This window comes from Acidovorax sp. 35-64-16, assembly GCF_002281195.1.
Classification (GTDB): domain Bacteria; phylum Pseudomonadota; class Gammaproteobacteria; order Burkholderiales; family Burkholderiaceae_C; genus Acidovorax; species Acidovorax defluvii.
Map to the genome: position 1 here is coordinate 1 of NZ_NCFM01000036.1, position 50,501 is coordinate 50,501.

Below are 50,501 nucleotides of genomic sequence, written 5' to 3' on the forward strand. Positions count from 1 at the left end.
CCTGGACACCGAGCGCGTGGCGGTAACGGCCAGCATTGGCTACACGGTGTTCCCCTGTGACGACGCGGACGCCGACACCCTGCTGCGCCACGCCGACCAGGCCATGTATGCCGCCAAACAGGCGGGTCGCAACCGGTTTCACCAGTTCGACGCAGCGCAGGAGCGCGCCCAGCGCGAACTCCATGAGCAGGGCCTGCGCCTGAGCGAAGCGCTGACGCAGGCGCAGTTCGTGCTGTTTCTGCAACCCAAGGTGGTCATGCAGACCGGACAGGTGGTGGGCGCCGAGGCCCTGGCACGCTGGCAGCACCCCGAACGCGGCCTGCTGCCCCCCGGCGCCTTTTTGCCGTTGCTGGACGGAACCGCGCTCGAAATCGTATTTGGCCAGTGGGTGGTCGAGGCGGCGCTGGCCCAACTCGAACTCCTTCAGAAGGCGGGCCTGCCCATGCCCGTGAGCATCAACATCTCGGCCCGGCATCTGCAGCACCCTGGTTTCGGGGCGTGGATGGAACAATGCCTGGCCCGCCACCCCAAGGTAGCGCCCAGCCGGGTCGAGCTCGAAATTACCGAAAGCGCGGCGCTGTACGACCTGGCCGCCGTGGCCGACACCCTGGCCGGGCTGCGCGCTCTGGGCCTGTCGGTTGCGCTGGACGATTTTGGCACCGGCTACTCATCACTGACCTACCTGCGCCGCCTGCCCATGGACACACTCAAGATCGACCAGAGCTTCGTGCAGGGCATGCTGGACGACACGGGCGACCGGGCCATTGTGCAGGGGGTGATCGGGCTGGCCCGGTCGTTTGGCTACCAGGTGATTGCCGAGGGCGTGGAAACCATCGAACAGGGACAGATGCTGCAGCAGCTCGGTTGCGCCCATGGCCAGGGTTACTGCATTGCGCGCCCCATGCCCATCGACACCTTCATCGACTGGGCCCGCCGCTGGCAACCGCCTGTGCAGTGGCAGCACCAGCATGCCGAGGATTATTCGATATAAAAACAGCCGCAGCGCTTATCCATCAAGCGCTTGCAGCTATTGTTTTTGACAAGATTTTTTGACAAAACCCAGGCCACGGCAGGCCTGGGCGTTGTCCGGCAGCCGGGCTATCGGGCCATCAATCACCCACCAGGTCTTTGACCTGCTGCAGCGCGGCGGGGTCGTCCATGGTGGTCAGATCGCCCGGATCGCGGCGCTCGGCCACGGCCTGCAGGGCGCGGCGCAGCAGCTTGCCGCTGCGGGTCTTGGGCAGCACCGTTACAAAGTACACGCGCGATGGACGCGCCACGGCGCCGAGCTGGGTGTCCACCTGCTTCATCACCTCGCCTTCGAGCTTGAGGCGCGCGGCGTCGTCAGTAAGGCCCGAGGCATCGCGCGGCACGGCAAATGCCATGGCCACCTGTCCCTTGAGGCTGTCGGCCACGCCCACCACGGCCACCTCGGCAATGTTGGGGTGCGAAGAGATGGATTCTTCGATCTCGCGCGTGCCCAGGCGGTGCCCGGCCACGTTGATCACGTCGTCGGTGCGGCCCAGGATGAAGTGGTAGCCGTCGGCGTCGCGGATGCCCCAGTCGAAGGTGCTGTAGATCATGCGGCCCGGAATGCTTTTCCAGTAGGTGTTCACAAACCGCTCGTCGTCGCGCCACACCGTCTGCATGCAGCCGGGGGGCAGCGGGCCTTCGATGGCGACCACGCCCTTCTGGTTGGGCTGGGTCAGCTCTTCGCCATTGCTTTCGTCGATCAGCTTGACGTGGTAGCCATACATGGCCTTGCCGGGGCTGCCAAAGCGCGTGGTCTGCTGCTCCACGCCGTTGGCCAGCGTCAGGATGGGCCAGCCGGTTTCGGTCTGCCAATAGTTGTCGATGATGGGCACCGAGAGCGCATCGCTGATCCACTGTGCCGTGGGTTCGTCGAGCGGCTCGCCCGCCAGCCACAGGGCCTTGAGGGTGGAAACGTCGTATTTCTTCAGCCACGAAGCGTCGTGTTTTTTCAGCACGCGCACCGCCGTAGGGGCCGAGAACATGTGCGTGACCTTGTATTTTTCGACAATGCTCCACCACACGCCCGCATCGGGCCGCGTGGGCAGGCCTTCATACATGATGGTGGTCATGCCGGCAATCAGCGGGCCATAAATGATGTAGCTGTGCCCCACCACCCAGCCAATGTCGCTGGTGGCAAAGTAGGTCTGTCCGGCTTTGGCATCAAAGATGTGCTTCATGCTGGCCGCCAACGCCACGGTGTAGCCACCGGTGTCGCGCTGCACGCCCTTGGGCTTGCCGGTGGTGCCGCTGGTGTAAAGCGTGTAGCTGGGGTGCGTGGATTCCACCCACTCGCAGGGCACGGTGGCGTTCAGGTGCTGCTCGCGCAAGCTGGCCCAGAGGTGGTCGCGCCCGGCCACCAGGTCCATGGGCACCAGGCCCCGATCCACCAGCAGCACGGCGGCAGGTTTGTGGCGCGACAGGCGAATGGCCTCGTCGAGCAGCGGCTTGTAGGGCACGGCCTTGGCGCCGCGCGAACCTGCGTCGGCACTGACAATGGCCACCGGCTCGGCGTCTTCGATGCGGGACGCCAGCGAGCCCGAGGCAAAGCCGCCAAACACCACCGAATGCAGCGCGCCAATGCGCACGCAGGCCAGCATGGCAAAGGCCGCCTCGGCAATCATGGGCATGTAGATCAGGACGCGGTCGCCCTTTTTGACGCCCAGCGCAATCAGGCTGGCGGCCATGCGCTGCACCTCGGCGTGCAGCTCGGCAAAGCTGTAGCTGCGCTCGGTGTCGGTTTCGGTGGAGATGGCCACCAGTGCCGGCTGGCTGGCGCGGTCTTTCAGGTGGCGGTCGATCGCGTTGTGGCACAGGTTGGTGGTGCCGCCCACAAACCATTTGGCAAACGGCGGGTTGCTGTAGTCGCACACCTGCGCAGGCTGGGTCTTCCAGTCGATCAACTTCGCCTGTTCGCTCCAGAACGCGTCGCGGTGATCGATGGATTGGCGGTAAAAGTCAGCGTATGCGGTCATGGTGTGGTGTCTCCTCGACTCTCTCTCCCTGCCGGGACAGCAGGTTTTGAATTCATAATTATTCATGACGGGCTTGCGGGAAGCTGACGCAGTTGTGCGTGGTCGAGTCCGTCGACCTTCAAGGATCGACGACAGCAATTGCTGCGTTTTTTATAGCTATTCGCGCTTTATCCATCGGCGTCAGAGCAAAAAATACTGTCAACTCAAAGAACGGATGCCACCATCGCACGGCTTTACCGCAGAGTATTCGACGACCCGTCCGTGGCCAGCGGCACGCCCACGCTTTGCGCCAGTGTGCGAATCGTGCCAACCTCGTGCGGCAGGGACAGCGCCTGCTCCGCCCTGGCGAGCGCATGTTGAGCGTGTTTCACGGCCGCCACCCGCATGGCGTCGTCGCCCGCAGACGCCAACGATCGAAGCGATTTTTGCAGCCGTACGCCCACTTCCACCGCGCCAGCGCCATCGCGGGCGATGGCGGTGAAAGCATCATCGAACAGGTCGCCCACTTGCAGCAAGGGAACCACTACCCGGTCGAACTCAACAGGCTGCCCTGCAAGGTTTTCATCCCGCTGTGCCCACAGTGTGAACAAACGCACCAGCGTGCCCAAGACGCCGATGGCCGTGCCAGGATCATTGACGCCTGGAGACAACGCACGCCCGGCAATCTCGGACAGGACGATCAGGCCCAGGCGCGGGTCGTGGTCAAAAATGCGGTCACGCCCGATCGTGAACGCCGAGACCACCCGCTGTGCATCCGTATCGCCTGGCGAGACCGCGCCTTGGACAACGTGCGCCAGCGCAGTACCCGGCATGGCGAACGTGCCCGGCAGCGCATCCACCACGACCCAACCACCGATGTCCTGCGCAAATGCCTGCAGGGCTTGCGTGTCAATCTGCTGCACATAGCCCACTTCAGAGGCATAAACCGCCACCCCCGTCGCCGGGGCCTGTGGGTCGCGCGCAATGCCGCCGAGCGCGGGTGCCTTCAGGCGGCGTTGCAGGGCTGAGGCGGTTGCAGCCTCCACCTGTTGTACCGTGGCCCCCAGCCGCCCCAGGCGCGCGATGCGGTCTGTCCAGCGCACAAAGATGAACACTACGAAACCCAGAACAGACACCGTCATCGAAAAAAGCGTGAAGCGCCCGGCGATGTCGAAGTAGCCGTTTTTCATGGCCACGAGGGCCACGACACTGAAAATGAAGGCCCCCACAAACGTGGACAACGCGTTCTGCGACACATCGTCTGCAATCACCAGAGGAAACGCGCGCGGAGTCGCCGTGGTGCTGGCGGAGGAATACGCTGCCACCATGGAGGCCACCGCAAAGGTGGCAATGGCCAGCATGCTGGCCGCCATGATGGACAGAAGGCTCTCCAACGAGCCGTTCGACACGTCGGGTGCCAGGCGCGCCAGTGGCAAGGTGTCCGACACCTTGGCGCCGAACACCGCAATGATCGAGACAGCGCAGATCAACAGCGGCTTGACCCACAAACGCTCGCGGATGCGGCGCATCAGAAAACGCCACTTTTCTAGCGACACCACCCATTTCATGTGCACTCCTCCACCCTGTAGCGTCGCTGAATTGTGGGCACCACAGGGCTTTGTTGACGGACCCGCGAAGGCCCTCACAGCGTTGATGGCAGCAATGTCCGGGCATTGCAATTGCTATAGCTTACATAGCTGCTCGCGCTTTCTGAGAAAGCCCTGAAGGCCAAAAATAACCAAGAACCGGTTACTTGATCAACCCCAAAACGTCCTTGAACGCCGGGTGCTCGCAGCTGCCCAGCCATTCAAACGCCACCATCTCGGTGGTCACAAGCTCGGCGCCTGCGCCGGCCAGGCGATCGAAGGCGGCATCGCGGTTGCGTTCGGTGCGCGAGCTGCAGGCATCGGTCACCACCCACACCTCGAACTCGTCCTCAATCAGGTCCAGTGCGGTCTGCATCAGGCACACATGGGCTTCGCAACCTGCAATCACGATGGTGCCGCGCTCAGGCGCCTGCAGGGCGGGCTTTTGCAAATGCTTGGGCAGGCTGCGAGCATTGCCGCCCTGCTGCGGCTTAGCGGGTGGGCGCAACCATTCGCCCAGGCCTTCTTCGGCGGCGCTGAAATGCATCTTGGCCAGCGTTTTCTGGCACAGGGCGCGCAGCGCGGGATCGTTGCCACCCAGGCGCGAAGGGTTTTGCTCGGTGCCCCACACGGGCACTTCCATGAGCTGGGCGATTTGGGCCAGGCGCAGCGCATTGGCCAGCGCGGCAGGGCCCTCAAAGATGGCGGGCATCAGGCGTTCCTGGTAGTCCACCAGAACGAGTTGGGATTCAGAGGCGTCGAGCAGCATGGTGTCTTTCGAAAGCGGTCAGTGGCACGCGGAAGGCGCTGATTGTCGCAGCCCGGTTCAGGCGGGCAACAGCGAACGAAGCGCCTGCGCCAGGGGCTCGGCCATGGGCACGGCGTTGCTGGCGTGGGGAATGCAGTCGGTGCTCCACACCTCGCCTACTCCGGCATCGTGCAGGGCTTGCAGTGCATCGCCGGCAAACAGCGCATGGGTGACGGCCACGTCCACCGAGGCCGCGCCCGCCGCCCGCAGCAGGCGGGCCGCCTGGGCCAGCGTGCGGCCGGTGCTGGCCATATCGTCCAGCAGCACCACAGCACGCCCCTGGGCATGGAGCGGCGGCAGCTCGATAGTTACATCGCGATCGCCATGGCGCACCTTGGTGCAAACGGCATGGTCAAAGCCATGGCGGGCGGCCGCCTGGGCAATCCACTGGGCCGATTCGCCATCGGGCCCGACCAGCAAGGCGTTGGGGTTCCGCTGCGCGATCAGGTCGGCCAGCGGCTCGGCGCCGCTGAGCACGATGGCCTGGGGCACGGCCATCGCCTCCTGCAGCGTTGCCACGCGGTGCAGGTGCGGGTCTACGGTGATGACGGCGTCCACCAGCCCGGCCAGAAACGCACCAACCACCTGCTGGCTGACCACCTCGCCCGGCGCAAAGGCAATGTCTTGCCGCATGTAGGCCATGTAGGGCGCCACCAGCGTGATGTGCCGGGCGCCCAGCGTGCGGGCGGCGCGGGCAGTCAGCAGCAATTCGACCAGCTTTTCGTTGGGGTCATGCAGGCTGCGCAGCAGCATCACATGGGCAGGCAGGCGCCCTGCCCCATCCACCGGCAGTCGCAATTTGAGCTCGCCATCGGGGAAACGGTGGCGATCGATCATTTTCACGGGCAGCTGCGCGGCCTGGCCCAGGCGCTGGGCGGCAGCGGTTTCATCGTCAAAATGCAGCAGGCAGGCCTGCGATGGTGCAACCGACATGGTCAGAACTCCACAAACACCTGGGGCACCGCGTCGGCATCACCCAGGCGGTAGCCAATATCCCGGGCACTGGCCTGCCGGGCGAATTCGAGGTCGGCAGGGTAGCCCGCGTGCACGCGGTACAGCACATCGCCCTGCGCCACCGTGGCGCCCAGCTTGTGCATCAGGTCCACGCCCGCGCCCTGCACCTTGGGCGCGCCCGCCAGCCGCGCCACACGGGCGATCTGGAAATTGTCGATGCCCACCACGGTGCCGCTGGTGGGCGCGCAGACCTCAAAGGTCAGCGGGCCCAGTTGCGGGTGCAGATGGTCGAACCCCTTGCTGCCTTGCGCGGCGATGATGTCTTCCATGCGCCGAAGCGCGCGGCCCGAGTCGAGAATGTCGCGCGCAATGGCATAGCCATCGCCGCCGCGCACGTCGGGGTCGCATTCAATCAGGCGGCCCGCCAGCCGCAGGGATTTCTGGCGCAGATCGTTGGGGGCGTCGGGGTCGTTTTGCAGCACGCGCATCACGTCTCGCGCCTCCAGCACCGGGCCGATGCCGTTGCCCACGGGCTGGCGCCCGTCGGTAATGACCACGTCCAGCGACAGGCCCATGCGGCGCGCCACATATTCAAACAGGCGGCGCAGGCGCTGCGCCTCGGGCATGGAACGCACCTTGGCCGTGGGGCCGATGGGGATGTCGAGCACCAGATGGGTGGCACCGGCGGCCACCTTCTTGGACAGGATGGAGGCCACCATCTGCCCGGGCGAGTCGATGGACAGGGGGCGCTCCACCGAGATCAGCACGTCGTCCGCCGGGGATAGATTGGCCGTGCCACCCCAGGCGAGACAGCCGCGGTAGTCGCGCACGATGTCGGCCAGCTGCTCAAACGGCAATTCCACCTTGGCCAGCACCTCCATGGTGTCGGCCGTGCCCGCCGGGGAGGTGATGGCGCGCGACGATGTCTTGGGGCACAACATGCCGTGCGCTGCCACGATGGGCACCACCAGCATGGTGGTACGGTTGCCGGGGATGCCACCGATGCAGTGCTTGTCGACCACCAGGGGTTCGTGCCAGTCGAGGCGCCGGCCGCTGGCCACCATGGCGTCAGACAGGAAGAACACCTCTTCGCGGTCGAGTTCATCGCGATTGCAGGCCACGACAAAGGCCGTCAGCTCGATCTTGGAATAGTGGTGGCCGGCAATGTCGCGCACGATGGCTGCGTAGTCCGCCCGCGTCAGGCGCTCACCGGCGATCTTGCGGAACAGCGCGCCCATCGATTCGGGCGGCTCCGCCTGTGTGACTGACACGGTGTGGCCGTTTTCCACGTCCAGCTGGGCAAAGGCGTCTTCCGACAACCCGAGTTCGTTGCATTTGACAATGGCGGCGTCGTCCACCACGTTGACAGTGGCCAGGATATGGCGGCCGTTGGCGCGCACCTCAATCTTGGAAAGCGCCTGAAAACCCTCGGCCCGGTACACCGCGCAATCGCGGTGCAGGTAAGCCACGTTTTCGCGCCAGGTGTCGATGGCCACACGGCGCAAGGCCAGTCGTGAGGGGGTTTGGTTGGTAACGGGTGCAGGGGGAAGATCCTGGGGTTCGCTGGTCTCGATATGCATGGGCATCAGCCTACACCGGAATGACGGGCACCCAAGCGGGAAAACGATGATGCACATCAAGCGCTGCCATCCAGTTACAGACCCTTGTGCAAAGCGTGTTACCCTCCGCCCCCATGTCTCGCTGGATCATTGCCTTACTTCTCACCTGTGCCTCTGCTGCGCAGGCTGCGCCTGCAACGGCTTCCCCCGAAGAAATTGAGCGCATCGAACGATTTCTGACAGACAAAGGGTTGTTGGTGCAACTCGATGATGTGCGCCATTCGGTCGCAGACAAAGCCCATGTGGTCGCAGACCGCACCGCCGATCTGATTGGCAACGCCATGGGATTCATTGGCGTGCCTTACCGCCGTGGCGGCACCAGCGCCTCCACTGGTTTTGACTGCAGCGGCTTCGTGCGCGCTGTTTACGAAAAAACCGTGGGCATGGTCCTGCCGCGCAAGGCCGCTCAGCAAGCTGCCAGCACCCAGGTCATCGACAAAAAAGAACTGCAACCCGGCGATCTGGTGTTCTTCAACACCATGCGCCGCGCCTTCAGCCACGTGGGCATTTATGTGGGCGACGGCAAATTCATCCATTCACCCCGCACAGGCAGTGAAGTGCGCGTGGAAGACATGCGCCAGTCCTACTGGCAGCGCCGCTTTGACGGCGCGCGCCGTGTCACGGTCGAAGCAAAGGCCCAGCCCTAAGGCACGGACTGCAGTGCCTGCAGCGCTGCCGTTGTGCAGCGCCCACCCCGGTCAGGGTTTGACTACCGTCACCGTTTCAGTGCTTCGAATGGGTCCACCGGTGATGTTGACCGGGCCTAGATTCGGGTTGCTGCGCATGGCCCGCGCATCGGCCATGTCCTGCTGATAGCGCGACCGGGCATCACCCTCGCACGCCTTGCGATCCTTGCCTGCGGGCAGGGTCTTGCACTCCTGCAGGCTGATCTTGAGCCCGCCTCCCGCCTCGCGGATAGCAGACTGGTAACGCTGCTGCGCGGTGGTATCGGGTGCCGCACCACGCTTCAGTGATGCCTCATCGCCACCTTGCGCAAATGCTGGCATTGAAAAAACGCCCGCCACCACCCACGCTGCGGTGGCCAACAGGCCGGTGGTCGAATAGTTCTTCATGCGGTTTCCTTTTGATTCCATCAGAGTGCTTGACTCTAGGGGCCGCACTGCACCGCACGCCTAGGCCAACCCCCAAGCCCAGCGAAGGCGAGCAGCGCGCCGGGCTGTCAGACAAACACCCACGCACCGCTGCCATGCCGCTGCCCTAAGGCTGCTACAAAACAACGACCCGCGAGCCTTTGCGGCCTCCATACCCCTTGCCGCACACCCGAAGCGCCTCGCCTGCCAATCCGGCGGATACAACCGCTTCGCACCCGCACAAACGGTCTTGTCTGACAACCCTCCGTGCAGATATGTCTTAAAGTGACACCCATCTTTTTCATCGGGTGCACACATGCTTTCTATTCTCGGAACCATTCTTGTCGGACTCGTTGTCGGCTTCATCGCACGGGCGGTCAAACCGGGCGACGACAAGCTGGGCTGGATCATGACCGCCTTGCTGGGCGTGGCGGGGTCTTTTCTTGCCAGTTACGTGGGTACCGCCATGGGCTGGTATGCGCAAGGTGACGCCGCAGGCTGGATCGCCTCGGTGCTGGGCGCCGTGGTGCTGCTGGTGATCTACAGCATGGTCAAAGGCAAGTCCTGACCCACGGCTGCGTTCGAAAGAACGGGCTCTGACCCCAGTTCAACCACCACAGGCAAGGCACGCTTCATGGAATCTGCCCAACAAATGGCTGCTGACAACCCCCAACTGGCTGCGGCCGTGCAGCGCAGCCGCCGCCTGCTGCACCGGCGCGCGCTGGTGGCGGCAGCGGCCAGCACCGTTCCGGTGCCGGGGTTGGACTGGGCGGTGGATGCCGCCCTGCTGTCGCGGCTGCTGCCGCAAATCAGTGCCCAATTCGGGCTCACCCCCGAGCAGCTCGATCAGCTGGACCCCGGCAAGCGCGAACAGGTACAAAAAGCGGTCACCCTGGTGGGGTCGGTGCTGATTGGCAAGTTGATCACCAAAGAGCTCGTGCTGCGCATCACCCGCACGGTGGGCCTGCGCCTGACCACCAAGCAGCTGGCCAAATATGTACCTCTGGCAGGCCAGGCGGTGGCCGCCACTGTGGGCTATGCCACCTTGCGCTACCTGGGAGAGCAGCACCTGCGCGATTGCGTTCTGGTGGTGCAACAGAGTCAATTGCAGCTGCCCGTGCCCCGCTAATTGCTCCTGAAAAAGGAGCTACTGGCGCTTTATGCGCAATGGCCAGAGGCACTTTTAGCCATTAACTTATCGCCCAGGGGCCAGTGGCACGCGCTGCGTCGCACCAGGTCGCCCGCCAGCGCCCTGCCCCAAGGCAAAATCGCAGCCCATGGCCACCGCAGGCAAAAGTGCCCCTTCCCTCTCAAACCAAGACCCCGCGGTGCACGAAAACGCCGTGGCAATGTGGCTGACAGCCCTGCGCAGCCATGCGGACGCCGCCACGCTGCAGCAGCTCCCGCCCTTGACCGATGCCGACGCCGCCCGCGTGATGGCACGGCTGCGCCACGAAACGCCAGGTGCCACGCCTCCCGCACACCCCACACAGCCAGCCGCCACGCCCGGCATTGCCACGGGCCACTTTCGCCCGCGCATCACCCTGATGACCCTGGGGCGGGGCGACGGCCTGCTGGGCCTGCGCCCGCAAGGCCCGCTGGGCCCGCGTGGCGACAGCGTGACGCTGGCGCAGATCGACTGGACGTACACCACCCATGCGGGAGAGAGCGCGGCGCCCAACACCATCGCCTGGCACACACCTGCGCCTACCTCGGTGCTCAACTCCCGCCCACCCGCCATACAAGAGCTGTTTGACACCGGCGGCCCGGTGCTGCGCATGCAGCGCAACCTGGCTGCCGAGGCCGACGCCATGGACCGCGTGTGGGACCTGGGCCTGATCCCTGTGGACGCCAACACGCTGCAATGGCGCCACCGCGCAGCCGCCGCCGCACTGGGCCCCGTGTGGACGCTGGCGCAAGAGGCGCACTTTGGCGACTTCTGGGCCGAGCAGATTCCAAAGCTGCGTGCCGAAGGCTGGAGCGTGGTGGTGCAGCCCGGCTTTGCGCACGAAAGCGTGCCGGTGCAGCGCTGGAAGCTGCTGATTGCCCCCGACACCGGCGAGCTGCTGGGCAAAGAAGTGGACGGCCCGCTGGGCGAGCGCCTGCGCCCCGTGCAAAAGCTGCAGCTGCCCGAGCGCGAAGGCGCCTGGCTATTGAGCCTGGGCATCGAGATCGACGGCGAAACACTGGACCTGGCGCCCATGCTGGCCGATCTGCTGCGCCGTAATGCCCGCTGGCTGAACGCCCGGCAGATGGCAGCCATTGACGACATCGCCATCATTTCACTGCGCGCACCGGGCGGCAAACGCATCGACGCACCTGCAGGTCCGCTCAAGGCCATCGTGGGCGCGATGGTGGACCTGCTGACCGACCCCACGCGAAACCAGCGCAAGGACGGCGACCCGCTGCACCTGGGCGCATGGGAAGCCCGCCGCATCGAAGCCCTGCGTGCGGGGCTGGTGCAGGCCCACCGCGTGGGCACGGTGAATGGCTGGAACAACGCCTGGCAACTGCAGGGCGACGCCGGCCTGGCGCAACTGGCCCAGCGCCTGCGCACCATCGGCACCCCGCAGCCGGTGCATGCGCCGCAGGGCCTGCAGGTGCAACTGCGTCCCTACCAGCTCGAAGGACTGGCCTGGCTGCAATACCTGCGTGCACAAGGGCTGGGCGGCATTCTGGCCGACGACATGGGCCTGGGCAAAACCGCACAAGCCCTGGCCCATGTGCTGACCGAGAAAAATACCGGGCGCCTGACCCGCCCCGCCCTGGTGGTGCTGCCCACCTCGCTGCTCTTCAACTGGCAGGCCGAGGCCGCGCGCATGGCCCCCGGCCTGCGTCTGCTGGCGCTGCATGGCCCCCGGCGTGCGCACAGCTACGCCGACATCACCCGACACGACCTGGTGCTCACCACCTACCCCCTGCTCTGGCGCGATGTGGACGCGCTGGCTGCCCAGCCGTTTCACCTGCTCATCCTGGACGAAGCCCAGATGGTGAAAAACGCGGGCAGTCGCAGCGCCCGCGCCCTGCGCAAGCTGCAGGCCCCGCACCTGTTGTGCCTGACGGGCACGCCGCTCGAAAACCACCTGGGCGAGCTGTGGGCGCAGTTCGATTTTTTGATGCCCGGCTTTCTGGGCGACGTGCGCAGCTTCAACGCCCGCTGGCGCCAGCCCATCGAGGAGAACGGCGAAACCCTGCGCGCCCAGCTGCTCGCCCAGCGCGTGCGCCCCTTCATCCTGCGCCGCCGCAAGCAGGACGTGGCCACCGAATTGCCGCCGCGCACCGAAACCATCCTGCGTGTGCAGCTCCAAGGCAAGCAGCGCGACCTGTACGAGGCCGTGCGCGCCACCGCCGACAAACAGGTGCGCCGCGCGCTGGAGCGCCAGAGCTTCGAGGGTGCGCAGATCACCATCCTGGATGCGTTATTGAAACTGCGTCAGGTCTGCTGCGACCCGCGCCTGGTGAAAGGCATCCAACAAGGCCCCCACGCTCCGCCGCATCTCCGCGAAGGGGAGGCCTTTTTGCCTGGGGGCGGCCCAGCGGCAAAAAGAACGGCACAGACGATGGAACGCGCCAAGCTCGAACTGCTGGCTGACATGCTGCCCGCCTTGGTCGATGAGGGCCGACGCGTGCTGGTGTTCTCTCAGTTCACCGAAATGCTGACGCTCGCTGCCGAGCTGCTGGACGCTTTGGCCCTGCCCTACCTCACCCTCACGGGCCAGACGCCGCCCCGCCAGCGCGGCGCGGTGGTGCGGCAGTTCCAGGCGCAGGACGACACCAGCGCGCCCATCCTGCTCGTCAGCCTCAAGGCGGGGGGCGTGGGCCTGAACCTCACCGCCGCCGACACCGTGATCCACCTCGACCCCTGGTGGAACCCCGCCGTGGAAGAACAGGCCACCGCCCGCGCCCATCGCATCGGGCAGGACCAGCCGGTGTTTGTCTACAAGCTGGTGGTGGAAGGCAGCATCGAAGAGCGCATGCTGGAACTGCAGACCCGCAAGGCCGCGCTGGCGCAGGGGGTGCTGGGGCACGACGCCGAGGGCGCAGTGAAATTTAGCGAGGCCGACCTGCACGCGCTGCTGGCGCCGTTGAGCGAGCCGGCCAACAACCCGCTGGGCTTGCCGGGCGAAGACGCGCTGCGCTGGGGCGGCACCGGCCCGCAGCAGCGAGGGCCATCGCAGCCGCCGGAGTTTTGACACTTTTGGCCTCTAGATCTTATGGAACAAGCGCCTGACGCTATTAAAAGCGCAGCAACATTCGTGCATGTGAAGCGGTTAACCCTACTGCGGTGATGGATCCGTTCGATCGGTACCATCTGCGGCTGCACAAATTTGGTGCACCTTCGACTTTTCGACAGCCCACGGCGGCCCCCCTCTTCAAGTGCCCAAAAGAATAAGCGCCTGGTTTCACACCAGGGTGTTGAGCAATACCCTGTCCCTTTCAAGCAGCGAGCGGTGGAAAGCCAGCCTGGGTGCATTGCTGTGTCTGGCGTCCTGCGGGCTGCTGTTGCGAAGTTTGCCGCTGGATGCGCATTGGCTTCTGGCTCCGGTGGGGGCCAGCGTCGTAATTTTGTTTGTCCAGTTTCACAGCCCCGTGGCCCAGCCCTGGCCGCTGCTGGGCAGTTACCTGCTGGCCACCGTGGCGGGGCTGGCCTGCTCGCACTGGGTGGCACAACCTGCGCTGGCCGCAGCGCTGGCGGTGGCGCTGTCGATCTGGCTCATGGCCTGGCTCAACTGCGTGCACCCGCCCGGTGGGGCGCTGGCGCTGTTGCTGGTGCTCAACGGCCCCTACGCTCCCACCGAAATGGTCGCCGTGAGCGAGCTGATCGCCATCAATGCGGGTGTCCTGTTGCTGGCGGCCTTGTTCATCAACCGGATGGTTCTGCGCCGACGCCACCCCCACAGCAGCACGCAGCCCGGCCCCAGCCACAACACACAAGACCGCCCTCCCATCGAGCGCCTGGGACTGACCCACACCGACCTGGAAAGCGCTGTCAAGACGCTCAACACCTTTGTGGACGTGCAGGAGGATGAGCTGGTCGAGATCTACAACCTGGCCGTGGACCACGCGTTCGGCCGCCATGTAGGGCTGAGCTGCGCAGACATCATGTCGCGCGACGTGGTCACGGCCCATTTCGACACCGACCTGGCTGTGGCCTGGAAGCTGCTGCGCCAGCACAAGATCAAGTCCTTGCCCGTCATTGACCGGTTCGACCGCCTCATTGGCATCGTGACGGTGGCCGATTTTCTGCGCCAGATTGACAACCAGGCCACACCCAAGGACCTGGCCACGCTGGTGCAGGCCCTGCTCAGGCGCACCCCCGGGCACTATGCCGACAAGCCCGAGGTCGTGGGTCAGATCATGAGCTCCGAGGTGTTCACCGCCACTCCCCAGATGCCGCTGTCCGAGCTGATCCGCCAGATATCTCAGCGCGCTTTGCCGCATGTGCCGGTGGTTGACGAGCAGCGCAAGGTGGTGGGCATGGTGACGCAGTCTGACCTGCTGGTGGCGCTGTACAAGAGCATTGCCTTGAGCCAAGCAGCGAAGGCGTGACACGCCCCCCTTTTGCGCAACGAGAATGCAGGGGCAGGGCTTGAAAATTGTGGGCCATGCGGGCGCCCCCACTTGTACGGCCTGCACCATTTCTGTACCCCCATGAACCCGACTGACAGTCACACCCGCAGCCCCCGCTACTGGCTCATGAAGTCCGAGCCGCAGGAATGCTCTATCGACGACACCCTGGCTGCATCCGACGCCACCGTGCCCTGGACTGGTGTGCGCAACTACCAGGCGCGCAACTTCATGCGCGACGGCATGCAGGTAGGCGATGGCGTGCTGTTCTACCACTCCAGCTGCCCAGAACCCGGCATTGCCGGTATTGCCCGCGTGGCCAGCACCACCCGGGCCGACCCCACGCAGTTTGACCCGGCATCGCCCTACTTCGACCCCAAATCGCCCGTGGATGCGCCCCGCTGGCTGCTGCTGGATGTGCAGGCCCTGCGCAAAACGCGCCTCATCAGCCTGGCCGAGTTGCGCAGCACCCCGACGCTTGCACAGATGCGCGTGCTGCAAAAGGGCAGCCGGCTGTCCATCACGCCGGTGGAGCCCGATGAGTGGGCTGAAATTACGGAGCGGCTGGCGCGCTAGGGGCCGGGTCTGCTGCGTTGGGCAGGGGCAGCTCAGGCATGGCGTACACCAGCACCTTTAGCGCCCTGTCCTCGTCCACATCGGAAAACACGGCCGGGTTGGCCACGCGTTCGACAAACTGCAGCTCGGGGGCCAGTTCCTGCATCTGGCTTTGCAGAAAATCCACGCCCAGCTCGGGCGCGTTCAGGCACAGCAGCGCGTGGCCGCCGGGTGCTAGCAGATCAGGCAGGCGGCGCATGAGGCGGGCGTAATCCTTGGTGGCCACAAAGCTGCCTTTTTGGTAGCTGGGCGGGTCCACGATGACCAGGCCATAGGGGCCGCTGCGGGTGATCTTGCCCCAGCTGCTGAAGATGTCGTGCGCCAGAAAACTGGCGCCGGTGGTGATGCCGTTGAGCTGGTGGTTCTGCTGCCCAATCGCCATGGCGCCGTGGCTCATGTCCACGTTGACCACCTGCCTGGCGCCCGCCTGCAGCGCCACCACCGAGAACGCGCAGGTGTAGGCAAACAGGTTCAGCACCTTGAGGCCATAGCGGTCGGCGCTGTGCGCGGCCGCGTAGTCGCGCACCCAGCGGCGGCCCTCGGCCATGTCCAGAAACAGGCCGTGGTTCTGGCCGCGCAGCACATGCACCTTGAACCGGGCGCCCTGCTCTGTCACCACATGGGGGTCGGGCACGCTGCCCGCCATCAAGCGCGTTTGGGTGCGGCCCTGGGTGCGCAGCGCCTCGTTGCGGCACTGAAACACCCATTTCAGCGGCTGGCCCGGCGCCAGGGCCTCCCAGCGCTGGGCCAGCGCGGCACCAATGGTGGCCAGCTGCGCCTCGGTCTCGTCGCCCGCGGGCAGAAAGCTGGTCAGCACCCAAACGGGCGGGTAGGCATCGAGCGTCCACTGCTCGCAGCCGGGGAAGCGCCCACCCCGGCCGTGAAAGATGCGGCAGGCGTCGGTGGGCAAGGGCATGGCGGCAATGGCGTCGAGCAAGGGCTGCATAAAATATTAGATGTTTCAGGCCTCTATAGCTTACTGGATAAGCGCATATAGCTATTAATAACGTAGCGTTTCGAACCACTATCAATCAGGTTGCCGTGGCCCGGTGCGGGGTCTGCCAGACGCCTCCACTGCGTTGTGATCACAGGCAGCGCGCGTTCAAAAGCTGCCGAACACCGTGCCCAGCACAATGAGCAGCACCAGCACCAGCACCAGCACCAGCGCGGGCAGCATCGCGGCGGCGCAGACGGCCGCCATCGGGTTCGCCCTGCCCTTTGCCGATGCGATGCTACTGGCGATTGCCTTGTGGCGCGGCGTGCGCAATGACTGGAACGAAGAGCAACGCCGCGAGCGCGCACTGCGCAAGCGCATGCGCGAGATGGTGGACGCACCCAGGCGGTAATGGATCTCAGGCCAGCGCCTGCGCCTCGGCCTGGCCGGTCAGACGCTGCACCAGCCCCTGCGCAAGCCGGTTGACGACACCGTAGACCGACAACTGCGGGTTCGCCCCGACGCTGGTGGGAAAGAGCGAGCCGTCGTGGACCGAGAGGTTTTCCAGCTGCCAGTGCACGCCATCGGGCCGCACCACGCCCATCCGCTCATCGGCCGCCAGGCCGCAGCCGCCCATTACGTGGGCGCTGACCACCCTGGTCAGCAGCGGCTTCATGGGCAGTTGCCCGATGGCCTCCCTGGCCTGCGCCCAGGAGGTGTAGAGCTGGCCCCTCTCATGCACGGGCAGCACCTGCTTTGCACCGGCGGCAAACTGGATTTCGGTCATGGCCAGCATGGCGCGGCGTGCACCGTCCATCACATAGTCGGTGAGCGGGTAGTCGAGCACGGCCGAGCCATCGCCGCGCAGCTTGACGTGCCCGCCCCGGGCCTGGTCGTGGAAGCCGTCGCGCAGCAGCGCCAGCAGCACATGTGTGTGCGGAAACTTGCTCAGCAGGTCAGCCTGGGGCTGCCCCGAGCCGGGCATCGACGTGGCCAGAATCAGTGGATGCAGCGGCGGCGCCTCGATCTTGAAGCCCATGGGGCCGTCGATGGGCTGGGTGCGCAGGTAGTGGTCGGAGTACAGCGACTGCGGTGCACCCGCCCAGCCCTCCACACGCTTCTCCATCACGGCGGCCGTCATCACTACCGGGTGCAGGAAGGTGCGCTGCCCCAGGCGGCCATGCGGGTCGGGGACGCCCGAGCGCATCAGCACGGCGGGCGAGTTGATGGCCCCGCCCGAGAGCACAAAATGCCGCGCCGTGATGGTGGTGCGCACGGCGTCTGCCGTCACCGCGCCGTTGAGTTGCACGCCCACGCAGCGCAGTGCCTGCACCTTGCCCGAGGCCAGATCGAGCTTCTCGGCACGCGTCTGCACCAGTAGCGTGGCGCCTTTGTCGAGCGCAGCCGGAATGGTGGTCACCAGCATGGACTGCTTGGCATTGGTGGGGCAGCCCATGCCGCAGGAGCCCAGGTTCCAGCAGCCCTGCACGTTGCGCCGGATCGACTCGACCGGAATGCCCAGCTTGACCGCGCCAGAACGCAGCAGTTCGTTGTTTTCGTTGGGCGGCACCTGCCATGACGACACGTTGAGCCTGCGCTCGGCCTGCTCGAAATACGGCTCCAGCGCCTGCTCGTTGTAGTCCTTCAGCCCAAAGTATTGCTCCCAGTACGCCAGGGTTGCGGGCGGCGTGCGGAAGGAGCTGGTCCAGTTCACCGTGGTGGAGCCCCCCACGCAGCGCCCCTGCAGGATGGAGATGGCCTTGTCCTCGGTCTTGCGGCCGGCGCTTTCCTGGTAGAGCTGGGGGTAGGCTTCGGACTCGCGCTGGCGAAAATCGCTGCTGCTGCGCAGCGGGCCTTCTTCGACGATGACCACGGACAGACCGGCGCGGGTCAGCAGCTCGGCCGTGATGCCCGCACCCGCGCCCGAGCCGATGATGGCCACGTCGCAAGCGATGGTTTGCGGCGCGGCGCCGTGGGGGCCGCCCAGCACTTTCCAGCCGCGCTGCAGGCCGCTGCGAATGGGATCGGGGAGTTTGCTCATGGTGTTTGGTTCATAAGGTGTGACGAACGGATGGGTTCACACCGGTTCGGGGTGTCAGAGGCTGAGAGTTTTTTGCTCGTGCCCGAAAGTTGCGTCAAAACAGCCCTGATCAAGGCGCAAAGCACAGCCATCGCACGTGCTATGGCGAGCATTTGCAACACGGAGCAGGGGTGTTTTGGCGTGCAAGGCGGGCACAGGCAAAAGACTTCTCAGCCTCTCAGATATCCACAGGGCCTGGGTAACCCAGGGTCGACCAAGTGGCTTCGTCAGAAAAATAGGCACCGCCCACAATCTCGTGCAGCGCCTGGTAGGCCTGCTGGCGCACCGCCAGGCGCGAAAAGCGCATGTCGTCCAGTGCAGCCTGCACCTGTGCCGGACTGGCATCAAGCCAGTCGCTGGACAGGCCGGCCAGCCCCCGGCGCCCGGCGCTGGTGCACAGCAGTCCCACCAGTTGCGACAGCTCGGCCTGCACATGCGGTGGCAGGTTTTGCGCCAGGGCGTCCACACGGTCTGCCATGCCCTGCAGCGCCTGCTGCTGCGCGCCCGCGTCTTGTGGCAGTGTGCCCTGCAGAATGGCGCGGCCCGCGCTGATGAACAGCCCCCGCCCCGCGTCAGACAGGCGCCCCTGCACCAGACCCGGCTGCAGCAGCATGGCCGCCCCGCCCGCCAGCGCCAGCACAGCGCCCGACACCAGGCCCAGCTTCAATAAAGTTCGTCTTTGCATTTTTCGACTATCGCACGCACCAGCCCCCTGCCTCTAGACGCAGCCGCCTAGAGGGTGTCGGGGTTTTCATTGATACCGCAAATGCGGTATGGGCAAGCCCGCCTCCACAGGTGCGCAGGCTCAAACCGGCTCCAGCCTGCGCGAGCGCCAGTCCAACACAGCGGTGCGCACATGCATCTTGCCCGCCAGGGCGGGCGATTGGCGGGCAATCACCCCGGCGGCAAAGTCCGCCAGAAAGGCCGACTTGAGCCCTGCCCGGGCGCTGTCCACCCCAAGTTCCTCGTAGGGCACCGAAGCCAGCAACAAAAAACCATCGTCCGGTATGCGCCCTTTGGCCATGTTGGCTTCGATGATGGCCGCCGCCTGGCCCACGGGTTCGGCCAACTCGGGGCTGTAGGGGCCGACGATCAAGGCGATGTTGGGCATGTGCAGAAAGTCAAAGCCCCGGCCCAGGCAAATCATCCATTCGCGGTGCTCGATGTCGGCCGCCCGGTGCATCTGCCGCACCTCGTCGATGCGCCGCAGATTGCCCGCCAACAGCGGCAGCAGGTCGTCACGCATCTGGCGGGGCATGTCGGGAAACAGGGCCGCCAGGTGCTGTGCCAGGGCGTCTTCGGCCATGCCTGCGCACTGCGCCAGGTCCAGCAGCCCGTCTTGCTGGCCATGCACCAGCAGCGCGTCTTCGTCGGTTTCAAAGCCGCACAGCAGGGGGTACACGGTGTCGCGCCCCTGGCCGAACACGGTTTCCACCTGCTGCTTGATGCGCCGGGTGTGCTCGATGGCCGCTGCCGTGTCGCCATGGAACCCGGCGCAGCCCCGGTGCACGCTGCCGCGCGAGAAGTGGTAAGTGATGAGCAGCAGCACCCGCCGCCCTTCACGCACGCAGCGCTGCACATACCCGGCCAGCACCTCGCCCAGGTGCGGCCATCCCAGGTCGAACATGCCCCCCAGGTTGCGAAACGGCTGGATGATGCCCAGTGGCGTGTGCGTGGCCACCGGAATGTTGATGCGCCCGTCCATGCACTTGAGCACGCCAATGGCCGTGGGGTGCAAGGCCAGGTAGCGCTCGCGGGCGAGCCAGTTTTCGGGGCTGCAGAATCGGGCCGAGTGGTCGCATGCGCGCTCAAAAAGCCAGTCGATGCGCTGGGCTATGGGTTTGCTGTGGATGTCCATGGGCGTTCAGGGGTTGCAGGGTGCCGCCGTGACGCGGTTGCACCCTGGTTCTTGGACTGGTACAGGGCATGGTCGGCGCGGTGCAGCAAGGGGGCTTCAGACTGGCCCCGGTTGCGCGCCGCCTGTGCAGCCCAGAGCATCTGTCCCACAAAAGCCTGGGAGTCCTCCCAGTCCAGCGCTGCGGCAAAAGCCTCCAGGCGCTGCATCACCTGGCCTTGCCAGTGTGGACCCAGCGGCTCCTCACCGGGCCATGTGTCCGCAGCATCCTGCCGCAGCGCCACCCACTGCTGCGCCGCCCAGGTGGGCAGACTGCATTTCCATTGACCAGAGGCAGGGACCATGAGAGAGGCATCCGTTCACACGCCAGCGCGTGCTGCGCAGGCAGAGCGTTGCGCCGCTACAGGCTACAACCCCCTCGCCCGCCACAGCCCCTGTAAAAACCCTGCTTTACCCTGCGCAATACCCAAAACCCTGCTCATCGCTTACGAGTCGATGACCGGCGGCACCGGCCAGATGGCCGAGGCGCTGCTGGGCGGCGGAGCGCAAAAAGCCGCGTGAATCGTGGGGTAAGAACTACACGAAACGGGGGGCAGGTCAATGGGAATCTGGCGCATGGCGCTGCGCGGCAAGCATCACCCCAGCCACTGCGGCCGCAACAGCATGACCAAGCCGAGCGCAAGCATCACCAGACCAGAGAGCAGCTTGAGCCAGCGCCCACCTTGCTCTGTGAGCTTGCTGCTGGCGAGTGCGCTGACCGCAAGCGTGACCATCAGTGCGTCGTCGGTGATGTAGCCAATGATGTACAGGCCCAGGTAGCCGTGGTATGCAAGGTGTCCCAGGTCCTGCTGCGTCAGGATTGCCGTGTAGATGGCTGGCAGACCCGCAGTGCACAGCAATTCAATCAGATTGACGGCGATGGCAAGCAGCGCGACACCGGCCATGGCCGCCGGCAGCGATGGCGCGTTCATCACCCGGCGCATTCGCTCAAAGAGGCCGGGTTTGGCCTTTTCGGGAATCGACAGCGAGACACCGCGTCCCCATGCAAAGTAGTCCTTGGTATTGATGGAACCAATGGCGATGGCCAGCAGGGCCAGCCCCACGCGCAGCGGCACTGACAGGCCGACCGCAAGGAGAAGGTTGAGCCACGCCGCCATCATCGCGTAGTAAACCGCGCCACTGACCAGCACAAAGGTGCCGGCAATCAGCGCCATGCGTCGGCGGTCGTGCAGCCGCACCAGCAGCGAGAGCAGGAAGAGCAGCACCCAGGTGGCGCAGGGATTGAAGCCGTCGAGCAGACCGATGGCCAGCGTGAACAGCGGCAAGCCGAGCTGTGCGACGCTGAGCGTGCCAACAAGCGGCGCGTCGATCGCCTGGCGCGGTGCAGGCAATGCCTGCGGTGCAGATGCGGCGGGCGGCGCCGCATCGAGCAGCGCAAGCAGCTCAGGGCCGCTGTCTGCGGCGTCCCCGAAGCCGATCATCACCCGCTCGCCGACGACAAAGGTCGGAACGCCCGGCGGTCAGATACCGGCCTGGCGCGAGACCTGCTCCAGTGCTTGGCGTGCTTGCGGGTCGCGGTCGATGGCGCGGTAGTCAATGCGCAGCGCGGGTCTCTCGCGGGCCAGCCCGGCAAGATAGGCCTTGGCATCCGCACAGTGCGGGCAGCCATCGCGCACAAAAACGGTCAGCACCGGGCCGTTCCCGTCCGGCTCTGCTGCAGCAAACCGGGCAGGCCACAGGGTGGCGACAAAAAGAATCAGGACCCCGAACAGGCCCGTCAGCAATGAACGTCGAAGCACGATAAGTCAAACGCAGAAAAAAGGGACCGCACGCAAATACGCCCAGCCACGATACCGCATTCAACGCACAGAGGGTTTTCCCATTTCTGCCGTGGCATCGGGCTGCGTACCCCGGTCGTCCAGCAGGCCCCACTGGTCCCAATCGTCCCCAAACAGCTCCGCCGGGTGCTGCGTGCGGTCCGACCCATTGCCGCAGCGCATCTCCTTGGCAGGGCAGTACAAGTCGCAGCCCCAGCACACACGCTCGGGGTGGGCGGGGGCCTGGGGGAACTTCTTGACTGCCATGGCCAGGCTCCGGTGGCTGTGCTCCGGCCTACTTGCGTGCAGGGGGCACGTCGGTGCACGACCCATGCGCCACTTCCGCCGCCATGCCGATGCTCTCGCCCAGCGTCGGATGCGGGTGGATGGTCTTGCCGATGTCGACAGCGTCCGCACCCATCTCGATGTGCCGACCATGCCGCCGCCCAGGATCTTGCCGTGGCCCCGGCCAGCATGGCCGTCTCCTGATCCTGCTTCGGGGCTGTCGTCGAACAGCAGCTTGGTGACGCCTTCGTCGCGGCCGTTGGCAATGGCGCGGCCCGAGGCCGCCCAGGGGAACAGGCCCTTCTTGACCTTGATGCCCTGCTGCTTGGCCTGGTCTTCGGTCAGGCCCACCCAGGCCACTTCGGGGTCGGTGTAGGCCACGCTGGGGATCACGCGGGCGTTGAAGGCGGCGCTGGCCAGTTCCTTGTTGCCCTGCAATTCGCCGGCGATCACTTCCGCCGCCACATGCGCCTCGTGCACCGCCTTGTGCGCCAGCATGGGCTGGGGGCACGTTGGTGCGCATCTGGATATCGACGTTGATGAAGCCCCGGTCCGTCACGGCCACGCCTGCTTTTTCAGCGGCGACCTTCTTGCCGTTGGGCGTGCGGCCCACGGCTTGTAGTACCAGGTCGTAGACCTGGGGTGCGGGGGCGGTACCGCCCTCTTCCGCTGGCGCAAACGTCACCTCGATGCCTTCGGGTGTGGCCTTGGCGCCCACCGTCTTGGTCTTGAGCATGATGTTGTCGAAGCGCTTGGCGTTCATCTTCTGCCAGATCTTGACCAGGTCGCGGTCGGCGCCCTGCATCAGTCCGTCCATCATTTCGACCACATCGAGGCGCGCGCCCAGCGTGCTATAGACCGTGCCCATTTCCAGGCCGATGATGCCGCCGCCCAAGATGAGCATGCGCTTGGGGACTTCCTTGAGCGCCAGGGCGCCGGTGGAGTCCACCACGCGCGGATCGTCGGGCATGAAGGGCAGGCGCACGGCCTGGCTGCCGGCGGCGATGATGGCTTTCTGGAAGGCGATGACCTTCTTGGTGCCGGTCTTCTCCTGGCCCGATCCGGTGGTTTCTTCCACTTCAACGTGGTTAGCACCGACGAACGCGCCGTAGCCGCGCACCGTGGTCACCTTGCGCATCTTGGCCATCTGGGCCAGGCCGCCGGTGAGTTTGCCGATGACTTTCTCTTTGTGGCCGCGCAGCGTGTCGACATTGACAGTGGGCGCGCCAAAGTCGATGCCTGCCGCTGACAGGTGCGACACCTCGTCGATCACTGCGGCCACGTGCAGCAAGGCTTTGCTGGGGATGCAGCCCACGTTCAGGCACACGCCGCCCAAGGTGGCGTAGCGTTCGACGATGACGACCTTGAGGCCCAGGTCGGCCGCACGGAAGGCGGCGCTGTAACCGCCGGGGCCGCCGCCGAGCACGAGCAGGTCGCACTCCAGATCGGCCGTTCCGGCAAATCTGGATGCTTCTGTTTTAATAGCTGCTGGCGCTTGTGGTGCTTTAAATTCAGATTGTTTTGTATCTGAAACTGTTGCTGGTTGTGTGCTAGAAGCTACTTTTTCAGGAGCAGATGCCGGGGCCGCGTCGCGGGTTTCCAGCGTCAGCACCACTGCGCCTTCGGCGATCTTGTCGCCCAGTTTCACGCGCAGTTCTTTGACCACACCCGCATGGCTGGAGGGGATTTCCATGGAGGCCTTGTCGGATTCCACGGTGATCAGGCTTTGTTCGGCCTTGATGGTGTCGCCGGGTTGGACCAGCACTTCGATGATGGCCACTTCGGCGAAGTCGCCGATGTCGGGCACCTTGATGTCGATGATTGCCATGTGTCTCGCCCTTTCGTTACATCACGATGCGGCGGAAGTCCGCCAGCAGCGAGGCAAAGTACACGTTGAAGCGTGCGGCGCTGGCGCCGTCGATCACGCGGTGGTCCCAGCTCAGGCTGAGCGGCAGCATGAGGCGCGGTGCGAACTGTGTGCCGTCCCATTGGGGCTCCAGGCTGCTTTTGCACACGCCCATGATGGCGACTTCGGGGGCGTTGATGATGGGCGTGAAGTAACGCCCACCAATGCCGCCCAGCGAGCTGATGGAGAAGCACCCGCCGGTCATGTCGGCCGGGCCCAGCTTGCCGTCGCGCGCTTTCTTGGCCAGGTCGCCCATCTCCTGGCTGATCTGGACGATGCCTTTCTGGTCGGCGTCGCGGATCACGGGCACGACCAGACCGTTGGGCGTATCGGCCGCAAAGCCGATGTGGAAGTAGTTCTTCATCACCAGCTGGTCGCCGTCGAGCGAGCTGTTGAAGTCGGGAAACTTCTTGAGCGCAGCCACGGCGGCCTTGATCATGAAGGCGAGCATGGTGACCTTGACGCCACTCTTTTCGTTCTCTTGGTTGAACTGCACGCGGAAGGCTTCGAGGTCGGTGATGTCGGCATCGTCGTGGTTGGTGACGTGCGGGATGACGACCCAGTTGCGGTGCAGGTTGGCACCGCTGATTTTCTTGATGCGCGAGAGGTCTTTGCGCTCCACGGGGCCGAACTTGGTGAAGTCGACCTTGGGCCAGGGCAGCAGGTTCAGGCCCTCGCCCGAGCCGCCGCTACTGGCGGCGGGTGCCTTGGCTGCCTGCGCCTTGGTTTGCGTGGCGCCGCCCATCACCGCCTTGGTGAAACCCTGGATGTCGTCTTGCGTGATGCGACCCTTGGGGCCAGTGCCCCTGACTTCGTGGAGCGGCACACCGAGTTCGCGGGCGAATTTGCGCACCGAGGGGCTGGCGTGTGGCAGGCCGGCAGCGGGCGTGCCGGGCTGGTGCGCGGGCACGGAGGCAGAGGCGATAGCGGTTGCGGGGGGCGCAGCCGCTGCCACAGCGGCGGCAGGAACTGGCGCTGCTGATGCGGCCGGTGCGGCTGGAGCAACCGCCGCTGGCGCATTGCCCGCCGAGCCTTCCAGCACGGCCACAAGGTCGCCGATGTTGACGGTGTCGCCGATCTTGACCTTGAGTTCCTTGATCACGCCCGCAGCGGGCGAAGGGATCTCCATGGATGCCTTGTCGGATTCGACCGTGAAGAGCGATTGCTCCAGCTTGACCGTGTCGCCGGGCTTGACCAGCAGCTCGATCACGGCCACGTCCTTGAAGTCGCCGATGTCGGGCACGCGCACTTCGATGGGGCCGACAGGCGCCGCTGCGTCGGGCGCCGGTGCAGCAACGGGAGCGGCGCTGGGCGTCGGTGTTTTTGCTATTTTTTCAATAGCTGCTTGCGCTTGCTGCGATTGGGCTGGTGTTGAATTTGATTCAGAAACAGCACCAACCACTTCGAGCGTGAGCACCACCGAGCCTTGCTTGACCTTGTCGCCGACCTGCACCCGCAGGTCCTTGACCACGCCCGCATGGCTGGAGGGAATCTCCATGGATGCCTTGTCAGACTCGACCGTGATCAGCGATTGCTCGGCCTTGACGGTGTCGCCGGGCTTGACCAGCAACTCGATCACGCCGACTTCGTCGAAGTCACCGATGTCCGGAACTTGGATTTCTACCAATGCCATTGTTGTCTCCAGTTGGTTCGGTTTACGCGTACAGCGGGTTGACCTTGTCGGCCTGGATGTTGTACTTGGCAATGGCCTCGGCCACCTTGGTGGCGGGCAGCACACCGTCTTCGCTCAGCGCCTTGAGGGCGGCCACCACGATGTAGTGGCGGTTGACCTCGAAGTGCTCGCGCAGCTTGCTGCGGAAGTCGCTGCGGCCAAAACCGTCGGTGCCCAGCACCTTGTAGGTGCGGCCCTTCGGGATGAACGGACGGATCTGCTCGGCATAGGCTTTCATGTAGTCGGTGGATGCCACTACCGGGCCGGTGTTGGTGCCCAGCTGTTGCGCCACGAAGGGCACGCGCGGGGTTTCCAGCGGGTGCAGCAGGTTCCAGCGCTCGGCGTCCTGGCCTTCGCGGGTGAGCTCGTTGAAGCTGGGGCAGCTCCACACGTCGGCCTGAATGCCCCAGTCGGCAGCCAGCAGGGTTTGGGCGGCGATGGATTCGCGCAGGATGGTGCCCGAGCCCAGCAGCTGCACGCGCTTTTCACTGGCGCCGGAGGTGTCCTGCGGTGGCACGGCGCCGGGCTTGCACATATACATGCCCTTGATGATCTGCTCTTCGGTGCCCGCCGTGAGGCCGGGCATGGGGTAGTTCTCGTTGAGCAGCGTGATGTAGTAGAAAACGTTCTCCTGCTGCTCGACCATGCGCTTCATGCCGTGGTGCATGATCACCGCCACTTCGTGGGCGAAGGTGGGGTCGTAGGTCACGCAGTTGGGGATGGTGTTGGCCAGGATGTGGCTGTGGCCATCTTCGTGTTGCAGGCCTTCGCCGTTGAGCGTGGTGCGGCCCGACGTGCCGCCCAGCAAAAAGCCGCGTGCCTGCATGTCACCGGCTGCCCAGGCCAGGTCGCCAATGCGCTGAAAACCGAACATCGAGTAGTACACGTAGAACGGCACCATGATGCGGTTGTTGGTGCTGTAGCTGGTGGCCGCGGCAATCCAGCTGGCCATGCCGCCGGCTTCGTTGATGCCCTCTTGCAAAATCTGGCCGGCCTTGTCTTCGCGGTAATACATCACCTGGTCGCGATCGACCGGGGTGTAGAGTTGGCCCTTGGGGTTGTAGATGCCGATCTGGCGGAACAGCCCTTCCATGCCGAAGGTGCGGGCCTCGTCCACCAGGATGGGCACCACGCGCGGTCCCAGGGCCTGGTCGCGCAGCAGCTGGGTGACAAAGCGCACATAGGCCTGCGTGGTGCTGATCTCGCGGCCCTCGGCCGTGGGCTCCAGGATGGCCTTGAAGGTTTCGATGGCGGGCACGGTGAAGTGCTCGTCGGCCTTGACGCGGCGCTTGGGCAGGTAACCGCCCAGTGCCTTGCGGCGCTCGTGCAGGTATTTGATTTCCGGCGTGTCGTCGGCAGGCTTGTAATAAGGAATCTTGTGCAGCTCGCTGTCCGGGATCGGGATGTTGAACCGGTCGCGGATGTACTTGATGTCCTCATCACTGAGCTTCTTGGTCTGGTGCACAGTGTTTTTGCCTTCACCGGCCTTGCCCATGCCGTAGCCCTTGACGGTCTTGATGAGCAGCACCGTGGGCTGCCCCTTGTGCTCGTTGGCTGCATGAAAAGCGGCGTAAACCTTGGTGGGCTCGTGGCCGCCCCGGCGCAGCTCGAACACTTCTTCGTCGGTCATGTGCTCGACAAGTTGCAGCGTCTCGGGGTATTTGCCAAAGAAGTTCTTGCGCACGAAGGCACCGTCGTTGGCCTTCATGGCCTGGTAGTCGCCGTCCAGCGTCTCCATCATCAGCTGTTTGAGCTTGCCGGTCTTGTCGCGGGCCAGCAGCGCATCCCAGCCAGCGCCCCACAGCAGCTTGATGACGTTCCAGCCGCTGCCACGGAACTCGCCTTCGAGCTCTTGCACGATCTTGCCGTTGCCGCGCACCGGACCGTCCAGGCGCTGCAGGTTGCAGTTGACCACGAAGATCAGGTTGTCGAGGTTCTCGCGCGCGGCAAGGCCAATGGCGCCCAGCGATTCGGGCTCGTCCATTTCGCCGTCGCCACAGAACACCCAGACCTTGCGGTTTTCGGTGTTGGCAATGCCCCGGGCGTGCAGATACTTGAGAAAACGCGCCTGGTAAATGGCCATCAGCGGGCCCAGCCCCATCGACACGGTGGGGAACTGCCAGAACTCAGGCATCAGCTTGGGGTGCGGGTAACTCGATAGCCCCTTGCCGTCCACTTCCTGGCGGAAGCTGTCAAGCTGCTCTTCGGTCAGACGGCCTTCAAGGAAGGCGCGGGCATAGATGCCGGGCGAGCTGTGGCCCTGAATGTAGAGCAGGTCGCCGCCGTGGCCCTCGCTCTCGGCGTGCCAGAAATGGTTGAAGCCTGCCCCAAACATGCTGGCCACTGAGGCGAACGAGCCGATGTGGCCACCCAGATCACCGCCGTCGGCCGGGTCCAGCCGGTTGGCGCGCACCACCATGGCCATGGCGTTCCAGCGCATGTAGGCGCGCAGGCGCTTTTCGATGGCGATGTTGCCGGCGCAGTGGGCCTCCTGCTCGGGCTCGATGGTGTTCACGTAACCCGTATTGCCCGAGAACGGCATGTCAATGCTGCTCTGGCGGGCATGTTCGAGCAATTGTTCGATCAGGAAATGGGCGCGCTCAGCACCTTCCTTGTCGATGACCGCGGACAGCGCGTCCATCCACTCACGGGTTTCTTGCTGATCGGTGTCGGTGGCGGGCGCGGCGCCGTTTCCGGCCTGGGGGTCGGGCTGAGCTGACATGCTTGTCTCCTGTGTGTAAGGGTGCAATTTAGTACGTTGCCCGAAGTTTCGCATATTTTTCTTTAATTTCAAATTGTGCTTATATATTCCACATAATGGAATCTACGTGCCAACAACCACAAACCCCGCAGACCCAAAGCCCCGGCCTGCCCCTCTACACTTGGCACCTATGAACACCACCCCCATCACGGACCAAACCACGCCGGCAGCCCCCCTGGCCACCCCCGCGCACTGGTGGCGTTCGTGGTGGCGCAACCTCTCGCCGGCCCGGCAAGACCGTTTTGCTGCACTGGCACCGCTGGCTGCCGTGCTGCTGTTCATGGCGGCCATCGTGGCAGCTTTCTGGTATTTGCGGGCAGAAGAGGTCGAACGCGAACACGAAGCCCTCAAGCGCGATGTGGAATACGCCCAGCAGCGCGTGCGCCTGCGGCTGCTGGAGCGCCAGGAACAGCTGATGCGCGTCGCGCGCGATTTGTCCAACCAGGAAGTGGATCGCGCAGGTTTTGTGAGCCAGGCCGAATCCCTGATCAGCCAGCACCCCGAATTGCAGGCCATCACCTGGATCGATGAAAAAAAACGCATCCGCGCCAGCCATGCCGCTCCCACGCTGGGCAGCAGCGAGTTGCGCGTGGCCGGCGAAGTGCTGACCCCTGGCGACACCGCAGACACCTTTGAGCTGGCACGCGACCTTCAGCAACCCGTGTATTCGCAGCCCACCGCAACCCAGGGCGACTCCGCGCCGCTGCTGCAATTGCAGGTGCCCCTGAGCCACCAGGGCAAATTCAGTGGCGTGGTGCTGGGGGAATATTCCATCGACAGCCTGTTGCGCTATGGCACGCCCACCGAAGTGCTGGCACGTTATGCCGTCACGCTGCTCGATGGCAACAACCAGTTGCTGGCCGGCACGCCGCTGGGCCCTCGCGACTCCAGCATCCCGGTGTTGCCCTGGCGCCAACGCGCGAACCAGTACGAAGTGCCCGTCTCGCCGGTGGGCAACGGACTGGTGCTGCGGGCGCAGGCCTACCGCACGTCCCTCGGTGTGGTGGGCAGCGGCCTGTTCTGGCTGGTGGGCACGCTCAGCGCCATGACGGCCTGGATGCTGATAGCCACCTGGCGCCACACCCGCCGGCGCATGCAGGCCCAGCAAGCGCTGGTGGCCGAAACCAACTTTCGCCGGGCCATGGAAAATTCTGTGCTCACCGGCATGCGCGCGCTTGATCTGGAGGGGCGCATCACCTATGTCAATGCGGCTTTTTGTCAGATGACCGGCTGGAGCGAGTCCGAACTGGTGGGCCTGACACCCCCTTTCCCCTACTGGCCCGAATCCGACTATGAAACGCTGTACGCCAAGCTGCGCGAAGAGATCAGCGGCAAGACCGTGCCCGGCGGGTTTCATGTGCGCGTGCGGCGCAAGAGCGGTACCCAGTTTGATGCGCGGCTGTATGTGTCTCCGCTGATCGACGCCCACGGCCAGCAAACCGGCTGGATGACGTCCATGACCGACATCACCGAGCCCAACCGCATTCGCGAGCAGCTGACGGCCTCGCATGAGCGTTTCACCATCGTGCTCGAATCGCTGGACGCCTCGGTTTCGGTGGCGCCGCTGGGCAGCCAGGAATTGCTGTTTGCCAACAAGCTCTACCGCCAGTGGTTTGGCTCGCAAACCGTTGGACATTTGCAGCTGGTGGCCCAGGCGGGCGTGCTGCCGGCCTCCGACAGCAACCCCACGGGCATGGACGACGAGGACGGGCTGATGGGCTTGCCCACTGACTCCCTGACCAGCGCGCGCACCGAAAACGCCGAAATCTACCTGCCCGAGCTGGGCAAATGGCTGGAAGTGCGCTCTCGCTACCTCAACTGGGTGGACGGCCGCCTGGCCCAGATGGTGATTGCCACCGACATCACGCCGCGCCGCCTGGCCGAGGAGCAGTCGGCCCGCCAGGCCGAGCGGGCACAGTCGGTCAGCCGCCTGATCACCATGGGCGAGATGGCGTCGAGCGTGGCGCACGAACTCAACCAGCCCCTGACGGCCATCAGCAACTACTGCAGCGGCATGGTTTCGCGCATCCAGAGCGGCCAGATCACCGAAGAAGCCCTGCTCACCGCCCTGCAAAAAACGGCGCACCAGGCCCAGCGCGCGGGCCAGATCATCCAGCGCATCCGGGCTTTTGTGAAAAAAAGCGAACCCAATCGTGCACTGGCCGATGTGCACTCGATGGTGGACGAGGCCGTCGAGCTGGCCGACATCGAGCTGCGCCGCCACAACGTGCGCCTGACCCACTACGTGGCGGCGCGACTGCCGCCGGTGATGGCGGACACCATCCTGATTGAGCAGGTGCTCGTCAATCTCATGAAAAACGGGGCCGAGGCCATCCAGATGGCCAACCGCCCCACTTCGGGCCGCAGCGTGGAACTGCGCGTGGTGCCCAAGCACATCGAAGACCGCGAAGTGGTGGAGTTTTCAGTGCAGGACACCGGCAAAGGACTGGCGCCCGAAGTGCTCGAACGCCTGTTTGAAGCCTTTTTCTCCACCAAGGAAGAAGGGATGGGCATGGGCCTGAACCTGTGCCGCAGCATCGTCGAATCGCACCACGGCCGGATGCAGGCCGAGAACATCTACAATGGTTCCGAGGTCACAGGCTGCCGGTTCTCCTTCTGGCTTCCGCTTGCCAAGCCTGTGGATGCCACTACAAATTCTGTAGCAAACGCACAACCCCCAAGGACAATTGCATGAGTTTGATTCCGAAAAAAGGCACCGTTTACGTGGTGGATGACGACGAGGCGGTTCGCGACTCGCTTCAGTGGCTGCTGGAGGGCAAGGACTACCGGGTACGCTGCTTTGATTCGGCCGAAACCTTCCTCTCGCGCTACGACCCGCGCGAGGTGGCCTGCCTGATCGTCGACATCCGCATGGGCGGCATGACTGGGCTGGAGCTGCAGGACCGCCTGATCGAGCGCAAGTCGCCCCTGCCCATCGTGTTCATCACCGGCCATGGCGATGTTCCGATGGCCGTCAACACCATGAAAAAAGGCGCGCTCGACTTCATTCAGAAGCCTTTTGATGAAGAAGAGCTTGTCGGGCTGGTCGAACGCATGCTCGACCACGCCCGCGAAGCCTTTGCCGGCTTCCAGCAGGCGGCCAGCCGCGACGCGCTGCTCTCCAAGCTCACGGGCCGCGAATCCCAGGTGCTCGAGCGCATCGTCGCCGGCCGTCTGAACAAGCAGATCGCCGATGACCTGGGCATCAGCATCAAGACCGTGGAGGCGCACCGCGCCAACATCATGGAAAAGCTCAACGCCAACACGGTGGCCGATCTGCTCAAGATCGCCTTGGGCCAGAGCGCCCCCAAAACCTGATTGCTCATTAATTGATAGCTACTAGCGCTTATCCATAAAGCGCTACAGGCCATTTTGACTTGTATTTTTTGATATGACCGCACAACTCATCGACGGCAACGCCCTGTCCCGCCAACTACGCACCGAAGTCGCCCAGCGCGCTGCAGCCCTCAAAGCACGGGGCACCACGCCCGGCCTCGCTGTAGTACTGGTCGGCGACAACCCGGCGTCGCAGGTTTATGTGCGCAACAAGGTCAAGGCGTGCGAAGACAGTGGCCTGCATTCGGTGCTGGAAAAATACGAAGCCGACATGACCGAAGCCGCGCTGCTGGCGCGCGTGCAGGCACTCAACAACGACCCCGCCATCCACGGCATCCTCGTGCAGCTGCCCCTGCCCAAGCACATCGACGCGCAAAAAGTCATCGAGGCCATCTCGCCCGCCAAGGACGTGGACGGTTTTCACATCGCCAGCGCCGGGGCGCTGATGACCGGTATGCCCGGTTTCTGGCCCTGCACGCCCTATGGCTGCATGAAGATGCTGGAGTCGCTCAATGACGGCAAGGGCTACGACCTCCGGGGCAAGCACGCGGTGGTCATTGGACGCAGCAACATCGTGGGCAAGCCCATGGCGCTGATGCTGCTGCAAAAAGATGCCACCGTCACCGTCTGCCATTCGCGCACAGCCGACCTCAAGGCCCAGACGCTGCAGGCCGATGTGATCGTCGCCGCCGTGGGCAAGCGCAACGTGCTGACTGCCGACATGGTCAAGCCCGGCGCCGTGGTGATCGACGTGGGCATGAACCGCAACGACGAAGGCAAGCTGTGCGGTGATGTGGATTTCGAGGGCGTGAAAAACGTGGCCGGCTGGATCACCCCTGTCCCCGGAGGGGTGGGGCCCATGACCATTACCATGCTGCTGGTCAACACCCTTGAAGCCGCCGAGCGCGCTGCGGGTGCATGACACCTGTCGAGCGCTGATTGCCAATTGCCGCCCACTTATCGCCGTTTCGCAACTTGAACCCGCGCCCCCAGGCGCCATCTACCACCGCATGAGCAACGCCCTCCTCGACTTCTCCGACCTTCCCCAGTTTGACCGGATCACGCCCGCTGACGTTGCCCCTGCGATGGACGCGTTGCTGGAGAAGGCCAGCGCGGCCCTTGAAACGGTCACGGCCGCCGATTTTCCGGCCCGCTGGGACGCCATTGCAAAGGTGCTGGACGTCGCCACAGAACATCTGGGCACGGCCTGGGGGGCCGTCAGTCATCTGAACAGCGTGGCCGACACCCCTGAACTGCGCGCCGCCTACAACGCGGCGTTGCCCCGGGTCACCGAGTTCTGGACCCGCCTCGGAGCCGATGAGCGCCTGTACGCCAAGTACAAGGCCATCGACCCTGCCAGTCTGACCCCTGAGCAGCGCCAGGCCCACAAAAACGCCGTGCGCAACTTCGTCCTGAGCGGCGCCGAACTCACGGGGGCCGCCAAGGATCGTTTCGCCGAGATCCAGGAGCGGCAGGCCGAGTTGAGCCAGAAATTCAGCGAAAACGCGCTCGACGCCACTGACGCCTTTGCCTACTACGCCACGGCCGAAGAACTGGATGGTGTGCCCGCTGACGTGCAGCAAACGGCGCTGGCTGCTGCCCAGGCAGAAGGCAAAAGCGGCTACAAGCTCACGCTGAAGATGCCTTGCTATCTGCCGGTGATGCAGTTCGCCACCCGCAGCGCACTGCGCGAAACCATGTACCGCGCCTACGTCACGCGTGCCTCTGACCAGGCCGAAGGCGACGCCCGGCGCTTTGACAACTCGGCGCTCATCGGTGAAATCCTGGTGCTGCGCCGCGAAGAAGCCCGGCTCCTTGGTTACGACAACTTCGGACAGGTGTCTGTAGTGCCCAAGATGGCCCAGTCGCCCGAAGAAGTGGTCACCTTCCTGCGCGATCTGGCGCGCCGCGCCCGTCCCTACGCCGAAAAAGACGTGGCCGATCTGCGCGATTTCGCAGCCAGCCAGCTGGGCCTGCAGGATCCACAGGCATGGGACTGGCCCTATCTTGCCGAGAAGCTCAAGGAGGCGCGCTATGCCTTCAGCGAGCAGGAAGTCAAAAAGTTCTTCACGGCACCCAAGGTGTTGGCGGGTCTTTTCAAGATCATCGAAACACTGTTCGAGGTCAGCATCCGCCGCGACTGCGCCCCTGTATGGAACGCCGCCGTAGAGTTTTATCGCATCGAGCGCAACGGGCAGCTGGTGGGCCAGTTCTATCTCGACCAACCCGCCCGCACCGGCAAACGCGGTGGCGCCTGGATGGATGACGTGCGCACACGCTGGCTGCGGCCCGACACCGGCGTGCTCCAGACGCCCGTGGCGCATCTGGTATGCAATTTTGCCGATGGCGTGGACGGCAAGCCACCGCTGCTCACGCACGACGACGTGATCACCCTGTTTCACGAATTCGGCCACGGCTTGCACCACATGCTGACGCAGGTGAACGAGCGCGACGTGTCCGGCATTGGCGGTGTCGAGTGGGATGCGGTCGAGTTGCCCAGCCAGTTCATGGAGAACTTCTGCTGGGAATGGGACGTGCTGCGCAACATGACCGCCCACGTTGACACTGGCGAGCCGCTGCCGCGCGTGCTGTTCGACAAGATGACCGCCGCCAAGAATTTTCAGAGCGGTATGGCAACCCTGCGCCAGATCGAGTTTGCGCTGTTCGACATGCTGCTGCACACCGACCACGATCCTGCCCAGGACTTCATGCCCTTGCTGGCCGAGGTGCGCAGCGAAGTGTCGGTGCTGCCACCGCCCTCCTTCAGCCGCACGGCCCACACCTTCAGCCATATTTTTGCCGGCGGCTATGCCGCAGGCTACTACAGCTACAAATGGGCAGAAGTGCTGAGCGCCGATGCCTATGCGGCCTTTGAAGAAACCGCCCTCAGCGACGGTTTACCCAGCACCGAAACGGGTCGCCGCTACCGCGAGGCCATCCTGGAAGTGGGTGGCAGCCGCCCTGCCATGGAATCCTTCAAGGCATTCCGCGGGCGCGAGCCCAATCTGGACGCCCTGCTCCGCCACCAAGGCATGGCAGACTAATCCCTCGGCCCATCATTCTTTTGTACCGACTCTGACTCACCAGGAGATTGACCCATGCGCAAGCCATTGTGTACCCCGTTGCTGGCCTCGTTGCTGTTGGCCCTGGCGGGTGTCGGCGCCCATGCCCAGGCCGTGTACCGGATTGTCGGCCCCGATGGAAAAGTAACCTTCTCCGACCGGGCACCAGACACCGCCGCCAAGCCTGCTCAAAGCACCACGTCGGGCACGGGTGCCACCGGTGCGGCCCTGCCCTATGAGCTGCAGCAAGTCGCCACGCGTTTCCCGGTCACGCTTTACACGGGCACTGACTGCACGCCATGCAACAACGCGCGCAATCTGCTGGTGGGGCGCGGTATTCCCTTTACCGAGCGCACGATCACCACCAATGAGGACATTGATGCGCTGCAACGGCTCAGCGGAGGCAACGGCCTGCCGTTCGGCACGATTGGCGGCCAGCAACTGGCCGGGTTCTCCGACAGCGAGTGGACCCAGTACCTGAACGCTGCGGGCTACCCCAAGCAATCGCAATTGCCCTCAAACTACCGCCGCCCGCCCGCCACACCGCTGGTGGCCGTCAAGGCCGCGCAACCTGCGGCGCCCACGGCACCCGAAAACAGGGCGCCTGCAGAGCGCCAGCGCCCCGCTCCTGCAACAGACGGGCCCACGCCCAACAATCCGGCAGGTATCCGGTTCTAAGCCCTGCTGATGAAGTCGGCATGTGCCGGCCATGCGAGCTCGTGCGTCAGTAGGTGAAGGTCTTTACCACACCCTGCGCTGTACCCAGAAGGCACACCGATGCCTTCTGGTGCGCAAACACTCCCACCGTCACCACCCCCGGCCACTGATTCACTTCAGATTCGAACGCCAGTGGGTCGGCGATGGTAAGGCCCGTCACATCCAGAATCTGCTGCCCATTGTCCGTGAGCAGTGGTTGTCCATCTTTCATGCGCACCCGCGCCGCGCCACCCAGCGCGGCAAATCGCCGCGTGATGTGATGCGCCGCCATGGGAATCACCTCGACTGGCAACGGAAAGCGGCCCAGGGCCGCCACCAGTTTGGACTCATCGACGATGCAGACAAAGCGGCTGGCCAGGGCGGCCACGATCTTTTCGCGTGTCAGTGCAGCGCCCCCTCCCTTGACCATATAGCCTTGGCCGTCGATCTCGTCGGCACCGTCGATATACACCGCCAGCGACTCCACCTCGTTGGCATCGAACACCGGGATTCCCAGCGCCTTGAGCCGCTCGGTGCTGGCAACCGAGCTGGACACCGCGCCCCGAATCTGGTCCTTCATGCCGGCCAGTGCATCAATGAATTTGTTGACCGTGGAGCCCGTTCCAACGCCCACAATGCCGCCAGGCACCACGTATTGCAGGGCCGCCTGGCCTACCAGGGCCTTGAGTTCGTCTTGGGTCAGAGGGTGTGAAGTCGTCATGGGGGAGAATCAGAGGGTAATTGTCGAATTATCCCTCCATGTCCCTGATCCCCTACGCACTCACCCGCCCCCTTCTTTTTGGCATGGATGCCGAAGCTGCCCACGAACTCACCATGGACATGCTGGCGCGCGGACAGCGCACGCCGCTGCAGTGGGCCTGGTGCAATGAGACGGTGGATGACCCCATCGAGCTGGCCGGACTGACCTTTCCCAACCGCGTGGGCCTGGCTGCAGGCCTGGACAAAAATGCCCGCTGCATCGATGCCCTGGGCGCCATGGGCTTCGGGTTTGTCGAGGTGGGAACCGTCACGCCCAAGGCACAACCTGGCAACCCCAAACCACGCATGTTCCGCCTGCCCGAGGCACGGGCACTGATCAACCGTCTGGGCTTCAACAACGATGGCCTGGACGCATTTCTCCACAACGTGCAACAGGCACGCTTTCGCACGCTCCCGCGCAAGCACCCCATGCTGCTGGGACTGAATATTGGAAAAAACGCCAGTACGCCCATCGAAAATGCCACCAGCGACTACCTGACCTGCCTGGAGGGTGTATATCCGCACGCGGACTACGTCACGGTGAATATCAGTTCACCGAACACGCAAAACCTGCGCGCACTGCAAAGTGACGCAGCACTCGACAGCCTGCTGGGCGCCATTGCCGAGCGCCGTGAAGCCCTGGCCGAACAATACAGCCAGACCGATGGCAGGGGCGCAACAAAGCCCCGCCGGGTTCCCATCTTCGTCAAGATCGCCCCCGATCTTGACGAAGCGCAGGTGTCGGTGATTGCGGCCACCCTTCAACGCCACGGCATGGATGGCGTTGTCGCCACCAACACCACAATCAGTCGGGAAGCCGTCAAAGGAATGCCCCATGCCAGTGAAATGGGCGGGCTCAGCGGTGCACCAGTGCTCGAATCCAGCAACCAGGTCATCCGGCAGCTTCGCTCAGCGCTGGGAAGCCGCTTTCCGATCATCGGAGTGGGCGGCATCATGAGTGCAGAAGATGCACTCAGCAAGATTCGTGCGGGAGCAGATGTGGTTCAAATCTACACCGGCCTGATTTACGAAGGCCCTTCGCTCGTCTCGAAAGCAGCACGCGCTATCAAGGCGATGGGCTGACAGGCGGCTTGACCAGCAGCATCATGCGGATAGACGAAGCCATCACTGGCTCCGTCTTTTGGGTCAGCGCCGCAGGCGCATCACGAGAGGTAGCACGACCCCCGCCCACCGGATCAGTCGGCGTGGGCCGGCTGCAATCGCTACGCCTGCCAGGGCGGCCACGGCGGCAGGGTGTTGGCGGGTAAAGGCAATTGCGCGTGCCAGCAGCGGCGCATCTGCGTCGTCCCCCGCCGATACCTCGGCCAGGGCCTGGGACTGGATTCGGGCAGCGCGGCGCGCACGCAAGCGCTCCCGCTGCACGGCAATGCGTTCCAGCACCCGTTGTTGTGCCTGTGTTGCGTGTACAGGCAATGCCTGTTCAGAAGAACTCACAAGCGCTCCTTGATATCACGCCAGTCTTGCGACAATTCGCGCCGAGTGAGGGCAAAGCCACTGCCTGTGCTACGCGCCACCGAAACGAGTTTGATGATGGCTGCGCACCAGGCCACCAGCCATACGCCAGCGACCACCCAAGCGACCATCACACGGTGCGGCGTGTCCCAGAACTGCACCAGTATGGCCATCGACACCAGCACCAGGGTCACTACAGTAAGCCCGGTTACAGCAATCAACAGCACCAGCATTTGCTGCAGGCGCTGCTTTTGGTCGAGCCACTCGAGGCGCGCCAGTTCCAGCCGGTCTTCAGCGGCTATGGCACCTTCAATGACATTCGCACGCCACCGCGCCACAAAGGCTTCAAGCCCAAGCAAGGAAAGCCAGTTCATACAAACCCTCCCTGCAACGGTGCGATGACCTGACAACGATCAGCGGCGCGCAAGCAAAAAGCCTACCAAAGCCCCTACCGCCAGCGCTGCGCTGGCTACGCGCCAAGGCTCATCATGTGCATAACGATCGGCAGCAAGTGCCGCATCCTTGGCCTGGCGGGCAGCTTCCTGTGCGGCGCGCACTGCCGATTCACGCACCGAATGCATGCCGTCATCCAGACGCTGGCGAAGCACCTTGATCTCGGGAAAGGCGTCCAGATCCCTGCTGGCCAACAAGCCGCGCAGATCGGAAACCAGTTTTTCGAGTTCGCCCTGGGTGGTGGTGGTGTCAGAAGCAGTCATACATCCCTTTCATTGCAATAAGTGAGCAGCCATGGAGCACAGATGTTGCGCCGGCATAAGGACCATCTTAGCGACATGCCCAAAAACCTTTCATATCGCTTGGTCGCAAAACGTTACCAACAGACAAAACCTTAACGCAGGTCAAACCAAGTGACGCACATGGTCAGCGATGGCCAGTGCGCTGGTGAGGCCCGGAGACTCGATGCCAAAAAGATTCACCAGCCCTGGCACGCCATGGTCTCGCGGCCCCTGGATCAGAAAGTCCGCCGCGGGCGCACTGGCGCCATGAATCTTGGGGCGGATACCGGCATAGCCCGGTGCCAGCGCTCCGTCGCGCAAGTCAGGCCAGTATTTGCGTACTTCGGCGTAAAAGGCGTCACCCCGCGCCGGGTCGACCAGCAGGTCATCGGCCGAATCCACCCATTGCACATCCGGACCGAACTTGGCCTGCCCACCCAGATCCAGCGTCAGGTGTACCCCCAGGCCTGCCGCCTCTGGCACCGGGTAGATCAGGTGGCTAAAGGGGGCCTTTCCAGTCAGCGTGAAGTAACTGCCCTTGGCGAAGTGCGCTGCAGGAACATGGCGTGCGTCGAGCCCGGAGAACTGCCGGGCCAGGGACGGCGCATGCAACCCCGCGGCATTGACCACCGTGCGGGCTTGCAGCCGCGTGCCATCCTTAGCTTCTAGAAAAATAGCATCTTGCGCACACTTGGCAAGGGCTAGAGGCGAATTTAATGCCACAAGCCCCCCGGCATGCTCCAGATCGCCTTGCAGTGCAAGCATGAGCGCATGGCTGTCCACGATCCCCGTGCTGGGCGAATGCAGGGCCGCCACGCATTCAAGGGCAGGCTCCAACGCCCTGGCTGCATCGTGATCCAGCCACTGCAGGTCCAGAACACCGTTTGCAACGGCACGCGCCTGAATCGACCGAAGGCCTGCCAACTGCTCCGCCGAAGTCGCCACCAGCAGCTTGCCGCAGCGGCGATGCGGCACGCCGTGGGCGGCGCAATAGGCGTACAAAAGATCACGGCCCTGAACGCACAGGCGAGCCTTGAGCGAGCCCGTGGGGTAATACAACCCGGCATGAATGACTTCGCTGTTGCGCGAACTGGTGCCCGTACCGATGGCGTCAGCGGCCTCCAGCACCATCACCTCCCGCCCTTGCAGCGCCAGCGCACGGGCCACGGCAAGGCCCACAACGCCCGCCCCCACCACTACGCAATCGACCTGGTCTGTCATCTTTGTGGTCCTTTGTTCAAGACAAGCAGCCTACTTTAAAGGCTGGCGCAGGGCGCTTTTGAAAAGCGACTCCCCAAAATTGTCACCCCCAACGGCTGCAACATCGAAAGCTCGCACGCAGCGGGTTGGCGCAGGCCACCACAGCCAGCACCGGCATTGCCTGAATGCGCATGTGCACCGAAGCCGGTCAAGATATTGTCTGTGTGCCCGATGGGGACGAGCCAAAGAAAAAGGGCCTGACATCTCTGCCAAGCCCTTGATTTCATTCGAAAAACTGGTGGGTGATACATGGATCGAACATGTGACCCCTGCCGTGTGAAGGCAGTGCTCTACCGCTGAGCTAATCACCCGTCGCACACCCCATTACAGGAATTGCGATGCTGTCAACAGACTTGGTGGGTGATACATGGATCGAACATGTGACCCCTGCCGTGTGAAGGCAGTGCTCTACCGCTGAGCTAATCACCCTTGTCGCTGTGACAGCCTTCAATTATGGCACAGCTTTTCAGACTGTCTGAGCGGATCGCCAAATTGTTTTGCCACCACTGGCCTTGTCGATCTGTGTCAAGACTTCACTGTGGGCCTGGGCTTCCTGCTCGCTGGCCTGGATCACGGCCAGGGTGAAGCTGCGCAGGTCGATCGGAACAAAATCGGCACAACCGCCGCCTTCCTGCGCATCGTCGATGATCAAGAGTGCATCCTGGCCCCGCGTGAGGTTGATGTACACGTCGGCAAGCAGCTCGGCATCGAGCAAGGCGCCGTGCAGCGTGCGACTGGAGTTGTCCACGCCCAAGCGGTCACACAACGCGTCAAGCGAATTGCGCTTGCCGGGATAGAGTTCCTTGGCCATGGCCAGGGTGTCGGTAATGCTGTCCACAAAGCTGCGAAACGCGGGGCGCCCCACCAGTTCCAGCTCCTTGTTCAGGAAGCTCACGTCAAACGCCGCGTTGTGGATGATGATCTCGGCGCCCTGCAGATAATCAAGCAACTCGTCCGCCACGGCTGCAAACTTGGGCTTGTCCTTCAGGAACTCGTTGCTGATGCCGTGCACCCTTAGCGCGTCCTCGTGGCTGTCGCGCTCAGGGTTCAGGTAAAAATGCTTGTTGTTGCCCGTGAGCTTGCGTGCCACGAGCTCCACGCAGCCAATTTCAATGATGCGGTCGCCCCCTTCGGCGGACAGACCGGTGGTTTCCGTATCGAGAACTATCTGGCGTGACATCAGGCCTCCCGAGGTGCGCGCGCTGCGCGGCGCTGGGCATTCATGCGGCGCTGCCAATGAGCACGGTGCATTTCAGTGGTTTTCCTTGGCATGGTTGATGGAATATTTGGGAATCTCCACCACCAAGTCTTTCTGCGCGATGATCGCCTGGCACGAGAGGCGCGACTGGGGTTCCAGCCCCCAGGCGCGGTCGAGCAAATCCTCTTCTTCTTCCTCAGCCTCGTTGAGCGAGTCGATGCCCGCGCGCACAATGACGTGGCAGGTGGTGCACGCACAGCTCATGTCGCAGGCATGCTCGATGTTGATGTGGTTTTCCAGCAGCGCTTCGCAGATGGACGTGCCCGCAGGTGCATTGATCTCGGCGCCAGAGGGGCAATATTCAGGATGGGGCAGTATCTTGATGACGGGCATGGCGTCGCTTTTATAGACAGGTCTTGCACAACCGGTGCCGCATCCCCACGGGATACTTCGCCAAAGTCAGCGACTGGACACCTGCGTTGATGCAGACCATGGTGGGTTAAAGGGTTTGCACGTTTTTTCCGGCCAGGGCCTGCCGAATGCCGCGGTTCATGCGCTGCGCGGCAAAGGCTTCTGTGCCCTTGGCAAGGGCCTGGGTGGCTGCTTCAATGACGGCAGCATCGTCGCAATCGCGCTGCGTGGCCAAAGCCGCCATCAAGGCATCGATATCGGCGCGCTCTGACGCAGACAACACGTCGCCATCGGCGTCCAGTGCGCTCTGGGTGGCAATCAGCATGCGATCGGCATCCACGCGCGCCTCCACCACGGCCCGTGCGTGCATGTCCTGCGCTGCGGTGGCAAAACCATCCTGCAGCATCCGGGCGATCTGGTCGTCCGACAGGCCGTAGGAAGGCTTCACATCAATCCGGGCCTCTACACCACTGCCCTGCTCTCTGGCATTCACGCTCAAAAGGCCATCGGCATCGACCGTGAAGGTAACGCGGATACGGGCCGCGCCTGCCGCCATGGGCGGGATGCCACGCAATTCAAACCGCGCAAGGCTGCGGCAATCCTGCACCAGATCGCGCTCACCCTGCACCACATGGATGGCCAGTGCCGTCTGGCCGTCCTTGTAGGTGGTGAAATCCTGCGCCTTGGCGGTGGGAATGGTTTCATTGCGGGCCACGATGCGCTCTACCAAGCCACCCATGGTCTCAATACCCAGCGAGAGGGGAATCACGTCGAGCAGTAACAAATCTCCCGCCGTGTTGTTGCCCGCCAGCTGGTTGGCCTGAATGGCGGCTCCCAGTGCAACCACCTCATCCGGGTTGAGATTGGTCAGGGGTTCCTTGCCAAAAAACTCGGCTGCCGCGCGCTGCACCTGGGGCATGCGGGTGGAGCCGCCCACCATGACTACGCCCTGCACGTCATCGCGCACAAGCTTGGCATCGCGCATCACTCGACGCACAGCGGCCATTGAGCGAGCGGTCAACTCGGCGGTAACCGCTTCAAAATCTGATTTTCTTACATCAAAATGCACTCTTCCACCCGTCAAATCAGCGGTAAGCGCTACCATTTCAGTAGCTGTCAATGCCTCTTTGCAGGCTCTGGCTGCCATGCGGATGGCGGCCTTGTCGTCGGGGGTGTCGGCGGTCAGACCCTGCTGCTGAAGCACCCAGTTGGCAAGCGCCGCGTCATAGTCGTCGCCGCCCAAAGCAGAATCGCCACCCGTAGCGATCACTTCAAAAACGCCTTGCGTCAGACGCAAAACCGAAATGTCGAAGGTTCCACCGCCCAGGTCGTAAACGGCATAGACGCCTTCGCTGGCGTTATCAAGGCCATAGGCAATGGCCGCCGCGGTGGGCTCATTGATCAGGCGCAGCAGATGAATTCCCGCCAGCTTGGCCGCATCCTTGGTGGCCTGGCGCTGGGCGTCATCGAAATAAGCCGGCACAGTAATGACCGCACCGTACAGATCGTCATTGAAGGTGTCTTCGGCGCGGTAACGCAGCGTGGCCAATATCTCGGCGCTGATTTCGACCGGTGATTTGATGCCACCCGCCGTCACCACACTGACCATGCCACCAGCGTTGTTGTCGGGGTTGTGGACAAACTCGTAGGGCAGCTCTTCTGCCTGCGCCACGTCCTGCAGGCCGCGGCCCATGAAGCGCTTGGCCGAGGCAATAGTGTTGCGGGCATCACTGGACTGTGCCGCCACCGCATCGTAGCCAATCTGCCGCCCACCCTGCTCCAGGTAACGCACCACAGAAGGCAACAGGACACGCCCTTCATCATCGGGCAGGCACTCGGCCACGCCGTTGCGCACAGCGGCCACCAGTGAATGCGTGGTGCCCAAATCAATGCCAACCGCGATGCGCCGCTGGTGCGGATCCGGGGATTGCCCGGGTTCGGAAATCTGCAAAAGCGCCATGGAAATTCTGTGTTCTACGTAATGAAGCCCCGCCCCGCGGAAAATGCCTCGAAAAGGGGTTGTGCCTCTATTGTCCCAGTTGATCCCGACGACGCTCGATATCGTCGGCAAATCGCGCAATGAACATGAGGGCTCTGACCTGCCGCGCGGCACCGGCATAGTCTGCCTGCTGATCGAGCAATTGTCCGCACAGGGCCAGCGCTTCGCCACGTGCCTGCTGCACACCCTCATCCAGGGCGTCCAGCTCGGCTGCCGACCGCGCTTCCTCCAGCGATTCGCGCCATTCCATCTGTTGAATCAAAAAGGCTGTCGGCATGGCCGTGTTGTCTTCGGCCTGAATGGGCGCGCCATGCAGTTCGCACAGGTAGGCGGCGCGGCGCATCGGGTCTTTCAGGCGCTGATAGGCCTCGTTGATGCGAACCGACCATTGCATGGCCACACGCTGGGCTGCGGCCCCTTGTGCGGCAAATTTATCAGGGTGCGCCTCGCGCTGCAGCTCTTTCCAGCGTGCATCCAGTGCCGCCCGGTCCTGGGCGAAGCGTTGCGGCACGCCAAACAGTTCAAAATCGTCAGATTGCAGATTCATGCCCACACCAGGTCACACCGGATCAATAAAAAACCGCCAGCACAGAGCGCGATGGCGGTTGGATGGCAGCGCAGCAGAAGGCTTCAAACCCGAAAACTCTCTCCACAGCCACAGCGGTCCCGTTCATTGGGATTGTTGAACTTGAAGCCTTCGTTCAGGCCTTCACGCACAAAATCCAGCTCGGTACCGTCAATGTAGGCCAGGCTCTTGGGATCAATCAGCACCTTGACGCCGTGGTTCTCGAAAACGATGTCTTCCGGCTCGGAATCGTCCACATATTCGAGCTTGTATGCCAGTCCGGAGCATCCGGTGGTTTTTACCCCCAGGCGCACACCCAAACCCTTGCCGCGGCGCGCAAGGTAACGGGTGACGTGCCGGGCAGCCGCTTCAGTCAGCGTGATGGCCATGGTCAGACTGCAGCCACCGCGCTGTTGTGCTTGGCCTTGTAGTCGTTTACCGCCGCCTTGATGGCGTCTTCGGCCAGGATGGAGCAGTGGATTTTGACGGGCGGCAAGGCCAGCTCTTCGGCAATTTCGCTGTTTTTCAGCGCTGCCGCTTCGTCCAGCGTTTTGCCTTTCACCCATTCGGTCACAAGCGAGGACGAGGCAATGGCCGAACCGCAGCCGTAGGTCTTGAAGCGTGCGTCTTCAATCACACCGGTTTCGGGGTTCACCTTGATCTGCAGCTTCATCACGTCGCCGCATGCGGGCGCACCCACCATGCCGGTCCCTACTGAATCATCACCTTTGTCGAACGAGCCCACATTGCGGGGGTTTTCGTAATGGTCAACCACTTTGTCTGAGTAAGCCATGATGTGTACCTCTTCAATTCTTCAGGGATTCAGTGTGCAGCCCACTGGATGGTGCTGATGTCGATGCCGTCCTTGTACATCTCCCACAAGGGACTGAGCTCACGCAATCGGGCCACGTTTTCACGGATGGTGCCAATGGCGTAATCGATCTCTTCTTCGGTGGTGAAACGGCCGATGGTCATGCGCAGGCTGCTGTGCGCCAGTTCGTCGCTGCGGCCCAGGGCGCGCAAGACATAGCTGGGTTCCAGGCTGGCAGAAGTGCAAGCCGAGCCCGACGACACGGCCAGGCCCTTGATACCCATGATCAGCGACTCGCCTTCGACGAAGTTGAAGCTCATGTTCAAGTTCTGCGGTACCCGACGCTCCAGGCTGCCATTGATAAACACCTGTTCGATGTCCTTCAAGCCATCCAACAGGCGCTGCTGCAGCGCCTTGGCCTTGGCATTGCTCTCGGCCATTTCTTCCTTGGCGATGCGAAAGGCCTCGCCCATGCCCACGATCTGGTGCGTAGGCAGCGTGCCCGAGCGCATGCCGCGCTCATGGCCACCGCCGTGCATCTGCGCTTCCAGGCGCACACGGGGCTTGCGGCGCACAAACAAGGCGCCCACGCCCTTGGGGCCATAGGTCTTGTGGGCGGTCATGCTCATCAGATCAATGGGCAACACATTCATGTCGATCTCGACTCGGCCCGTAGCCTGCGCGGCATCCACGTGCAGCAGGATGCCTTTTTCGCGGCACAACGCACCAATGGCCGGAATGTCCTGGATCACGCCGATTTCGTTGTTCACGAACAGGATGCTGATCAGGATGGTGTCGGGACGAATGGCAGCCTTCAGGGCATCCATGTTCACCAGTCCATCTTCCTGGACATCCAGGTAAGTCACATCAAACCCCTGGCGCTCCAGCTCGCGCATGGTGTCCAGCACGGCCTTGTGTTCGGTCTTGAGGGTGATGAGGTGCTTGCCCTTGCCCTGGTAGAAGTGGGCAGCGCCCTTCAAGGCCAGGTTGATGGACTCAGTGGCACCGCTGGTCCAGACGATTTCGCGGGGGTCTGCACCAATCAGATCGGCCACTTGCACACGCGCCTTCTCAACCGCCTCTTCGGCTTCCCAGCCCCAGGCGTGGCTGCGGGATGCCGGGTTGCCAAAGTGCTCGCGCAGCCATGGGATCATGGCATCCACAACGCGTGGATCGACCGGAGTGGTGGCGCCGTAATCGAGATAAATGGGGAAATGCGGGGTCATGTCCATGGCTGGCTCAGTAAAAGTTTCTGGCTGGCAACAAAAAGCTATGCAATCAAAATCGTTCAGGGCGCGGCTGGCCCCAGGACCGAAACAGGTGGCAATCAGCTCAGGATTTTGCGAACACGTTACCCAGTGCAAAGACCGAGTTGGGTGCGTTCACGCGGATGGGCTTGACCACTGGTGTGGTCGAAATGGCGCGCCGTGCCATGGGCTTGTCCTCAATCTGAACTCCCTTGGCAAGCTGCTCGTCCACCAGTTTCTGCAGCGTGACGGAATCCAGAAATTCCACCATGCGCTGGTTGAGCGAAGCCCAAAGTTCGTGCGTCATGCAGCGTCCGGCTTCGCCCAGGCAATTTTCCTTGCCACCACACTGCGTGGCATCAATGGGCTCGTCCACCGACACAATGATGTCTGCCACCGTGATGTCACCGGCCTTGCGGGCCAGCGTATAACCGCCGCCTGGGCCACGGGTCGATTCGACGAGCTCGTGGCGACGCAGCTTGCCAAAGAGTTGCTCCAGGTACGACAGCGAAATCTGCTGCCGCTGGCTGATGGCCGCCAGAGTGACGGGACCATTGTTCTGGCGCAAAGCCAGGTCAATCATGGCGGTGACCGCAAAACGGCCTTTGGTTGTGAGACGCATCGCAAGCTCCTTGTCTAGGCTTGTTCGTTATAAATACTGCTGACACTGGCAAATGCACTGCGTCAGCACCGTCTCCGCCCCTTACCCCCGTTCAGCCTTCTGATGCGGGGCCCTTCATCGTTGGGCTCTGTTCTTGAGTGTTTTGTGAGAGTATAACACAAATCCCTATCGAATTTGTCGGGTTAAAAAACCAACAAGTCACTATTCCACTGTTTGGTTTTTCCACCTCGGGGTGACGGACATCAAAGAGCGATCGAATCGCTGCCATGCGCACCAAAGGCCTGATCCTTGAGTCGCGTCAATTGGTCTCGCACCCGCGCTGCCTGCTCGAACTCCAGATTGCGCGCATGCTCCAGCATGAGCTTTTCGAGCCGTTTGATCTCCCGCGCCACATCTTTCTCTGACATGTCTTCCACCTGCGCACGCTGCATGGCTTCCTGCTCCAGCCGCTCAGCATCTTTGCCCGCCTTCTCGCTGTAAACGCCGTCAATCAGGTCTCTTACCCGCTTGACAATGCTGCGCGGCGTGATTCCGTGGGCCTCGTTGTGTGCGATCTGCTTGATGCGTCGGCGTTCCGTCTCGCCCATGGCTTTTTTCATGGACTCGGTGATGCGATCTGCATACAGGATGGCGCGGCCGTTGAGATTGCGCGCCGCGCGGCCAATAGTCTGGATCAGGCTGCGCTCTGCACGCAGGAAGCCTTCCTTGTCCGCATCGAGGATGGCCACCAGCGACACCTCGGGAATGTCGAGCCCTTCGCGCAGCAGATTGATACCCACCAGCACATCAAACGCGCCCAGGCGCAGGTCACGAATGATCTCCACGCGCTCGACCGTGTCCACATCGCTGTGCAGGTAGCGCACCTTCACGCCGTTGTCGGTGAGGTAGTCGGTCAGCTGCTCGGCCATGCGCTTGGTGAGCGTGGTGATGAGTACGCGCTCGTGCTTTTCTGCGCGAATGCGTATTTCTTGAAGCACATCATCCACCTGGTGCGTGGCCGGGCGCACCTCGACCACCGGGTCCACCAGCCCTGTGGGCCGCACCACCTGGTCCACGATCTGGCCTGAGTGGGTCTTTTCATAGTCGGCTGGAGTGGCCGACACAAAAATGACCTGCCGCATGCGCTGCTCGAACTCCTCAAACTTCAGCGGCCGGTTGTCCAGCGCCGAAGGCAGGCGAAAACCATATTCGACCAGCGTGGTCTTGCGCGAGCGGTCGCCGCTGTACATGGCATTGAGCTGGCCAATCATCTGGTGGCTCTCGTCCAGGAACATGATGGCGTTCTTGGGCATGTAGTCGGTCAGCGTGCTGGGTGGATCGCCCGGCGCGGCGCCTGAGAGGTGGCGTGTGTAGTTTTCAATACCCTTGCAGTGCCCCACTTCGCTGAGCATTTCCAGATCAAACCGCGTGCGCTGCTCCAGGCGCTGGGCCTCCACCAGCTTGCCGTCGGCCACCAGTTGCTTCAGTCGTTCGGCCAGTTCTACCTTGATGGTCTCTACCGCCGCCAGCACCTTGTCGCGCGGCGTCACATAGTGGCTGCTGGGGTACACCGTAAAACGCGGAATCTTCTGCTTGACGCGGCCCGTGAGCGGGTCAAACAACTGCAGGCTCTCCACTTCGTCATCAAACAGCTCGATGCGGATGGCCAGCTCGGAATGCTCTGCCGGGAATACGTCGATGGTGTCGCCGCGCACCCGAAACTTGCCGCGCGAAAAATCGGCCTCGTTGCGCTGGTACTGCATGCGGATAAGCTGGGCAATCACATCCCGCTGACCCAGCTTGTCACCTGTGCGCAACGTCATCACCATGCGGTGGTAGCTTTCGGGCTCGCCAATACCGTAGATGGCCGACACCGTGGCCACAATCACCACATCGCGCCGCTCCATGAGGCTCTTGGTGCAACTGAGCCGCATCTGCTCGATGTGCTCGTTGATGGCGCTGTCTTTCTCAATGAACAGGTCGCGCTGGGGCACATAGGCCTCGGGCTGGTAGTAGTCGTAGTAGCTCACAAAGTACTCGACCGCGTTCTTGGGGAAGAACTCTCGAAATTCGCTGTACAGCTGCGCGGCCAGCGTCTTGTTGGGCGCAAAGATGATGGCCGGGCGCCCCATGCGGGCAATCACATTGGCCATGGTGAAGGTCTTACCCGAGCCCGTCACGCCCAGCAGCGTCTGGAAGGTCTCCCCGTCGTTCAGCCCCTCCACCAGCTTGTTGATGGCCTCAGGCTGGTCGCCCGCAGGCGGGTACGGCTGGAACAGCTCGAACGGCGAATCGGGGAAACGGACGAACTCGCCGTCCTGCTTTTCGGTGATGACTTCTGTGATATCCGGCATGGGGGCGGTCAACAATGGGAGTTGGCGGGCCGTTAAAATCAGCCCAACCCGGCACAGTACACCACGCCCGGATTCTTCGCTACTGACAACCTTTCAAGGATTTTCATGTCTCTTTTCACCGCCGTCGAAATGGCCCCCCGCGACCCCATCCTGGGCCTCAACGAGCAATTCAACGCCGACACCAACCCCAACAAGGTCAACCTGGGTGTTGGCGTTTATTTCGACGACAACGGCAAGCTGCCCCTGCTGCAATGCGTGCAGGCCGCCGAAAAGACCATGATGTCCACGCCTACCGCACGCGGCTATCTGCCCATCGACGGCATCGTGGCCTATGACAACGCCGTCAAAGGCCTGGTGTTCGGCGCCGACAGCGAACCCGTCCAGTCCGGCCGCGTGGCCACCGTGCAGGCCATTGGCGGCACTGGCGGCCTGAAGATTGGCGCCGACTTTCTGAAGAAACTCAGCCCCAACGCCAAGGTGCTGATCTCCGACCCCAGCTGGGAAAACCACCGCGCCCTGTTCACCAACGCCGGCTTCGAAGTGGGCACCTATGCTTACTACGACGCCGAAAAGCGCGGCGTCAACTTTGACGGCTTTCTGGCCAGCCTGAACGCAGCCGCGCCCGGCACCATCGTGGTGCTGCACGCTTGCTGCCACAACCCCACCGGCTACGACATCACCCCCGAGCAGTGGGACCAGGTCATCGCCGCCGTCAAGGCCAAGAACCTCACGCCTTTCCTCGACATGGCCTACCAGGGCTTCGGCCACGGCATCGCCGAAGACGGCGCCGTGATCGGCAAGTTTGTGGCCGCTGGCCTCAACTTCTTTGTCTCTACCTCGTTCAGCAAGAGCTTCAGCCTGTATGGCGAGCGCGTGGGCGGCCTGTCGGTGCTGTGCGCCGACAAGGAAGAAGCCGGCCGCGTGCTGAGCCAGCTCAAGATCGTCATCCGCACCAACTACTCCAACCCGCCCATCCACGGCGGTGCCGTGGTGGCCGCCGTGCTGAACAACCCCGAGCTGCGCGCGATGTGGGAAAAAGAGCTGGGCGAAATGCGCGTGCGCATCAAGGCCATGCGCCAAAAGCTCGTCGATGGCCTGAAGGCCGCTGGCGTGAAGCAGGACATGTCCTTCATCACGCAGCAGATCGGCATGTTCAGCTACTCGGGCCTCACCAAGGACCAGATGGTGCGCCTGCGCAACGAGTTTGGTGTGTATGGCACCGACACCGGCCGCATGTGCGTGGCTGCGCTCAACAGCAAGAACATCGATTACGTCTGCCAGGCCATTGCCAAGGTGATGTAAGCGCTACAGTGGCGCTGCCCCCAAAGCCGCCCCCGGGCGGCTTTTTCATGGCCAAAAATGGCTCTCTTCCGTTTCGGGTGGAGCGCTACAGTTCAAAAAAATCTGTTGACACCCCCTGAACAGGAGCCGTTCCGATGCAAGAAGCATTGTTTTGCCAA

At 63.4% G+C, this 50,501-nt stretch carries 46 protein-coding genes, 2 tRNA genes and 1 pseudogene; 16 read left to right on the forward strand and 33 right to left on the reverse strand.

All coding sequences use genetic code 11. The annotated features are described in order from the left end of the window. The coding region (locus B7Y64_RS15870) for a GGDEF domain-containing phosphodiesterase (RefSeq protein ID WP_291324119.1) at positions 1–991 on the forward strand (991 nt) is incomplete at its 5' end. A gap of 118 nt (positions 992–1,109) precedes the next feature. Here the strand turns inward: B7Y64_RS15870 and B7Y64_RS15875 are convergent. The 5 genes from B7Y64_RS15875 to B7Y64_RS15895 form a co-directional block, all read right to left on the reverse strand. Next, entirely contained in the window at positions 1,110–3,071 is a 1,962-nt protein-coding gene (locus B7Y64_RS15875) for a propionate--CoA ligase (RefSeq protein WP_291324120.1), read from the reverse strand. A gap of 167 nt (positions 3,072–3,238) precedes the next feature. Then, a complete protein-coding gene (locus B7Y64_RS15880; protein ID WP_291324121.1) occupies positions 3,239–4,552 on the reverse strand; it encodes a DUF2254 domain-containing protein in 1,314 nt (437 codons plus the stop codon). Positions 4,553–4,733: 181 nt separating this feature from the next. Then, a complete protein-coding gene (locus B7Y64_RS15885) occupies positions 4,734–5,339 on the reverse strand; it encodes an isochorismatase family protein (RefSeq protein WP_024815069.1) in 606 nt (201 codons plus the stop codon). A 57-nt stretch (positions 5,340–5,396) separates the two neighbouring features. Beyond that, positions 5,397–6,311 (reverse strand): ribose-phosphate diphosphokinase, encoded by a 915-nt coding sequence (locus B7Y64_RS15890; protein WP_291324122.1) that lies wholly within the window; start codon positions 6,309–6,311, stop codon positions 5,397–5,399. A 2-nt stretch (positions 6,312–6,313) separates the two neighbouring features. After that, positions 6,314–7,912, reverse strand: a complete 1,599-nt coding sequence (locus B7Y64_RS15895) for a thymidine phosphorylase family protein (RefSeq protein ID WP_291324123.1) — start codon at positions 7,910–7,912, stop codon at positions 6,314–6,316. Between the two features lie 113 nt (positions 7,913–8,025). On the opposite strand from B7Y64_RS15895, the gene B7Y64_RS15900 reads away from it, so the two are divergent. Then, the gene (locus B7Y64_RS15900; RefSeq protein WP_024815066.1) at positions 8,026–8,598 is read left to right on the forward strand and encodes a C40 family peptidase; all 573 of its coding nucleotides are present in this window, start codon (positions 8,026–8,028) and stop codon (positions 8,596–8,598) included. A 51-nt stretch (positions 8,599–8,649) separates the two neighbouring features. Here the strand turns inward: B7Y64_RS15900 and B7Y64_RS15905 are convergent, their stop codons facing one another. After that, positions 8,650–9,024: a hypothetical protein gene (locus B7Y64_RS15905; RefSeq protein WP_291324124.1), complete on the reverse strand. Its 375-nt coding sequence runs from the start codon at positions 9,022–9,024 to the stop codon at positions 8,650–8,652. A gap of 334 nt (positions 9,025–9,358) precedes the next feature. On the opposite strand from B7Y64_RS15905, the gene B7Y64_RS15910 reads away from it, so the two are divergent. The 5 genes from B7Y64_RS15910 (at position 9,359) to B7Y64_RS15930 (ending at position 15,186) form a co-directional block, all read left to right on the forward strand. Next, on the forward strand, positions 9,359–9,610 hold the full coding sequence (locus B7Y64_RS15910; protein WP_024815064.1) for a GlsB/YeaQ/YmgE family stress response membrane protein: 252 nt from the start codon (positions 9,359–9,361) through the stop codon (positions 9,608–9,610). A gap of 66 nt (positions 9,611–9,676) precedes the next feature. After that, the gene (locus B7Y64_RS15915) at positions 9,677–10,171 is read left to right on the forward strand and encodes a hypothetical protein (protein WP_291324125.1); all 495 of its coding nucleotides are present in this window, start codon (positions 9,677–9,679) and stop codon (positions 10,169–10,171) included. Positions 10,172–10,391: 220 nt separating this feature from the next. Beyond that, positions 10,392–13,235, forward strand: a complete 2,844-nt coding sequence (locus B7Y64_RS15920; RefSeq protein WP_291324135.1) for a DEAD/DEAH box helicase — start codon at positions 10,392–10,394, stop codon at positions 13,233–13,235. Between the two features lie 223 nt (positions 13,236–13,458). Next, positions 13,459–14,592, forward strand: a complete 1,134-nt coding sequence (locus tag B7Y64_RS15925; protein ID WP_291324126.1) for a CBS domain-containing protein — start codon at positions 13,459–13,461, stop codon at positions 14,590–14,592. Between the two features lie 102 nt (positions 14,593–14,694). Beyond that, positions 14,695–15,186, forward strand: a complete 492-nt coding sequence (locus B7Y64_RS15930) for an EVE domain-containing protein (RefSeq protein ID WP_114655442.1) — start codon at positions 14,695–14,697, stop codon at positions 15,184–15,186. Here the strand turns inward: B7Y64_RS15930 and B7Y64_RS15935 are convergent. Then, entirely contained in the window at positions 15,164–16,171 is a 1,008-nt protein-coding gene (locus tag B7Y64_RS15935) for a class I SAM-dependent methyltransferase (protein WP_291324127.1), read from the reverse strand. The genes B7Y64_RS15930 and B7Y64_RS15935 overlap by 23 nt on opposite strands. Before the next feature lie 187 nt (positions 16,172–16,358). Here B7Y64_RS15935 and B7Y64_RS15940 point away from each other — a divergent pair, with 187 nt between their 5' ends. Then, positions 16,359–16,571: a hypothetical protein gene (locus tag B7Y64_RS15940; protein ID WP_291324128.1), complete on the forward strand. Its 213-nt coding sequence runs from the start codon at positions 16,359–16,361 to the stop codon at positions 16,569–16,571. Between the two features lie 6 nt (positions 16,572–16,577). Here the strand turns inward: B7Y64_RS15940 and B7Y64_RS15945 are convergent, their stop codons facing one another. The 4 genes from B7Y64_RS15945 to B7Y64_RS15960 all read right to left on the reverse strand — a co-directional run bounded on the left by B7Y64_RS15945 (position 16,578) and on the right by B7Y64_RS15960 (position 20,438). Further along, the gene (locus B7Y64_RS15945; protein ID WP_291324129.1) at positions 16,578–18,200 is read right to left on the reverse strand and encodes a GMC family oxidoreductase; all 1,623 of its coding nucleotides are present in this window, start codon (positions 18,198–18,200) and stop codon (positions 16,578–16,580) included. Between the two features lie 217 nt (positions 18,201–18,417). Further along, positions 18,418–18,924 carry a hypothetical protein gene (locus tag B7Y64_RS15950; protein ID WP_291324130.1) on the reverse strand — a complete coding sequence of 169 codons (507 nt, stop codon included), beginning with the start codon at positions 18,922–18,924 and terminating at the stop codon, positions 18,418–18,420. 120 nt (positions 18,925–19,044) lie between these two features. Then, positions 19,045–20,097 (reverse strand): carboxysome shell carbonic anhydrase domain-containg protein, encoded by a 1,053-nt coding sequence (locus tag B7Y64_RS15955; protein WP_291324131.1) that lies wholly within the window; start codon positions 20,095–20,097, stop codon positions 19,045–19,047. Further along, positions 20,073–20,438, reverse strand: coding sequence for a hypothetical protein (locus B7Y64_RS15960; protein ID WP_291324132.1), 366 nt, complete (start codon positions 20,436–20,438; stop codon positions 20,073–20,075). Before B7Y64_RS15960 ends, B7Y64_RS15955 begins: the two co-directional genes overlap by 25 nt. Between B7Y64_RS15960 and B7Y64_RS15965 the strand changes: the two genes are divergently transcribed. After that, on the forward strand, positions 20,437–20,655 hold the full coding sequence (locus tag B7Y64_RS15965) for a hypothetical protein (RefSeq protein ID WP_111866977.1): 219 nt from the start codon (positions 20,437–20,439) through the stop codon (positions 20,653–20,655). The two genes, B7Y64_RS15960 and B7Y64_RS15965, sit on opposite strands and share 2 nt — an antisense overlap. 74 nt (positions 20,656–20,729) lie before the next feature. Here B7Y64_RS15965 and B7Y64_RS15970 read toward each other — a convergent pair whose 3' ends face one another. The 6 genes and pseudogenes from B7Y64_RS15970 to aceE all read right to left on the reverse strand — a co-directional run bounded on the left by B7Y64_RS15970 (position 20,730) and on the right by aceE (position 28,496). Beyond that, positions 20,730–21,575: a hypothetical protein gene (locus tag B7Y64_RS15970; protein WP_291324133.1), complete on the reverse strand. Its 846-nt coding sequence runs from the start codon at positions 21,573–21,575 to the stop codon at positions 20,730–20,732. A gap of 39 nt (positions 21,576–21,614) precedes the next feature. Then, complete coding sequence (locus B7Y64_RS15975; protein WP_201740961.1) at positions 21,615–21,893, reverse strand: glutaredoxin; 279 nt, start codon at positions 21,891–21,893, stop codon at positions 21,615–21,617. A 60-nt stretch (positions 21,894–21,953) separates the two neighbouring features. Next, a complete protein-coding gene (locus tag B7Y64_RS15980; RefSeq protein ID WP_291324134.1) occupies positions 21,954–22,178 on the reverse strand; it encodes a DUF3079 domain-containing protein in 225 nt (74 codons plus the stop codon). Positions 22,179–22,206: 28 nt separating this feature from the next. Continuing rightward, a pseudogene (locus B7Y64_RS15985) lies at positions 22,207–24,024 on the reverse strand (FAD-dependent oxidoreductase). A 16-nt stretch (positions 24,025–24,040) separates the two neighbouring features. Next, positions 24,041–25,735, reverse strand: a complete 1,695-nt coding sequence (aceF, locus tag B7Y64_RS15990; RefSeq protein ID WP_024815052.1) for a dihydrolipoyllysine-residue acetyltransferase — start codon at positions 25,733–25,735, stop codon at positions 24,041–24,043. 22 nt (positions 25,736–25,757) lie between these two features. Then, positions 25,758–28,496, reverse strand: a complete 2,739-nt coding sequence (gene aceE, locus B7Y64_RS15995) for a pyruvate dehydrogenase (acetyl-transferring), homodimeric type (protein ID WP_291324857.1) — start codon at positions 28,494–28,496, stop codon at positions 25,758–25,760. Positions 28,497–28,665: 169 nt separating this feature from the next. Between aceE and B7Y64_RS16000 the strand changes: the two genes are divergently transcribed. The 5 genes from B7Y64_RS16000 to B7Y64_RS16020 all read left to right on the forward strand — a co-directional run bounded on the left by B7Y64_RS16000 (position 28,666) and on the right by B7Y64_RS16020 (position 35,611). After that, positions 28,666–31,230, forward strand: coding sequence for a PAS domain S-box protein (locus B7Y64_RS16000; RefSeq protein ID WP_291324858.1), 2,565 nt, complete (start codon positions 28,666–28,668; stop codon positions 31,228–31,230). After that, positions 31,227–31,853, forward strand: coding sequence for a response regulator transcription factor (locus B7Y64_RS16005; protein ID WP_024815049.1), 627 nt, complete (start codon positions 31,227–31,229; stop codon positions 31,851–31,853). Before B7Y64_RS16000 ends, B7Y64_RS16005 begins: the two co-directional genes overlap by 4 nt. Before the next feature lie 73 nt (positions 31,854–31,926). Beyond that, positions 31,927–32,793: a bifunctional methylenetetrahydrofolate dehydrogenase/methenyltetrahydrofolate cyclohydrolase FolD gene (gene folD / locus B7Y64_RS16010; protein WP_291324859.1), complete on the forward strand. Its 867-nt coding sequence runs from the start codon at positions 31,927–31,929 to the stop codon at positions 32,791–32,793. 88 nt (positions 32,794–32,881) lie between these two features. Further along, entirely contained in the window at positions 32,882–34,915 is a 2,034-nt protein-coding gene (locus tag B7Y64_RS16015; RefSeq protein WP_291324860.1) for a M3 family metallopeptidase, read from the forward strand. Between the two features lie 54 nt (positions 34,916–34,969). After that, on the forward strand, positions 34,970–35,611 hold the full coding sequence (locus B7Y64_RS16020; RefSeq protein ID WP_291324861.1) for a glutaredoxin family protein: 642 nt from the start codon (positions 34,970–34,972) through the stop codon (positions 35,609–35,611). A 46-nt stretch (positions 35,612–35,657) separates the two neighbouring features. Here the strand turns inward: B7Y64_RS16020 and rpiA are convergent, their stop codons facing one another. Next, a complete protein-coding gene (gene rpiA, locus B7Y64_RS16025) occupies positions 35,658–36,350 on the reverse strand; it encodes a ribose-5-phosphate isomerase RpiA (RefSeq protein ID WP_291324862.1) in 693 nt (230 codons plus the stop codon). A 38-nt stretch (positions 36,351–36,388) separates the two neighbouring features. On the opposite strand from rpiA, the gene B7Y64_RS16030 reads away from it, so the two are divergent. After that, positions 36,389–37,471: a quinone-dependent dihydroorotate dehydrogenase gene (locus tag B7Y64_RS16030; RefSeq protein ID WP_291324863.1), complete on the forward strand. Its 1,083-nt coding sequence runs from the start codon at positions 36,389–36,391 to the stop codon at positions 37,469–37,471. 63 nt (positions 37,472–37,534) lie between these two features. Here the strand turns inward: B7Y64_RS16030 and B7Y64_RS16035 are convergent, their stop codons facing one another. From B7Y64_RS16035 to uvrB, 15 genes are all read right to left on the reverse strand, one after another. Beyond that, on the reverse strand, positions 37,535–37,843 hold the full coding sequence (locus B7Y64_RS16035) for a hypothetical protein (RefSeq protein WP_024815043.1): 309 nt from the start codon (positions 37,841–37,843) through the stop codon (positions 37,535–37,537). Further along, positions 37,840–38,235: a phage holin family protein gene (locus tag B7Y64_RS16040; protein WP_291324864.1), complete on the reverse strand. Its 396-nt coding sequence runs from the start codon at positions 38,233–38,235 to the stop codon at positions 37,840–37,842. Before B7Y64_RS16040 ends, B7Y64_RS16035 begins: the two co-directional genes overlap by 4 nt. A 39-nt stretch (positions 38,236–38,274) precedes the next feature. After that, complete coding sequence (locus B7Y64_RS16045; protein WP_024815041.1) at positions 38,275–38,577, reverse strand: DUF883 family protein; 303 nt, start codon at positions 38,575–38,577, stop codon at positions 38,275–38,277. Between the two features lie 141 nt (positions 38,578–38,718). Further along, complete coding sequence (locus B7Y64_RS16050; protein WP_291324865.1) at positions 38,719–39,816, reverse strand: NAD(P)/FAD-dependent oxidoreductase; 1,098 nt, start codon at positions 39,814–39,816, stop codon at positions 38,719–38,721. Between the two features lie 275 nt (positions 39,817–40,091). Further along, a tRNA-Val gene (locus B7Y64_RS16055) sits at positions 40,092–40,166 on the reverse strand. A 43-nt stretch (positions 40,167–40,209) separates the two neighbouring features. Beyond that, positions 40,210–40,284: transfer RNA gene (locus tag B7Y64_RS16060), tRNA-Val, on the reverse strand. Between the two features lie 37 nt (positions 40,285–40,321). Then, complete coding sequence (gene dnaQ / locus B7Y64_RS16065; protein ID WP_035241781.1) at positions 40,322–41,035, reverse strand: DNA polymerase III subunit epsilon; 714 nt, start codon at positions 41,033–41,035, stop codon at positions 40,322–40,324. Between the two features lie 72 nt (positions 41,036–41,107). Continuing rightward, positions 41,108–41,446, reverse strand: coding sequence for an ISC system 2Fe-2S type ferredoxin (gene fdx / locus B7Y64_RS16070; protein WP_024815039.1), 339 nt, complete (start codon positions 41,444–41,446; stop codon positions 41,108–41,110). A gap of 106 nt (positions 41,447–41,552) precedes the next feature. Further along, the gene (hscA, locus tag B7Y64_RS16075) at positions 41,553–43,424 is read right to left on the reverse strand and encodes a Fe-S protein assembly chaperone HscA (protein ID WP_291324866.1); all 1,872 of its coding nucleotides are present in this window, start codon (positions 43,422–43,424) and stop codon (positions 41,553–41,555) included. A 67-nt stretch (positions 43,425–43,491) separates the two neighbouring features. Then, complete coding sequence (gene hscB / locus B7Y64_RS16080) at positions 43,492–44,010, reverse strand: Fe-S protein assembly co-chaperone HscB (RefSeq protein ID WP_111866675.1); 519 nt, start codon at positions 44,008–44,010, stop codon at positions 43,492–43,494. Positions 44,011–44,093: 83 nt separating this feature from the next. Then, a complete protein-coding gene (gene iscA / locus B7Y64_RS16085) occupies positions 44,094–44,417 on the reverse strand; it encodes an iron-sulfur cluster assembly protein IscA (RefSeq protein ID WP_024815036.1) in 324 nt (107 codons plus the stop codon). Between the two features lie 2 nt (positions 44,418–44,419). Continuing rightward, a complete protein-coding gene (gene iscU, locus B7Y64_RS16090) occupies positions 44,420–44,821 on the reverse strand; it encodes a Fe-S cluster assembly scaffold IscU (RefSeq protein WP_024815035.1) in 402 nt (133 codons plus the stop codon). Between the two features lie 29 nt (positions 44,822–44,850). Then, positions 44,851–46,071 (reverse strand): IscS subfamily cysteine desulfurase, encoded by a 1,221-nt coding sequence (locus tag B7Y64_RS16095; RefSeq protein ID WP_291324867.1) that lies wholly within the window; start codon positions 46,069–46,071, stop codon positions 44,851–44,853. Between the two features lie 100 nt (positions 46,072–46,171). Then, positions 46,172–46,708 carry a Fe-S cluster assembly transcriptional regulator IscR gene (iscR, locus tag B7Y64_RS16100; RefSeq protein WP_024815033.1) on the reverse strand — a complete coding sequence of 179 codons (537 nt, stop codon included), beginning with the start codon at positions 46,706–46,708 and terminating at the stop codon, positions 46,172–46,174. A gap of 242 nt (positions 46,709–46,950) precedes the next feature. Then, positions 46,951–49,041, reverse strand: coding sequence for an excinuclease ABC subunit UvrB (gene uvrB, locus B7Y64_RS16105; protein WP_291324868.1), 2,091 nt, complete (start codon positions 49,039–49,041; stop codon positions 46,951–46,953). A gap of 105 nt (positions 49,042–49,146) precedes the next feature. On the opposite strand from uvrB, the gene B7Y64_RS16110 reads away from it, so the two are divergent. Continuing rightward, positions 49,147–50,343, forward strand: coding sequence for an amino acid aminotransferase (locus tag B7Y64_RS16110; protein ID WP_291324869.1), 1,197 nt, complete (start codon positions 49,147–49,149; stop codon positions 50,341–50,343). Positions 50,344–50,501 lie beyond the last annotated feature (158 nt).

What these genes read in the sequence shown, in the direction of transcription:
- B7Y64_RS15965 (WP_111866977.1), top strand. Translation starts at nt 20,437, where the DNA reads ATGAGAGAGGCATCCGTTCACACGCCAGCGCGTGCTGCGCAGGCAGAG.
- B7Y64_RS15875 (WP_291324120.1), bottom strand. Translation starts at nt 3,071, where the DNA reads ATGAATAATTATGAATTCAAAACCTGCTGTCCCGGCAGGGAGAGAGAG.
- aceE (WP_291324857.1), bottom strand. Translation starts at nt 28,496, where the DNA reads ATGTCAGCTCAGCCCGACCCCCAGGCCGGAAACGGCGCCGCGCCCGCC.
- iscR (WP_024815033.1), bottom strand. Translation starts at nt 46,708, where the DNA reads ATGCGTCTCACAACCAAAGGCCGTTTTGCGGTCACCGCCATGATTGAC.
- B7Y64_RS15920 (WP_291324135.1), top strand. Translation starts at nt 10,392, where the DNA reads ATGTGGCTGACAGCCCTGCGCAGCCATGCGGACGCCGCCACGCTGCAG.
- B7Y64_RS16110 (WP_291324869.1), top strand. Translation starts at nt 49,147, where the DNA reads ATGTCTCTTTTCACCGCCGTCGAAATGGCCCCCCGCGACCCCATCCTG.
- B7Y64_RS15905 (WP_291324124.1), bottom strand. Translation starts at nt 9,024, where the DNA reads ATGAAGAACTATTCGACCACCGGCCTGTTGGCCACCGCAGCGTGGGTG.
- rpiA (WP_291324862.1), bottom strand. Translation starts at nt 36,350, where the DNA reads ATGACGACTTCACACCCTCTGACCCAAGACGAACTCAAGGCCCTGGTA.
- fdx (WP_024815039.1), bottom strand. Translation starts at nt 41,446, where the DNA reads ATGCCCGTCATCAAGATACTGCCCCATCCTGAATATTGCCCCTCTGGC.
- B7Y64_RS16005 (WP_024815049.1), top strand. Translation starts at nt 31,227, where the DNA reads ATGAGTTTGATTCCGAAAAAAGGCACCGTTTACGTGGTGGATGACGAC.
- B7Y64_RS16095 (WP_291324867.1), bottom strand. Translation starts at nt 46,071, where the DNA reads ATGGACATGACCCCGCATTTCCCCATTTATCTCGATTACGGCGCCACC.
- B7Y64_RS15880 (WP_291324121.1), bottom strand. Translation starts at nt 4,552, where the DNA reads ATGAAATGGGTGGTGTCGCTAGAAAAGTGGCGTTTTCTGATGCGCCGC.
- B7Y64_RS15940 (WP_291324128.1), top strand. Translation starts at nt 16,359, where the DNA reads ATGAGCAGCACCAGCACCAGCACCAGCACCAGCGCGGGCAGCATCGCG.
- B7Y64_RS15955 (WP_291324131.1), bottom strand. Translation starts at nt 20,097, where the DNA reads ATGGACATCCACAGCAAACCCATAGCCCAGCGCATCGACTGGCTTTTT.
- B7Y64_RS16030 (WP_291324863.1), top strand. Translation starts at nt 36,389, where the DNA reads ATGTCCCTGATCCCCTACGCACTCACCCGCCCCCTTCTTTTTGGCATG.
- B7Y64_RS15900 (WP_024815066.1), top strand. Translation starts at nt 8,026, where the DNA reads ATGTCTCGCTGGATCATTGCCTTACTTCTCACCTGTGCCTCTGCTGCG.
- B7Y64_RS16045 (WP_024815041.1), bottom strand. Translation starts at nt 38,577, where the DNA reads ATGACTGCTTCTGACACCACCACCACCCAGGGCGAACTCGAAAAACTG.
- dnaQ (WP_035241781.1), bottom strand. Translation starts at nt 41,035, where the DNA reads ATGTCACGCCAGATAGTTCTCGATACGGAAACCACCGGTCTGTCCGCC.
- B7Y64_RS16000 (WP_291324858.1), top strand. Translation starts at nt 28,666, where the DNA reads ATGAACACCACCCCCATCACGGACCAAACCACGCCGGCAGCCCCCCTG.
- iscU (WP_024815035.1), bottom strand. Translation starts at nt 44,821, where the DNA reads ATGGCTTACTCAGACAAAGTGGTTGACCATTACGAAAACCCCCGCAAT.
- aceF (WP_024815052.1), bottom strand. Translation starts at nt 25,735, where the DNA reads ATGGCATTGGTAGAAATCCAAGTTCCGGACATCGGTGACTTCGACGAA.
- B7Y64_RS15980 (WP_291324134.1), bottom strand. Translation starts at nt 22,178, where the DNA reads ATGGCAGTCAAGAAGTTCCCCCAGGCCCCCGCCCACCCCGAGCGTGTG.
- hscB (WP_111866675.1), bottom strand. Translation starts at nt 44,010, where the DNA reads ATGAATCTGCAATCTGACGATTTTGAACTGTTTGGCGTGCCGCAACGC.
- B7Y64_RS15890 (WP_291324122.1), bottom strand. Translation starts at nt 6,311, where the DNA reads ATGTCGGTTGCACCATCGCAGGCCTGCCTGCTGCATTTTGACGATGAA.
- folD (WP_291324859.1), top strand. Translation starts at nt 31,927, where the DNA reads ATGACCGCACAACTCATCGACGGCAACGCCCTGTCCCGCCAACTACGC.
- B7Y64_RS15950 (WP_291324130.1), bottom strand. Translation starts at nt 18,924, where the DNA reads ATGCAAAGACGAACTTTATTGAAGCTGGGCCTGGTGTCGGGCGCTGTG.
- B7Y64_RS15960 (WP_291324132.1), bottom strand. Translation starts at nt 20,438, where the DNA reads ATGGTCCCTGCCTCTGGTCAATGGAAATGCAGTCTGCCCACCTGGGCG.
- B7Y64_RS15895 (WP_291324123.1), bottom strand. Translation starts at nt 7,912, where the DNA reads ATGCATATCGAGACCAGCGAACCCCAGGATCTTCCCCCTGCACCCGTT.
- B7Y64_RS16050 (WP_291324865.1), bottom strand. Translation starts at nt 39,816, where the DNA reads ATGACAGACCAGGTCGATTGCGTAGTGGTGGGGGCGGGCGTTGTGGGC.
- B7Y64_RS15930 (WP_114655442.1), top strand. Translation starts at nt 14,695, where the DNA reads ATGAACCCGACTGACAGTCACACCCGCAGCCCCCGCTACTGGCTCATG.
- B7Y64_RS16040 (WP_291324864.1), bottom strand. Translation starts at nt 38,235, where the DNA reads ATGAACTGGCTTTCCTTGCTTGGGCTTGAAGCCTTTGTGGCGCGGTGG.
- iscA (WP_024815036.1), bottom strand. Translation starts at nt 44,417, where the DNA reads ATGGCCATCACGCTGACTGAAGCGGCTGCCCGGCACGTCACCCGTTAC.
- B7Y64_RS15970 (WP_291324133.1), bottom strand. Translation starts at nt 21,575, where the DNA reads ATGATCGGCTTCGGGGACGCCGCAGACAGCGGCCCTGAGCTGCTTGCG.
- B7Y64_RS15910 (WP_024815064.1), top strand. Translation starts at nt 9,359, where the DNA reads ATGCTTTCTATTCTCGGAACCATTCTTGTCGGACTCGTTGTCGGCTTC.
- B7Y64_RS16015 (WP_291324860.1), top strand. Translation starts at nt 32,882, where the DNA reads ATGAGCAACGCCCTCCTCGACTTCTCCGACCTTCCCCAGTTTGACCGG.
- B7Y64_RS16020 (WP_291324861.1), top strand. Translation starts at nt 34,970, where the DNA reads ATGCGCAAGCCATTGTGTACCCCGTTGCTGGCCTCGTTGCTGTTGGCC.
- hscA (WP_291324866.1), bottom strand. Translation starts at nt 43,424, where the DNA reads ATGGCGCTTTTGCAGATTTCCGAACCCGGGCAATCCCCGGATCCGCAC.
- uvrB (WP_291324868.1), bottom strand. Translation starts at nt 49,041, where the DNA reads ATGCCGGATATCACAGAAGTCATCACCGAAAAGCAGGACGGCGAGTTC.
- B7Y64_RS15915 (WP_291324125.1), top strand. Translation starts at nt 9,677, where the DNA reads ATGGAATCTGCCCAACAAATGGCTGCTGACAACCCCCAACTGGCTGCG.
- B7Y64_RS15935 (WP_291324127.1), bottom strand. Translation starts at nt 16,171, where the DNA reads ATGCAGCCCTTGCTCGACGCCATTGCCGCCATGCCCTTGCCCACCGAC.
- B7Y64_RS15885 (WP_024815069.1), bottom strand. Translation starts at nt 5,339, where the DNA reads ATGCTGCTCGACGCCTCTGAATCCCAACTCGTTCTGGTGGACTACCAG.
- B7Y64_RS15945 (WP_291324129.1), bottom strand. Translation starts at nt 18,200, where the DNA reads ATGAGCAAACTCCCCGATCCCATTCGCAGCGGCCTGCAGCGCGGCTGG.